We start from the raw sequence: 57,671 nt of genomic DNA, 5'->3' as shown, positions 1-57,671 counted from the left end.
GCCATGCTGTTGCTTAGCCGCAGGCTTGGCACGGATCAGGTCCTGGGGCGGGTCGACTGGCATTTGCTGGCGCTGTTTTGCGGGTTGTTCATTGTCACCGGCGCAATGTCGGGCGATGACGTGATTGCAGGGTTCTTTCGTGACATCCTGATCACGCTTCATATTGATCAGCCAGCAGTTCTTGTCGGTCTGTCACTTGCCGGATCAAACACCATTGGCAATGTGCCGCTGGTGATGATGTTGCTATCCCTTGGCCCGGACTGGTCGCAAAGCATGTTGCATGGCCTGGCTGTTTTCAGCACATTGTCGGGTAATTTTCTGATTGTTGGCTCGGTCGCCAATATCATTGCCGTTGAACAGGCGGCAAAGGCCGGAACGGTGATTTCATTTACAGACTATGCGCGCCTTGGCGTGCCGATCACGTTGATCAGTCTTGTAATGGCGCTGGGCTGGATGACTCTGATTTCGTAGGATCCAAGATGACCAAGATTAAGATCACCGCAGGCCCGTTCACCTTTGACGGCGTGCTTGAAACCGAAAAAGCCCCACAGACCTGCAAGGCGTTTCTTGACCGCATGCCGTTTGAAAGCAAGGCCGTCCATGTCCGCTGGAGCGGCGAGGGTGTCTGGATGCCGCTGGGCGATTATCAGTTCGGTGTTGGTTATGAAAACCACACCAGCTTCCCCGCACCGGGCCAGATCATCCTTTATCCCGGCGGAATCAGCGAAACCGAAATCCTGCTGGCCTATGGCGGCGTTCATTTCGCCTCCAAGGTCGGCCAGCTTGCCGGGAACCATTTCATCACGGTGACCAGCAATCTAGATGACCTTGAAAAACTTGGTAAAATGACGCTGTGGGAAGGTGCCCAGCCGATCCGGTTCGAGGTGGCATGATCGCATTGTGAACGGGCACACTCGTCTTGAGGCCCGGATTGCCCTAGAAGGCTTGCAATCTTTATTAAACGGGCGAGTGATGCCGTGTTCGAAACAATCAATCTGTGGATTCAGGACCACCAACAGCTGGTCTATACCCTGATCTTTACCTATTGCGTCAGCAAGGCCAGTATCCTGCCGGTGTTTGTCGGCATCTTTGTGGTATCCGAAAGCCTGTTGCCGGGGCCGTCTATTGTCGCGATGCTGTCCGGGGCCTTTGTCGGCGATATGATACGGTTCTGGCTGGGGCGCAAATATGGTGACGCGATTATGCGCAAGCTCCCGGATGGTCTGTCAAAGTGGTTGGGCAAAACCATGCGTTTGTTTGAGCATTATGGCGTCGCCTATATCCTTTTGTGTCGCTATCCCAATACCATCCGCTCGATCAGTGTGTTTCCGGTCGGCATGAGTTCGATGTCATTCATGCGCTTCCTGCCGCTTTGCATCGCATCAATCCTGCTTTGGGTAGGGATTTACTTTGCACTTGGTTATGTGCTGGGCGAGGGGATGTCGGAACTGCTTGAACGCAACCTTACACTGCTCAGCCCGATCTTGCTGATTGTGTTCCTTGGGCTTGGCTGGTTCGGGCTTAAACGCATCGACAAGCTCGAACAGCAGGCCGAACGCGCCATCAAGTAATCAAATAGAAACGGCAGCCACACGGGCTGCCGTTTCTGTATTCAGGCTTTGTGCTGTTGCAGGGAATGTGGGGTCGGCTGATCAGGCCTGCTCAATCTGCGAAAAAAAGTATCGGTAAATTCCGTCGCCATCGCGTTTCCAGCCCATGCGTTCATGCAACCGGATTGATGCGGCATTGCTGGTGCGTACAAGGCTCCAGAGCTTGTCGATCCCGTTTGCCCTGAAATGATCCATGCAATGGGCGGCGAGCCATTCGGCAACGCCTTTGCCCCAATAGGGACGAATGACAGAAATCGCAGAGAACAGTCCATCTACGCCGCATTCGGCATAGGCAACGATTGTCCCGGTTGCCTGTTCGCGGGCATAGGCAAACCACATGTCGCCATGGACCGACAGTTTGCGAATGTCTTTGCCTTCAAGGTCAGCACAGGCCGGTTCATTGGCAAAGGTTCGGTTAAACAGGGTGGCCAGTTCGGCCTCGATCACCGGATCGGGATGATCGCGGTCGTAATGATGGATGCTGAGCCCTGCGACGGCGGGCTTAGCATAATCACCGCCATCCCAGATCATGCGCATTGAATCATATTCTGCCTGATGGGCAAAACCGACTTTTTCATAAAGGGTACTATATTCGGCAAGTTCCGGGGGGGCAAAGGCGACTTGCGTGGTCCATCCCCGTTGGCGAAACAGTATATCGAGATGCTGCTTCAAGGCCCGCGCAACTGTTTCCCTAGGCTGGTTGCGATCAATGAAATAGGAAACCGAGCGCGAATTTTTATCAATGGTCGGCCGCCAGTTGATCTGTGCCAGTCCTATGATCGAAGTTCCATCAAAGGCCATAACCAATCCATCAAGGATCGTTCGATGGTCTTTCAGGATTGGTTGCCAGTAATCATAGAAGGGAGAGCTTTGCTCAAGCACTCCCCAACCGGTCAGCAACGCGCGAAACGGTTCTTCCATCGTGGCGGGATCATATTGTGCGACATGCAAGGCCAAATCGGTGTCAGACATGATATCTCGGCACGCTTTCGATCAGGGCCTGTTTGCAAACAACGGCACGCCAGAGTCCCCGTTCAGGCCAAATGTTGATTATGTGGACTGGCCTGAACGGAATCCTCTTACGTCGCTTCCCCGTCTTCAGGGATGTTCGCACGACGGCAGGTCCGGGCATCTATGTAAGGGAAATTACCATACACCGCATGCCGAGTAGCAGGGTTTCGGGCCGCCGGGAATCGGTGCACTAAGCGTCAGGTCACTGTCAGAGAATTCAGACTTGTCGGCGACCGGTGCACGACACCCCAGACCGCATGAGCAGCTTTGGGTGTGAAAGCCGGGAGGCGGTGCGCTCAGATCAAGGTCGTCAAATTGAACAGACAGTTCATCTTTACCGCGCCTGACGCAAAAACTTGGTGGCTGCGGAAGGGCGGCGTTGAGATTGGCATCGCTGACATCATCACTTTCTGGCCGCAGGGTGCAAATACACTGGCACGGAGCGGGTGGGTGACTTAAAGCCAGATTGCCGTCGCTGAGCTCAGCATTTTCTGGCAGCAAGGTGCAAATACACTGGCACGGAGCGGGCGGGTGACTTAAAGCCAGATTGCTGTCGCTGAGCTCAGCATTTTCTGGCAGCAAGGTGCAAATACACTGGCACGGAGCGGGCGGGTGATTTAAAGCCAGATTGCAGTCGGTGACATCATCACTTTCTGGCCGCAGGATGGTAATACACTGCCCCGGAGCGGGCGGACGACTGAAAGCCAGATTGTTGTCGCTGACGTGATCATCGTCAAACAGACGAAGGAAAGCTGGTGTCGGCAATGACCCTGCAGCGAGATTTTCCTGTGTCATATCCAGAAACTCCTGAAACCGGTTGCCCGACGAAGTGCTTGGGCACCCTTATTTATTCTTGGTGTCACAAACGTTTGGCGCGAAAAATACGCTAACATATGTCTAATATACTGTGCAACGCAGATTGCGCGATTTTTCCGATTGTGCATTGATATTTAGTTGTTTTTGCTCTTGCGTAAAAGATGCAAGGCAGGGCAACCTGATCTGAGATCTGGACGGTTACAACAACACTTGCGGGGGAAGAATGGCAATGGCGGAAGATCAGAAATACCTTGCGATTGCCCCACATTTCACCCTGCACACAATTGGCAATCACACCTACTTGCTATTGTCGGAAACCCAAAGCTTTCGCCTGAATGGCGAAAGATACGGGATTTTGTTCCCCTATCTTGATGGACGTCTGCGCGAGCAGGAGATTATCGCCCGGCTCGGTGATCGCATTCCGCCTGCGGATATATCCGAGATGATCGCGCATATGCGTAAGCGGGGCTATGTCGTTGCGATTGATCCATGGGCGGATCGTGCCCGATCTGCATATTGGAGCGCCAATGTCTTGCAGCCTGATGAATGTGAAAGCTTTGCCCAGTCGGTCAAGCTTGGCGTTGTCGGGCTGGGTCGCGATGGGGCAGCCGGATCGGTGCAGGCGTCCGAACTCGCCGCGATGCTTATGGCGCAAGGTTTCAGCATTACCGATTTTAAAAATGCCAATCTGACCATTGTTCTGACCGAAGATTATCTGCAACCGGCACTTTCGGATTTCGCCCGCATGGCGGCCAAAAGCGAAATGGCATGGGTGCCGTTCAAGCCGGGTGGATTAAATGCATGGTTTGGGCCCGTCATTGGGGCTGATAGCGGTGCGGGCAATTGTTATTTCTGTCTGGCAAGGCGACTGGCCGAACATCGTCAGGGCGATACAGTGGCCCCGGCATCACCAGAAGGTGCCCGTCCGGCACGGGCCTTTACCAAGGCCAGTCTGGCGGTTGCATTTGGTCGGGCGACGCTTGAAACGGTGCGTCTGAGTTTTGGCCTGTGCGATGATCTTCGCACGAAGTTGCAGGTCTGGTCGTTAAGCGATGGGGTGAATGAGCAGCATGGCGTGCCGTTATTTGCCGATTGTCCCGAACATGCTCTGCAATCAACACCGCAAACACCCGATCAGATGCATCGACCAATCACCCTGTCACGGATCAAAAATCAGGATGGGGCGGATGGCGGTTGGCGGGCGCTGACCCCGGAACAGGCACTGGCCAGACTGGAACCGATTGTCAGCCCCCTGACCGGGATTGTTGGCCATCTGCACAAGGCTGATCTGGCGGAGGGGCTGCATGTTTATTCCGCCTCGCAGGGACGCCGGATGTCGATTGATCCACGTCAGAACCGATCGCTTGGGCGTCCGGGCGGGGCCGCAGGCAAGGGGTTAAGTGACAGTCAGGCCAAGATCAGCTGTCTGGCCGAGGCTGTTGAACGCTATAGTGCGCAATGGTCGGGCTCCGAACCCCGCCATCAGGCAAGCTGGCGGGAAATTCGCGAGCATGCCCCGCATCCAGCTTCGTTTCTGGACTATGCTGCGCAGCAATATCGGAACCGCGAAAGCCTGAACCGGAATGCCACCACGATGGCCCGCATTCCCGAACCGTTTGACGAGACAGCGGTGATTGACTGGACCCCGGCTTGGTCGCTGCGGGATCACGCGCCGCGCTGGGTGCCGACCCGGTTCTGTTATTACGAATATCGGGGTAATGCGCCCGGTGATCATGATTTCTGTATGGCGGATTCAAATGGCTGTGCGACAGGTGGCAGCATCGAAGAAGCAATCCTGCAGGGGGTGCTTGAACTGGTTGAACGCGATGCGATTTCGATCTGGTGGTATAACCGCCTTGTGCCACGGCGCGTATCGCTTGACGGGCTTGATGATGCGTTTATTGCCAATATGCAGGCCCATTACCAGTCACTGGGACGAACGTTCTGGGTGATTGATCTGACCACCGATCTTGGGATTCCGGTGATGATTGCTGCATCGGCCAAACAGGATGGCAGCCGGGTATTGCTTGGTTTCGGATCACATCTTGACGGGCGGATTGCCGCTTTGCGTGCTCTGACCGAACTCAACCAGATTTTGATGCATGATGATATCGAGCCCTCAACGATCCAGACCAAGGGCGGGATCGAAGATGCTATGATGGAATGGCTGGCAACCGCCAATCTCGCCGACCACCCCTATATTGCCGGGACTGGTGCGGAAAAGTCGGTCGATGATCTTCCAAGCGCAGGGTTTGACACGATTGATCAGGCAGTCCGGTTTTGTGTCGATCGGATGGCAGAAGAAGGGCTCGATACCATTGTTGTCGATTACAGCCGCCCGGACCTGCCGCTTTCCTGTGTTCGTGTTGTGGTGCCGGGTCTGCGTCATTTCTGGAACCGCCGTGCGCCGGGACGGCTGTTTGATGCGCCGGTCAAGATGGGCGCACTTGATCACCCCCATAGCTATGACGATCTGCACCCCTTGGCCTTTTTCCTGTGAGGCGTCATGACTGCGAATGCATCGACTGGATCTGCTTTTTTTGCATCTTCTGACCCCTATCTTGGTATCGGGCTTGGTCCCCATGTTCGGGCGGTCTCATTCGATGAGACCGGTGGGCGCATGGTGTTGAAAACGGCCTTTGGCGATGAACTGACGCTTTATGATCATCCAACCGGTTGGTCAGACCCGCGGTTTGTCGATCTGGTCGCATCCTGGGGTGTCGACAATGGGGTGCCGGTTGCAACGCTCTGTGAACAGATTGGCGATATCTGCCCCGAACTGAACGAGGAACAGGTTTGGAAAAAGGCCGATCAATTGCTACATGAGCTGGCCAAGGTTCAGGCGTTGCAGTGGTGGTATTGGCCAGATAAATCTTCTGGTGCGCCGCTGTGTCATATTGAGTCAGGGTCGCGGCTTTATTATACGCCGCTTGAAATCGGGGCGGCGCCCGAGGATGCAGAGATTTCGCGCTTTGCCTTTGTTCAGCGCGAAGGCGGCAAGACAGTTCTTGAAAACTGTGAGATCGGTGTGCGGTTGGTGCTTGGTCCGCAGGGTGACGGGTTGCTGGCCCACATCTTTGGTGATCCGAAGCATGGCAATAGCATGAATTCAGGCGATGAAGGCAAACTGGCCTATCCCGGTTTCTGGCATTTTCTGTGGCGGTTCGGCTTTTTGCAAAGCCCGTCTCATGACAGTTTTGATCGTCAAAGCTGGGAATTTCATGAACGGCTGTTCCATTCCCGATCCCGCAGTTTTCTGGATCAGAGAATGATTGGCGGGACCTATCGGTTCAAGGACAAGGTGCCATCCCTACCCGCGATCAAGGCGCCAATGTCTGCCCACAAGATCGCATTGCCGCGCCCGGATGACAATTCAGCCGATGCCAAGCATAAGCCACTGTCGCTTTATGATGTGATGGATGCGCGCAAATCCATCCGCGAACCGGGCGCTCGCCCGCTGAGGCTTGATGATCTGGGCGGTTTTTTATGGCGGTCTGTTTCTACCCGCAAACATATCAAGCATGGCACGTCGCAGGATTTGCTGGAACGTCCGGTTCCTGCCGGTGGCGCGATCCACGAGATCGAAATCTATCTGGTCATCAATCGCTGCGATGGTTTGAAACCGGGCATCTATCATTATCAGGGGGCGGAACATGCACTTTATGCCTTGCCTGCTCGTGAACAGGTGCGCAAAGCCATCCTTGGTGTGGCAAGCGGTGCCACGGGTCTTGGTTCCAAGTTACCCGATAGTCTGATCGTGATGGCAAGCCGGATGCCGCGCCTTGGCTGGAAATACCAGAATCTCTGTTATCGGCTTTCGCTGCTCAATGCAGGGGTGATGATGGAAGCCTTCTATCTGGTGGCAACTGAAATGGGGTTGTCGCCCTGTGCCACCGGAAGCGGTGATAGCGCGCTGTTTGCGCTTGCCACAGGTCTTGGCATCGAGCATGAAACCGCGATTGGCGAATTCATCCTGAATGGCCCGCCGATCAAGAAATCCTATCACTGATCCGGGCTGAAGTGATCCGGGGACTGTCGACTTTCGGTTTGGTGGGCCAAACAAAAACCGCCGGGATTGTCCGGCGGCTTTGTGTGATCAGCAATCTGAAGAATGCTTATTCCGCAGCAATCGTCTTGCCGTCTTTTTCAAGCATCTCGCCCTGTTTGCGTTTGGCAAGGATTTCGCGTGCCTTGGCATAGGTGTCATCGTGCCAGAAGATCAGGCAACCGTTACAGCCACGGCCACAGCAACCCTTGGTGCCCACACGCGGTGTACGGAAAGAACGTTCTTTCTGACGATCATCAAGGGCGGTCTGAAGCGCATCGCGTTTGGCGTCATAGCGGTCTTCATTGCCTTTGCCCATCTCGATCTTGTGGCCTTCCTGATCAAGTTTCAGGCGCTGCCATTCGTCTTCCGAAAGGGCTTTTTCCTTGCGCACGATGGTCATCGGAAGCACTTCGCGACGCAGGAATTCCGGGTCTTCCTGTTCAAACAGCGAGAACGGAAGGCGGATGCGCGGATGGGTATTGGCGTGGACAGCTTCGCCGACCTTGCCGGTTTTGGCGTCGATGAATTCATACATGCGGATGAAAATGGTCTGACGCGAACGCGGCGGGACGATTTCAATCACGTCGCCGGGCAGCATGCGGTTCTTGACCGACATGATAAAGGCGTCATCTTCGACTTCCTCGATCATTCCGGCAAATTCCCAATCCGACACATTGGTGTTGCTGTCATAGCCATGCGCATAGTTGGTCAGGCGACCATCATGGAAGGCAAGGGTGTAACCCCGGTTCGGAATGGTCGACAGTTCCTTCATATATTCGTCAGCTGACCAGTTTTCCGGATCCTTGTACCAGTCATCAATCGCCATGCGATAGGCACGGGCAACGAGGCCAGCGTAATAGGGACTTTTGCCGCGGCCTTCGACCTTGAGGCTGTCGACGCCGATTTTCAGGTAATCTTCAAGCTTTGGCATGATGCAAAGATCACGCGAGTTCAGGATATAGGAGCCGCGCTCGTCTTCCTGAATTTCCATCAGCTCGCCCGGACGCATGTCTTCTTCAAGGAAGAAGTCAAACATCTCAAGGTTTTCTTCGGTCAGGTTCAGTTCCTTGACCGTGCCGTCCTTGAGCTTCATATGGACTTTGTATTTCCAGCGGCACGAGTTCGCACAGGCCCCTTGATTGGCGCCACGTTCGGCCATGAAGTTCGACAAAAGGCAACGACCCGAATAGGTCATGCACATCGAACCATGCACAAAGGCCTCGATCTTGATGTCCTGGCATTTTTCGCGGATTTCGGTCAGCTCGGCATAGGAAACCTCGCGGCCGAGCACCACAAGCTTTGCCCCGATGCTTTGCCAGAATTTCACTGACTGCCAGGAACACACATTGGCCTGTGTCGACACATGCAAATCAAGTTCCGGCGCATGTTCACGCACAAACATGAAAACACCGGGATCAGCAACGATCAGACCATCCGGGCGGACCTTGCGCACGGTATCGACATATTCCGGAAGCTTGTCGATATCCTTGTTATGCGAAAACAGGTTCAGCGTCAGATAAACGCGCACACCGTGGCTATGGGCAAAGTCGATGCCTTCGACCACGTCTTCAAGCGACAACTGGCTTTTGACACGCAAGGACAGGTCGGGCGTGCCCATGTAAACGGCGTCTGCACCATAAAGCACAGCCACTTTCAGTTTTTCGAGCGAACCTGCCGGCATCAGCAATTCGGAACGGCGCGATTGATTACTCATCACTTGGGTCTTTTCGTCGGTATGCGGGAAATCTCTCTGTCCCGTTTCATATGGGACTTGGCGCGTTTCATAACATGGCGCGACCAGATTTCCGACCAAAATCGCATATTCAAGCCCGTTTGCATAGGTCGCAGCCCTGCGTACCCGCCATGCCCGGTGCGCAGGGCTGCGGATTATCGTATGCCGACAGGGGTGTTGATTGCTGCCAGGCCGACGCTCAATCAGGCTTTGGAGGCTGGATCCTGCGGATCGGGATCAATCGGGCGCGGACGGCCTTCATCGTCAAGGGCGACGAAGGTAAAGACGCCTTCGGTCACTTTATCAGACGTTTCGGCAAAGCGTGTCTGACGCCAGGCTTCGACATTGATGCGAAGCGATGTGCGCCCGGTATGGATGATTTCGGTAAAGAACGAAACTTCATCGCCGACATGCACCGGGCGCAGGAACGACATGGTATCGACAAAGACCGTGGCGGTTCTGCCCTTGGCCCGGCGTGCGGCTGCGGTACCCGCCGCAAGGTCCATTTGCGACATCAGCCAGCCGCCAAAGATATCGCCGCTCGGATTGGTATCAGAAGGCATTGCAACGGCCCGGACCGAAGGTTGACGATCAGGAAGGATGTCCGTTGCGGTTTCTTTTGATGTCATTACAGGCGTTCCGAAATGGGTTATTCGCGCAACGTTACTTTAGTTTATCTAATTAAAGCCAGCGTAAAGTATTGCCAAATCAGCGCTCTACCAGATGTCACGTAGTCTGAAACACACTGCGGACCGGGCCGTGTCAGAGGTGAGTTTCAAGGGGAATTCAGCCATATTCAGAGCCTGACAAGAATTCGGATTTTTAATCTTGACCAAATGATCAGGATTGGACATGCTGTATCTGTCAGAGAGAGGCATCTGTACGTGTAATCAACCGGGGATAACCTCGAAACTATAATCACACGACAGATTAGATACTGGGAAAAGTCCGGCATTGTCCGGACGGATACGCCAAGAATGTCAGAACAGGAAGACCCAGAGTTGGTCGGGCCCGCCCGTCCGCGCACGCCATAAATCTATCCTGATCCCGTATGCGGGATCGCAGTGCCCGCGCTGGTCAGACTGTTTTTTGCATTCTTGTTTTGTCTCTCGATGACATCAGGAGAGGACGCCTTTTTGGCAGGGAGACAAAACCAATGACCACCTTGCAGGCCAAGCAAGTTTCCAAATCCGGTGCCATCCATGGTGGGGCCGGGCACAATGCAGCAGATGACGGTTTTTCCGATCTGCATCCGGCATATTCCACCCTTCAGGCAATGGCAGAAAGCAATCGCTGCCTCTATTGCTATGACGCCCCTTGTGTCACCGCATGCCCGACATCAATCGACATTCCGACCTTCATCCGCAAGATCAGCACCGGCAACCCGGATGGTGCGGCAAAGACCATTTTGTCGGCCAATATCATGGGCGGCACCTGTGCCCGTGCCTGCCCGACCGAAGTTCTGTGCGAACAGGCCTGTGTGCGCAATGTCGCCGAAGATACCGCCGTTGAAATCGGAAGCCTGCAACGCTTTGCCGTTGATCATCTGATGGCGCGCGATCTGCCCCATCCGTTCAAGCGTGCGCCGGAAACCGGCAAGAATATTGCCGTGATCGGGGCCGGTCCGGCGGGGCTTTCATGTGCGCACCGTGCCGCCATGCTGGGGCACAATGTGACCGTATTCGAAGCCAAGGCAAAGCCGGGTGGTCTGAACGAATATGGTCTGGCCGCCTATAAGATGACCAATGATTTCGCCCAGCGCGAAGTTGAATTCCTGCTTGGCATCGGCGGCATTCGCATCGAATACGGCAAGGCGCTTGGCAAGGATATCAGCCTTGCTGCCCTTAAGGATTCCTATGACGCGGTATTTGTTGGTGTCGGTCTTGGATCGACCAACAATCTTGGACTTACGGGCGAAGATTTCCCGGGCGTTGATGACGCGATCAGCTTTATCGAGAAGCTCCGTCAGACCGAACCGAAATCCGACATGCCGGTTGGCAATAATGTGGTTGTCATTGGCGGCGGTAACACCGCAATCGATGCCGCAGTTCAGGCCAAACGCCTTGGTGCCGATGAAGTCACCCTTGTTTACCGTCGCGGTGCCGAAAACATGTCGGCGACCGAGTTCGAACAGGATCTTGCGAAAACCAACGGTGTTGTCGTTCGCTATTGGGCCAAGCCCGTTGCGATCAAGGCCAATGGCAAGCTTCTGGGCATGGAGTTCGAGAAAACCGAACTGGATGCCAGCGGCAAGCTGGTTGGAACCGGCGAGACCTTTGAAGTGCGTGCCGACCAGATTTTGAAAGCCATCGGACAGAAAATCAAAACCGATGACCTTGCCGGAATGGAGATCGCCGGTGGCAAAATCGTGGTCGATGAAAACTATCAGACAACAGCCCCGGGCGTGTTCGCCGGTGGGGACTGCATCAAAAGTGGCGAAGACCTGACTGTTCAGTCGGTCGAGGACGGCAAACAGGCCGCTATCGCCATCGATGCATTCCTGAAATCCGCTTGAACCGTAGCCAAAGGGAGAGAGAAAAATGGCTGATCTAAGCTGCAAAATCGCCGGAATTGATTCGCTTAACCCGTTCTGGCTGGCCTCTGCACCGCCGACCGACAAGAAGTACAACGTCGTTCGCGCCTTTGAAGCAGGATGGGGCGGGGTTGTCTGGAAGACGCTGGGCATTGATCCGCCCGTGATCAACGTATCGTCGCGTTATGGTGCCCATCATGACCAGAACCGCCGTTTGCTTGGCATCAACAATATCGAACTGATTTCCGACCGGCCACTTGCCGTCAACCTTCAGGAAATCCGCGAATGCCGCGCGGAATATCCCGATCATGTCATTATCGGATCGATGATGGCCCCGATCGAGGAACGCGCCTGGAAGGACCTTGCCCAGCAGATCGCCGAAAGCGGTGTGCACGGGATCGAACTTAACCTTGGTTGCCCGCATGGCATGTGCGAACGCGGTATGGGCTCGGCCATTGGTCAGGTGCCCGAAATGGTTGAGCAGGTCACCCGCTGGGTCAAGGAAAGCGTTGATATTCCTGTCTTTACCAAACTGACCCCGAACATCACCAATATCCTGTGGTCGGCCGAGGCTGCCTATAAGGGCGGGGCGGATGCGGTATCGCTGATTAACACCGTTAACTCGATCATTTCGGTCGATATCGATCAGATGGTGCCCGAACCGATGGTCGATGGCAAAGGTACGCATGGCGGTTATTGCGGATCGGCAGTCAAGCCGATTGCACTGAACATGGTTGCTGAAATCGCGCGCAGCCCGGAAACGAAGAACCTTCACATTTCCGGTATCGGTGGCATCACCACCTGGAAAGATGCGGTCGAATTCATGGCGCTGGGGTCTAACGCGGTTCAGGTTTGTACCGCTGCGATGATCTATGGCTTCCGTGTGGTCGATGATCTGATCGACGGCATGAGCCAGTGGATGGATGACAAGGGCTACACCAGTGTCGAACAGTTCACCCGTGCGGCCGTTCCGCAGGTTGCGGACTGGAACGAGCTGAACATGAACTTTGACACCAAGGCCGTGATCAACCCGGATAACTGCATCGAATGCGGCCGTTGCCATATCGCATGTGAGGATACCTCACATCAGGCAATCACCATGACCAACAAGCCTGAAGGCGGCCGTCTGTTCGAGGTTGTCGATGAGGAATGCGTTGGCTGCAACCTTTGCTATCACATCTGTCCGGTGCCCGATTGCATCACGATGGAGCCGGTCAAAACCGACAAGCCGCCAATGACCTGGCCGGAACATCCATTGAACCCGATGCGTATGGCTGCGGAATAATCCATCAGCGCCACCAACCTAAAAGGATTGAATAATGACTCTTCAACCCAGTGTTCGAAATCTGTCAATTGACGGTGACCGCCTTTGGGACAGCCTGATGGAAATGGCCAAAATCGGCAAAACTGCAAAGGACGGCGTATGCCGTCTGGCGCTGACCGATCTTGACCGCGAAAGCCGCGATCTGTTTATCAAATGGTGCGAGGCCGAGGGATGCTCGATCCGCATCGACAAGATGGGCAATATCTTTGCCCGTCGTGAAGGCCGCAACCCCGACCTGCCACCGGTCGTGATGGGCAGTCACCTTGATAGTCAGCCGACCGGCGGTAAATATGACGGCGTTTATGGCGTGCTCGCGGGGCTTGAAGTCATCCGTGCGCTCAATGAAGCCAAATACGAAACCGAAGCCCCGCTGGAAGTCGTGTGCTGGACAAATGAGGAAGGCTCACGTTTTGCACCGGCAATGGTGGCATCAGGCGTTTTTGCCAAGGTGTTTGACCTTGAATACGGTCATTCACGGGCTGATGTCGACGGCAAGACCATGGGCGAGGAACTGACGCGGATCGGCTATATGGGCCCGGACGAGCCGACCATTGATGCCCATCCGATGGGGGCCTATTTCGAAGCCCATATCGAACAGGGCCCGATCCTTGAAGACGAAGGCAAGGATATCGGTATCGTCACCGATGCACAGGGGCAGCGCTGGTACGAAATCAAATTCACCGGTGTTGAAGCCCATGCCGGCCCGACCCCGATGAAAACGCGCAAGGATGCGTTGCTTGGTGCGGCACGCGTGATTGATCTGGTCAACAAGATCGGTCTGGATCGATCCCCGCTTGCCTGTGCCACGGTGGGCATGATGCAAATCCATCCGAATTCACGCAACGTCATCCCGGGTGAAGTCTTCTTCACAGTTGATTTCCGTCATCCCGATGATGCGGTGCTGGCCGATATGGACAAGGCCCTTCGCGAAGGGGTGGAGAAAATCGCAGCCGAGATCGGCCTTCAGACCGAGCTTGAACAGATTTTCTATTACGCCCCGGTTCCGTTCGATGCGTCCTGTGTTGATGCGGTACGCAAGGGTGCGGAACTTGGCGGGTTCTCGGCCCGTGAAATCGTGTCGGGTGCCGGGCATGATGCCTGCTATCTCGCACAGGTCTGCCCGACGGCAATGATCTTTATCCCCTGTGTGGACGGTATTTCGCACAACGAAATCGAGGAAGTCCACAAACACTGGTCGGATGCTGGCGGACAGGTTCTGCTGCACGCGGTTCTGGCCAAGGCTGACGAAACCGTCATGCAGAAATCAGACTGATTTCAGGATTTTCGATCTCCCGTGGCTGACCATGCAGCCACCCAGAGCGGGGCGGGTTTTATACCCGCCCTTCTTTTTGTCCGGATTTCGGGACTAGGCCGGGACCGGGTGAATGACCTTGGTAAAGGGTTCTTCCTGTCCCTCGGCAATCCAGTGCGCCCAATAGCGGTTCTGACCATTGCGGTCGTCGGGCTCCAAACACAGGAAGTTGCGCGCCCCGACAAATTTGACATCCGCCCCCGGCAGATTTGCCATCCGTGACTGAATGCCCGGATCAATTTCCTTGTCGTTATCCAGCAGGTGGCGAAGGGCAAACAGTACCATCTTGCTTGGGGCCGGATGGACGATGGCCGATGAAATCAGCTGATTGATGACGCGCGTTTTGCCGTCATATTCCATGCGGTCATTTTGCAGAATACCAAGGGCTGCGACATGAACATCGCCCGACAGAATGGTGATCCGCATGCCGGTTTTCTGGAAATCAAACAGGCGGTGAACCATGCGGGTGCGTTCGCCCTTGTGGCTTCGGCTGCTCCAGTGATCCTGAAGATCGTCTTCCAGTTCCTGTTGGCCGGGCACCACGCCAAGCAGGCTTTCAAGTACATTGAAATCGGGATAGACCACCGGAATGCTCGACATCACAAACAGATGTTTGATGTCGGCCAGACCCGAAACCCAGTCATAAATCTGTTTCCAGTGATCGTTTGACAGAACCTGACGCTGGCTGCGTTCGGACCGCATATCAAGGCACAGAATGGCGGTATCGCCAATCACATGGCCCATCGAAAACCCGTAATCGGGGGCCAGATAGGCGTCCGGCTTTTGACCGCCCGGCGCAATATGTTGCTGAAAGACGCCAAAGGCCTTGGTTGCGATGGCACCGATCCCCTGAAATACCGCACAGTCCTGACGCGCAGGCGGGTAGGAACCCCAGCCATCAAAGATGTCATGGTCATCCCAGATCGCAATCGACGGGATGCTGGCCATCATGGCGCGGACTTCCGGCTGTGCCCAGCGTTCGGTGTAAAGGTTGAAATAAAACGCCTCGACCTGCTTTTCCATGATCTTGGTAAAGCTTGCCTTGTTTGCAGCGTCGTTGGGTTTGTTGTTCCATTCCTTGATGGATGGCACGACTTCCCAGATGGAATCCGCATAGACCTGATCGCCGCCCAAAAGCATCAGATGGATGGGCTTGTTGTCATGGCGTTTGGCCATTTCCTGCCACATCCGGTTTTTGACCTCGACACCTTTCATGACCTTTTGCGATGAAAACCCGTTGCAGGATGCATAGGACATGTTGGGTGCATCCCCCTTGGCGGGCAGGTGGATGTCATAATAGACGCCATCTTCAAGGCTGTAGGTCAGGGTGGCGGGGCTGTCGGAAAGCGGGGTTTCAAAGGCAAGACAATGGGCAAAGTGCTTGCCGTTTTGCCAGATCGTTTCCGGCTGACCCGCATTGGCTGCATGGGCGTTCGTAAAGAATATCGGGCAGGGCTGATCGCTGTCGGTGACGATCAGGGCACTTAGTTTCCAGCGATTGCTGGCCTTGTCATATCCCTTGAATGACAGAACGGGTCCCATCAGGATTTTCATTGATCCTCCCCTGCGGTGCGGGCCGCAAAATAAAAGTTTTCCTGAATATAGCTTTGACAACTTTAAGTCGAAATCGACCGCAGGAAAAGAGGGCAGGGGCAAACATTCCTTATTCAAGCTGCTGATGGTCAGATCATCCTAGCTGCCGCTTTCGGCATTCAGAATGATGTGATTCTGTGTCCAGAGTTCGAGTGTGCCGTCTTCATCAAGGGCCTCGATCAGCAGATTGATATTTGCAATGTCGCGCACACAGGGGCTTGAGCGGGAAAACAGGAAAAGGACCTCGTTACGGACCAGTGGCGGTTCAACGGCTTTGATCTTGTCGGTCAGTTTGTCACGATACAGGTTGCTCAGACCGTCATAGCGGCCCAGCATGACGTAATCGACGCGACCATTGAGCAGGATATTGAAAATCTTGTTACCGGTCGGCGAGAAAATCATATCAAGATTATCCTGCGCATAGCGATCCAGTTTGTCGCCATAACTGCCCCCTTGCGGGCGGGCACCGGTATAGCCGATCAGGTCTCGCAGTTCTTCGACATCAAAAAGATTGTCATGTCGTTGAAAGACCATGATGTCATCGGACGCAAAAGCCGTGCTGTAGTGGAACATCTGGTCGCGTTCCGTGGTGAAATAGGCTCCGGCAATGACATCAAGTTCACCCTGTTCGAGCATCTGCAAGGCGCGGGTCCAGGGAATTTCAAGCTGAAGCGACAGATGCGTGCCGGTCTGGGCGCTATAGCGACGCAAGATATCAATCGCAACCCCGACCTGCCGGCCGTCGGCATCAATATAGGAAATCGGTTCCCACCCGTCCGCTCCGCCAACAGACATGGTACTGCAAGGCCGCATCAGCGTGCCGTTCAGGGGGGATTTTTCAGATCCATCCGCCGCAAGCGCAAGGCCGTCAAACAAGGAAATCAGGCCACCAACAAGGATGACTGCGATGCAAGCTCCTGCGACGCGGGTCGACGATATGTGACGCGTCATTTTGGTCCCGGGCAATCATGTTGCAGATACTGCGTCTACAGATTTGTCCGGTCGGACGTTTGCACAACTATGCAGAAGTGGTGCCAGCCCACCCCCTTTGAGGTGGTTCCTGGCGAATGATCAATTAAGCCCGACGCCTTTCAGGATGATTTTAACAACATTTTCCTTGGCCTCGGCGAACTGTTCTTCGCTAAGCGGCTTGTCATTGTTGAAAATCTCGATCTGGCGGCCAAAGTCGGCATAATGCTGGGTGGTGGCAAAGATCATATACATCAGCGAATAGGGTTCGATGTCATCCATCTTGCCTTCGTCGATCCAGCCCCTGATTACCACAACACGGCTATCAAGCCAGTTCTTGACGGTGGTCGAGATGTAATCGGACGAGAATTTGGCCCCACGTATGATTTCATGGGCCCAAAGGCGCGAACCATAGGGGCGGGCACGCGACAAATCCATCTTGGCTTCGATATAGCCGCGCAGGATCACGGCCGGGTCGGCACTGTTGTCAAAGGTCATGGCGGCTTCAAGCCAGTGATCACAGACATCTTCCATGATCCGGCGATACAGCGCCTCCTTGGTGCTGAAATAGTAATGCACGTTGGCCTTGGGCACATTGGCGATTTCGGCAATACGTGCGGTGGTCGCCCCCTTGAAGCCGTAATCAGCAAAAACCTGTTCTGCGGCGGCAAGAATCTGTTCTTCGTTTTCCTGTCGGATCGCGGCCTTGTGTGCCCCGTTTACTGCGGGTTTGGCGCCCATCCGTGTGTCCTGTTTCGAGCCGCTTTTTACTGAGGTCATTCGTGCTCTCTGATTTGTGTCATTTATCTTGACCGTTTGGTCAGGTTAAAATAACCTCTACCACAAATATGCAAAAGAAACTTTTTTATGCGCGTCGTTCTTGACCAGGGTCGAGAGTCGGGTTTGTCCGAAATATCGAACAGCACCGATGAAAGATAAAGAGAAAATAGACGCCATAAATAAAAAACAGGGTCGCTGAAATGGTGTTTGACGGTCGAATATTCGAAACAATTTCCCGGTAGCGTTTAAGCTCTAGTGCGTGGGCGTGTCTCATGCTAACGATTTTTGCGCGCCTGCCTGTCAGGCCGTTCCGGAAATCGAATGTGCGACATTTTGGTCACTTGGCCAAATTTGTCAGGCAAACGGAATAAAAGATGTCAGATGCCGGAAATACGGGTGCCCGCCATCCGTCCGGGATCAGGGAAGTAATAAAAAAGGTACGGGAGACCTTTTATGACAGCCACCACGAAAATCAGCCGTCCGAACGATCTTTCAGCGTTCTGGATGCCTTTTACGGCCAATCGCCAGTTCAAGCAGACCCCACGTATGCTGGTCTCTGCCGATGGCATGTATTACAAAACCGACGATAATCGTGAAATCCTTGACGGTACTGCGGGCCTTTGGTGCTGCAACGCCGGTCACAAGCGTCCGAAAATTGTCGAAGCCGTCAAGGCGCAGATGGACGAACTGGATTATGCGCCAGCATTCCAGATGGGCCATCCCAAGGCGTTCGAACTTGCCAGCCGTCTGGCACAGTTGATGCCGGGCAATCTCAACCATGTTTTCTATACCAATTCCGGTTCTGAATCGGTTGAAACCGCCCTTAAGATTGCACTGGCCTATCACCGCGCACGCGGCGACGGTCAGCGTACCCGTCTGATCGGTCGTGAACGCGGCTATCACGGTGTTAACTTTGGCGGCATTTCGGTTGGTGGTATTTCGGGCAACCGCAAGACCTTTGGCCAGATGCTGGGCGGTGTTGACCATATGCGTCACACCTATCTGCCAGAAGAAAACGGTGTGACCCGCGGGATGCCCGAACATGGCGCGTTCCTGGCCGATGATCTTGAGCGCATCTGCGCGCTGCATGATCCGTCAACCATTGCCGCTGTGATTGTCGAGCCGGTTGCCGGTTCGACCGGCGTTCTGATCCCGCCGAAAGGCTATCTGGAACGTCTGCGCGAGATTTGCACCAAGCATGGCATCCTTCTGATCTTTGATGAAGTCATCACTGGCTTTGGCCGTCTGGGTGCGCCGTTCGCGGTTGACTATTTCGGTGTTCAGCCCGATCTGGTCACGACCGCAAAGGGCCTGACCAACGGGACGATCCCGATGGGTGCGGTCTTTGCGACCGACGAGATCCATGATGCCTTCATGACCGGCCCGGAAAACATGATCGAGCTGTTCCATGGCTATACCTATTCGGGCAACCCGGTTGCCTGTGCGGCTGGCCTTGCGACCCTTGAGACCTATGAAGAAGAAGGTCTTTATGAAAAGGGCAAGGAACTTGGCCAGTATTGGGAAGATGCGGTTCACAGCCTGATTGATCTGCCGCGCGTCAAGGATATCCGTAACCTTGGCCTGATCGGGGCGATCGAACTTGAAGGGATCGAAGGTTTCCCGACCAAGCGTGCGTTCAGTGCATTCCTCAAGGCATTTGAGAAAGGCATCCTGATCCGCACCACGGGCGATATCATTGCGCTTTCACCGCCGCTGATCATTGAAAAATCACATATCGATCAGCTGTTTGGTACATTGCGCGACGTGCTCAAAGAGATCGATTAAGATCGAAGACTGATACCCATCGCCCGGTGACGGGCGATGGGGGCTTGCCGGATCGACAAAAAAATACCTGATCTGGCAACGCCACGGAGGAAACATCTGTTTCGCGATTTTTCCGACCGCGTCCCGTCTGGGAACAGACCCGCATAAAAACAAAAGGGTCTTTGGGGCGCGTAAGGACATAAGTCCGTCAGACCACAAAAGTGGCAAGGACATAAAATATCAGATCAAGGAGGTATCTCGGATGTCAATGCTGAGAGGCGGCCTGATTCAAATGAGCCTTAAGGGTTCAACCGATCAGACCCCCGAAGAAATCCGCAAGGCCATGATCGACGCACATCTGCCCCTTATTGAAGAGGCGGGTAACAAAGGCGTGCAGGTCCTGTGCTTTCAGGAGGTTTTCACACAGCCCTATTTCTGTCCGAGCCAGGACAAGAAATGGTACGCGGCCGCGGAAAAAATTCCCGATGGTCCGACCACACAACTGATGTGCGAACTGGCAGCCAAATACAAAATGGTGATCGTTGTTCCGATCTATGAGGAAGACATTACCGGGGTGTATTACAACACTGCTGCGGTGATTGACGCCGATGGCACCTATCTTGGTAAATACCGCAAAACCCATATCCCTCATGTCGCCGGTTTCTGGGAGAAATTCTTTTTCAAGCCGGGCGCATCGGACTGGCCGGTCTTTGAGACCCAGTATTGCAAGCTTGGCGTTTATATCTGCTATGACCGCCACTTCCCGGAAGGCTGGCGTGCGCTGGCGCTTAATGGTGCGGAATATATCGTCAATCCGTCGGCCACGGTTGCAGGCGTCTCGGAATATATCTGGAAACTCGAACAGCCTGCATCGGCGGTTGCCAATGGCTGCTTTATCGGGGCGATCAACCGGGTTGGCCGTGAACAGCCGTGGGATATTGGCGAGTTTTACGGTCAAAGCTATTTCGTCAATCCGCGTGGCGAGATCGAAGCCCAGGCTTCGCGCGACAAGGACGAATTGCTGGTCCATGACATGGATATGTCGATGGTGCGTGAAATCCGCAATAACTGGCAATTCTTCCGCGACCGTCGTCCGTCGACCTATACGCGCCTGACGGACGGAAACTGATTTCTGGATACCGGCAAGCGGGCAAAGATCTGCTTGCCGTTTTGCTTTGACCGACATGAACGGGCCATGATCCCGTAATCCCGGCAATGACCGGGCAGACGCAACACATGCATCTGATCAAATGTTGGCAAGGTCCAGGGCAACGTCCCTGAAGGGAAGCTTCCATCGAGTGTGCCAGAAAAGTCTTTTCTGGTTCCGAGAGAGACATACGATCAGGGGAAACCCCATGACGCTAAAACAAGTCGTCAATAATGTTGCTGAGATGCCCGCATCAAAGAACGCAGTTGTTGATATCAAAAACCTGTCGCTGACCTTTCAGACGGCGGACGGTCCGGTTTATGCGCTTTCTGATGTTGATCTGACGATCAATGAAGGCGATTTCGTTTCCTTTATCGGCCCGTCGGGCTGTGGCAAGACCACGCTGTTGCGCGTGATCGCCGACCTTGAAAAGGCCACCGGGGGCGATATTTCGATCAATGGCGTTTCGCCCGAACAGGCCCGCGAAAACCGCGCTTATGGCTATGTGTTCCAGGCGCCAGCCCTTTTGCCATGGCGTTCGATTGAACGTAACGTCACCTTGCCGCTTGAAATCATGGAGATTTCCAAGGAAGAGCGGATCAAACGTGCGCATGAAGCCCTTAAGCTTGTTGAACTCAACGGTTTTGAAAAGAAATTCCCATGGCAGCTGTCAGGCGGGATGCAGCAACGTGCCTCAATTGCGCGTGCATTGTCATTTGATGCCGATCTGCTTTTGATGGACGAGCCGTTTGGCGCGCTTGATGAAATCGTGCGTGACCACCTTAATGAACAGCTTTTGAAGCTGTGGGCGCGCACCAACAAGACGGTGGCCTTTGTCACCCACTCGATCCCCGAGGCGGTCTATCTGTCGACCAAGATTGTCGTCATGTCACCGCGTCCGGGCCGCATCATTGATGTGATTGAAACCGATTTCCCGCGTGAGCGTAATCTTGATATCCGTGAAACACCGGAATTCCTCGAGATCGCGCATCGGGTTCGCGAAGGTTTGCGCGCGGGGCACAGCAATGACGAGTAACACTGCCACCATGACCGGGTCCCTTGCCGGACCGTCGATCTGGTCCCGGATGATGTCGGGACAGACCGGTCCGGTCTGTGTTGTTCTGATTGCACTGTTTGTTCTCTGGTATGTCGGCGCAGTCTTCATGAATGCACCGACCCAGATCGACAAATACAATCGTGCGGACCAGACCTGGACCACCAGCCAGTTGATCGAAGATACCCTGGCACAGGAACGCCCGATTCTTCCGGCCCCCCATCAGGTGGCGCAGGAAATGTACAAGACCATCTTTGCCACCAGCATCACGTCAAAACGCTCGCTGGTTTATCACAGCTGGGTGACGCTTTCCTCGACCCTGCTCGGGTTCGGGATCGGCACCATTCTGGGCATTGTTCTGGCCGTCGGCATTGTGCATGTCATGACGCTTGAAAAAAGCCTGATGCCGTGGGTGATTTCATCGCAAACCATTCCGATCCTTGCCATTGCGCCGATGATCATCGTCGTTCTGGGGGCCATCGGGATCAAGGGCGTTGTGCCCAAGGCGGTGATTTCGACCTATTTGTGCTTCTTCCCTGTGACGATCAGCATGGTTAAGGGGCTTCGGTCGCCGCAAGTCATCCAGCTTGATCTGATGCGGACCTATAATGCCTCGAAATGGCAGACCTTCTGGCAGCTGCGGTTGCCATCGGCGATGCCTTATTTGTTTGCCAGCCTGAAAGTCGCGATTGCGATCAGTCTGGTCGGTGCGATTGTCGGTGAATTGCCGACCGGTGCACAGGCCGGTCTGGGTGCACGTCTTCTGGCAGGGTCCTATTACGGTCAGACCATCCAGATCTGGTCAGCGCTTCTGACGGCGGCCTTTGTTGCCGCCATGATGGTGGTGATTGTCGGATGGTGTGAACGCCGCGTCCTTGCCCGGATGGGGGTAAAGGCATGACCGAGATGAAACTTGATAAATTCTGTCTGGTGGGCGCGATTGCAGCCCTTCTGGCGCTGATCTTCCCGCTTGCCGGTATTGATGCCGATACTGGTAAACAGGTCGCCTTTGTCAGTGATATTCCCGGTCTTGCCATTGCCATGGCGCTTTGCGTGATCGCCGGGGCGGCCTTTACATGGCTTGGCGTGCGTTCCGTCATCAGTGGTGTGATCATTCTGGCCGTCGCGGTGTTTGGCTGCTGGCAGGCGATTGCAACGCTTTATGATCATGGTGTTGCGGGCTTTGCCGGGACCGGTTTCTGGTTGTTCATCCTTTCGCTTTGGGCCTTTGTCTGGCGCGGGATTGACGTGATTGCCAATTACCGTTCTTTGGAAACCGCCAAACAACAGATCGCCAATGTGACCGTGCCGGTGGCGTTCGGGTTTTGGCTTTTGTTTGTCTGGGAAGTTCTGGTTGCCGGATTTGGCGTGCCGCAGGTTCTGTTGCCGCCGCCCAGCATGATCGGTGTGCGGTTTGTGACCTCGACCGATATCATGGCGGCTGATTTCTATCAGACCTTTGTGAAGGCGGTTCTGAGCGGCTATGTGCTTGGATGTGGTTCGGCCTTTGTCATGGCAATTGCCGTGGACCGGGTGCCGTTCCTCAAACGCGGCCTTTTGCCACTGGGCAATATGGTGTCGGCACTACCGATCATCGGGGTGGCACCGATCATGGTGATGTGGTTTGGCTTTGACTGGCAGTCAAAGGCTGCGGTTATCGTGATCATGACCTTCTTCCCGATGCTGGTGAATACGGTGACCGGGCTTAATGCGGCCGGAAAGCTTGAACGCGACCTGATGGCGACCTATGCGTCGGGTTACTGGTCGACGCTGTTCCGCTTGCGGTTGCCTGCGGCCATGCCGTTCGTATTCAACGCACTTAAAATCAATTCCACGCTTGCGCTGATTGGTGCAATCGTCGCCGAATTTTTCGGCACCCCGATTGTTGGTATGGGCTTCCGCATTTCGACCGAGGTCGGGCGGATGAATATCGACATGGTCTGGGCAGAAATCGCTTTGGCGGCCCTTGCTGGGACCGCCTTCTATGGGGCCGTGGCTTATATCGAGAGAAAAGCGACGTCATGGCATCCATCTTTTCGGGTACGTCGCCATTAAAGGCACAATCAAAGACGGCCCACCGGGAGGACTTGACTACAACCTGAGGAGACATCGACGAATGAAGAAATTGTTTGCGACTGCATTAGGGTTGAGTTTCGGTCTGACATCGCTTTCGGCGATGGCAGCAGATGAAGTAACCTTGCAGCTTAAATGGGTCACACAGGCCCAGTTTGCCGGTTATTACGTGGCACTCGACAAGGGTTTCTACGAAGAAGCCGATCTTGACGTGACCATCAATCCGGGCGGTCCGGATATCGCCCCGCCGCAGGTGATTGCCGGTGGTGGTGCAGATGTGATTATTGACTGGATGCCGTCCGCACTTGCATCGCGTGAAAAAGGCGTGCCGCTGGTCAATATCGCACAGCCCTTTGCCAAATCGGGCATGATGCTGACCTGCCTTAAGGAAACCGGTGTTGAAAGCCCGGATGACTTCCCGGGCCGTACGCTTGGCGTCTGGTTCTTTGGCAACGAATATCCGTTCCTGAGCTGGATGTCGAAGCTTGGCATTCCGACCGATGGCGGCGATAAGGGGGTTACGGTTCTTAAACAGGGCTTTAACGTTGACCCGCTGCTTCAGAAGCAGGCCGATTGCATTTCGACCATGACCTATAACGAATACTGGCAGGTAATTGATGCCGGTATCTCGGAAGATGATCTCAAGGTCTTCAAATACGAAGATCAGGGTGTCGCGACCCTTGAAGACGGCCTTTATGTTCTTGAAGACAAACTCAAGGACCCGGCATTCGTCGACAAGATGGCGCGTTTCGTAGATGCCAGCATGAAAGGCTGGATGTATGCGAAAGAAAACCCGGAAGAAGCCGCAACCATCGTGCTTGATAACGATGCAACCGGTGCCCAGACCGAAAAACACCAGGTCCGCATGATGACCGAAATTGCCAAACTGCTTGGCGATTCCGGCAAACTCGACGAGGCAGCTTATCAGCGTACCGTTGACAGCCTGCTTTCTGGCGGTTCTGACCCGGTCATCACCAAGGAGCCGGAAGGCGCCTGGACCCATGCGGTGACCGACAAGGTCATGTAATCCGACTTTACCTGTCTGGCGGTGGCGTCATGCGCCGCCAGACAGAATTACCTCCCGAATTTGATGTGAAACGAGATGCCCCGGTGACGTCCGGGAATTGGGTGAAATGCCGGGATGGCCCGCAACTTTTCGCCAAACAGACAGACAAGGAGCCACCCATGTCCATGGTTATTCGTGGCGGAACCATCGTTACCGCCGATCTGACATACAAATCCGATATCCTGATCGAGGACGGCAAGATTGCCGCGATCGGAGACAACCTGACCGGGGACAAGGTGATTGACGCCGATGGCTGCTATGTAATGCCCGGCGGGATTGATCCGCACACCCATATGGAAATGCCCTTTATGGGGACCTATTCCGCCGACGATTTCGAAAGCGGCACCAAGGCCGCTGTTGCCGGTGGCACTACCATGGTGGTTGATTTCTGCCTGCCTTCGCCAAACCAGTCGCTGCTTGAAGCGCTTCAGGCGTGGGACAACAAATCATCCAAGGCGGTTTGCGATTATTCCTTCCACATGGCGATCACCTGGTGGAGCGAGCAGGTCTTTGACGAAATGAAGACCATCGTTCAGGAAAAAGGCATCAACACCTTCAAGCATTTCATGGCCTATAAAGGCGCGCTTATGGTGGATGATGACGAGATGTTCGCATCCTTCTCGCGCTGTTCGGAACTGGGTGCGATGCCGCTTGTCCATGCCGAGAACGGTGACGTTGTCGCCACCCTTCAGCAGAAATTGCTGGCCGAAGGCAATAACGGCCCCGAAGCCCATGCCTATTCCCGTCCGGTCGATGTCGAAGGCGAGGCGTGCAACCGCGCAATCATGATAGCTGATATGGCCAATGTGCCACTTTATATCGTGCATGTTTCCTGCGAACCGGCCCATGAAGCCATTCGTCGCGCGCGTGCCAATGGCAAACGCGTGTTTGGTGAACCGCTGATCCAGCATCTGATCCTTGATGACAGCGAATATAAAAACCCGGACTGGGATCATGCGGCACGTCGCGTCATGTCCCCGCCATTCCGCAGCAAGGAACATCAGGACGGTCTGTGGAACGGTCTGGCATCGGGCAGCTTGCAGGTTGTCGCGACCGACCATTGCGCCTTTACGACCGAACAGAAACGCTATGGCGTTGGCGATTTCACCAAGATCCCGAACGGCACGGGCGGCCTTGAAGACCGCATGCCGCTTCTCTGGAGCTATGGTGTCAATACCGGTCGCCTGACCCCGAATGAATTTGTGGCGGCAACCTCGACCAATATCGCCAAGATCCTCAATATCTATCCGCGCAAGGGTGCGATCCTTGTCGGGGCGGATGCCGATCTTGTGGTCTGGGATCCGAAGGCATCGAAAACCATTACTGCCAAGCACCAGCAATCGACCATCGATTACAACGTGTTTGAAGGCATCGAGGTCACGGGTCTTCCGCGCTATACGCTCAGCCGTGGTCGCATCGCCGCCGAGGAAGGTGTGGTTCTCGCCAAATGCGGCGACGGCGAATTCATCGCCCGCGAACCCTATCCGGCAGTCAACAAGGCGCTGTCGAAATGGAAAGAAATCACCTCACCGCGCAAGGTCGAACGCAGCGGTATTCCTGCGGGCGTCTAGGCGGCGATCAGAACGAACAAACAGAAACAGGGCAGCCATTGGCTGCCCTGTTTTGCTTTAGGAGTTCTGCGGGAATTCCTTGGGATCTCAGTGGCCCGGTCAGGCCGGGCTGAACAGTTTCAGCATGACGATCCCGCCCAGGATCATGCAGATCGCGATCAGGCGACCGATACTGGCCGCTTCACCCAGCATGACAATGCCGAAAATCACCGCGCCCACTGCGCCAATGCCGGTCCAGATGGCATAGGCCGTGCCAAGCGGAATGGTGCGCATGGCAAGGGCCAGCAACCAGAAGCTGCCGATCATGGTGACAAGGGTAAAGATGGTCGGGATCGGTTTGGTGAAACCTTCGGAATATTTCAGGCCCGATGCCCAGCAAACTTCCAGAACACCGGCGATAATCAATGCAATCCAGGCCATGGGTGGCCTCCTGTCTTAAGGGGCCGTCCCCATTGATCCTGTAACGACATCCGGTCGTCCGGATATCGAGGCGGCAAGCCGCAATGTCTGAACCAAATTTTAGGACAAAGAGACAAGATCGGCAATGCAGAAATGCTGCATTGCGGTAATGTCGGAAATGCTAGGAAACTTCAGGAAACATGCCGAAATTCTAAATTAAATATCGCCATAACCCTGTGTGCTCAGGGCATTTTTATTGTGCAATTTGTAGCCCCCGGACATATGATTGATTGTATTGGTATAACGTTCTTCAATCTTGAACTCTGCCTGTGGCACAAACCGGGAATTGCCCCGGTTGCCTGTCCGGGCAGGCATGTTAAGGGCATCACATGCAATCAACTTTCGCAGTTTTCTCGGTCGCTTTTGTTGTGCTGGCCGTCGTTCTGACCTTTATGAGTGTCAAGATCGTCCCGCAAGGATACGAGTTCACAGTTGAACGATTGGGGCGGTATCTGAAAACACTTGATCCCGGCCTGCATGTGCTTATTCCGCTGTTTGATCGTGTCGGACAACGTATGAGCCTGATGGAACGTGTGCTTGATATTCCAAGTCAGGAAGTGATTTCCAAGGATAACGCATCTGTGGTTGTTGATGGCGTGGTGTTCATCCGTGTGACCAATACCAAGGATGCGTCCTATAAGGTCGAAAGTCTTGATTACGCGGTTCAGAACCTTGCCATGACCAACTTGCGCAGTGTTCTGGGGTCGATGGAGCTTGATGAAATGCTGTCAAACCGCGAAAAGATCAGCGCGTCGCTTTTGATGGTTCTTGATGAAGCCACCAGCGATTGGGGGGTGAAAATCACCCGTGTTGAAATCAAGGACGTCAATCCGCCGGAAGACCTGACCGAAGCCATGAACCGCCAGATGAAGGCCGAACGTGAGAAGCGTGCCCTGATCCTTGAGGCCGATGGCGAACGCGAAGCAAATATCAAACGTGCAGAAGGTGAAAAGTCCGCAGCTGTTCTGGCCGCCGAGGGGCGCATGATTGCTGCCGACCTTGATGCGCAGGCCCGTGAACGTACGGCTGCCGCCGAGGCCAAGGCAACCGAGATTGTCTCGACTGCAATTCGCGATGGTGACATTCAGGCAATCAATTACTTCGTTGCCCAGAAATATGTTGAATCGCTTGGGCAAGTTGCCTCAAGCCCCAACAGCAAGCTGGTCTTCATGCCATTGGATGCATCCGGAATTGTGGGATCGATCGGCGGGGTTTCCGAACTGATCAAGACGATCTCCCAGAAAGACGGCAAGTAACCGACATTTGGAAGTGTTGCGATGGACATGTTTTCGAACCTTGCGGTCGAGTTCTGGCACTGGTGGATACTGGCCTGTGTGTTTCTCGTCCTTGAAATGGTGTTGCCCGGGATCATCTTTTTGTGGTTGTCGATTGCCGCTGCGATTGCGGGGATCATCCTTTTGATCGTTCCTGACATCTCGCCGGAATTCCAGCTGATCGCATTTGGCGTGCTGAGTGTGATTGCGGTGCTGGTTGGCAGGCGTTTTTTGAAACCCGGCCGTTCGGGCACGACGGACGAGGATGTCAGCAGTGCCAGTTCTTCACTGGTTGGTAAAACCGCAATCCTGACCGAAAAAACCGTCAATGGTCAGATCCGTCAAAGCGTGTATGGCTCAAGCTGGGTTCTGGTCGCCGAACGTGACCTTCCCAAGGGACAGAAAGTGCGTGTCAGTGCGGTGAGTGGCAGCAAGCTTCTGATCGAGCCGGTAATGACCGATCCGGAAGAAACCTGATTGTGACTTTACTGTCGTTTTGACGACTTCTTTAATCCTGACCTCGTTCAATGTGCCGATGTATTGTAAGATCATCGGCACATTTTATATCCAGCTGAAATCCCGGATCCATCGCATGTCATACGGGTCACAAAGTGACAATCATTCAGGCGTAAATATCGCTGGCCTTGTCCTTGCCGGGGGGGAAGGACGCCGGATGGGCGGGGATAAGCCGTTTCGCGAAATCGCCGGTCGGTCCCTGATATCTCTTGCGATTGAAACTGTGCGGCGGCAATGCGGGCATGTGATGATCTCGTCCAATCAATCGCCAGACACCTTTGCCGGTTTTGATATTCCGGTGGTGGCAGATGTTCCTGTACCGGGGCAGGGGCCGCTTGGCGGTATTCTTGGTGGATTGACGGTGATGTCTGATGCGGTGGACTGGCTGGTGACCTTTCCGGTTGACTGCCCGGTGGTGCCCGATGATATGGCACAGGAACTGATTGCTGCGGCAAGGGAGGCGGGGAGCAAAGCCGCCTTCGTTCGTCACGGGGAACGGGACCACTACCTGTCATCGGCATGGCACCGGGATTGTGCGCCGGTGATTGCAGAATTATTGAGCAATGAGCAATATCGGGTTCGTGGACCGCTGATGGCGGTCGATGCGATTGCTGTGCCGTTTGCCATTGATCCCGATCAGCCGGCCCTGTTTGCCAACGTCAATACAGGTGACGATCTGGCATCCCTTGCGATGATGCTGAACAAGGATGATCTGGCCGGGCGATAGGATCGCGCCGGTCAATCAGGGTGTTGCAGCCGCCCAGCGGTCATAGAATGCTTCAAGTTCCTGACGGTTTTGCTGGTCGGAAAGCAAGCTGTTAACAGCATCAATGATTTGTTGGGCCTGCTTTTTATCTCCGCTGCAGGAAACCGGTAACGGCCGGACAGGCACACCCATGATCGGGACTGGTATGGTTTCCCGCCCCAGTTCCCCGGCTTCGCGGTAATAGTTCACATTGACCTGATAGCTGATGAAGCCGTCGATACGACTGACATCAAACAGGCGGATGGTCATTTCTGTGGTCCCGGCGCTTTGGGTCATTTTCGATTGCAGGAAATCATTCACGCCGGGCACCAGTGCCTCGTCAAAGCGATATCCGACCGGCATGCCAATCGACAATTTGTTCTGATGGGCCAGAAGACCAAGATCAACCATGCCGTCACGCATGGCATAGCGCAGCTCGTTGAGTTTTTCGGGCGCGATGAACATGGTTAAAGCCTGCAACTCCAGGAGCGGATCAGAAAAGATCAGGAAGTTGCGTCGATAGTCACTTTCGTAAAGAAAGTTGGAGCACATGAATTCACCCTTGGCCATGACATCAAGGGCCCTGGGGATCGGGACCATACGCTTTTCATGACGGTAACCGGGAAGATGGCTGATCAGCCAGTCTGTTGTGCGTTGCAGATATCCGTCACCCGCAGATGGGCCATCGACGATCACAGCAGGAGGTGACGGGGCCTGTTGCCAAACAATCAAAGGGAGGGCAGGATCTGCTGCCTGTGCCTTGCCACCAGATTTCACGAGGCTGGCCGCTGACAGGTAACAGGCAACGGTCAGGCCACTGATCATCAGATATCGAGAAAACTCTCCCACGTCAGATCCCCGCGATTATGCATTAGCATTATGTGTTAGACGGAGGGGGGAGGCAAGGTTGAAAGTCCGGTAATTTACTGTTCTGTCACCGCACGGCGCAGGCCTTCCAGGGTGTCCATGGCTTATAGTTTTCAAAGAAAGTGGCAAGGAACTGGTCAACGCGTTCGCGGTTTGCCGCACGGGCTGTGTCGTCAAGGTCCTTGTCAAATTTTCCACAGTTTTTCTCAACTGCGTCGCCGATGGTTTTCCAGTCGACATCTTCGTTATGACCGGGAAGGCCGGTGGCAATCGCGCACCAGCCAACCGCCTCGGCGGTGTCGTTGACTGAACGGGCTTCTTCGGCCAGATAGGCCGCAGCGCGCATTTCGCCGTTCTGGGCGGCGGCGCGAAGATACTGATACCGTCCGCTGTCGGTTTTGGTGAACCGGTTGGCAAGCAATGTTGCTGCCCGCGGATCACCAAGTTCCCAAGCCTTTTCAAGCAGGGTTTTTGCCGTGTCATTCTGACCCTGATCCATAGCGTCGAGTGCCAGCCACAGCATTGCCTGTGTTTCGCCCTGATCGGCACTTTGCTGATACAGGGCACGGATCTGATCTTTGGGGGCCTGGGAAGCTTCGGCTTTGCGCGCCAGAATGATGCTGGCATCCGGTTGCCGGTTATGTGCGGCCTTTTGCATCAAATCCCAACCGGTATCCTCATTGGGCGGGATGCCGGCACCATTGATCATCTGACAGGATAAAAGATATTGCGCGGTGGCATCACCATTCTCGGCCAGAGGTGCAAAGATGGCTGCGGACTTTTCAAAATCGCCCTGGCGATAGGCCGTCATGCCATCATCAAGTGCAGAAGCGGCCAAAGCAGGCGCGCTGATACTGGTCAGGGCCGTGGCGATAACAAGAGCCGATGCTGACAGGCGCAGGCCGGTTGCTGTGGAGCCGATCCGGGGCGCGTTCAGAAAGTTGACGATCATGTTTTTCATAGCATTCTGTCTAACATTGTTGCTGCCCTGAGCGAGAGAAAAAATGCCGGAACCGGTTGGGTACATACCCGCTCGGTCCCGGCGAGGTGCGCTCATGGCAGGGAGTATGGTTCCCGGGTTGACCCGGTCGTCTGATTTGCAGGTTGTTCCGAGCGGATCGAGGTCAGGAAATCACGCACACGGCTGCCCAGATCATCAGACTGGCTGCGCAGGCGATCCGTTGCCTGACGCAAGCCGTCAACAGCCTGAAGGTTATCATCAGCAGCTGTGCTGACTTGCGCGATCGTGCCGTTCATTTCACTGGCAGCAGTGGCCGATTGTTCGACATTGCTTGCGATTTCGGCAACGAATTCCTGTTGCTCGTTAACCGCATCTGACATTTCGCCCACCGTTTCGTGGATGCCGGTTATGCTGTCCCGGATGCCGGCAATTGCCTGAACCGCGATGCCGGTGGTGGACTGGATTTCAGTGATCCGCTCGGCAATCCGGTCGGTGGCCGCCCCGGTCTGATTGGCAAGATTTTTGACTTCCTGTGCGACCACGGCAAAGCCCTTGCCAGCCTCGCCAGCGCGGGCAGCTTCAATCGTGGCATTGAGCGCAAGCAAATTGGTCTGGGCGGCAATATCCTGAATCAGGCTCAGTATTTCGCCGATTTCCTGCGCACCGGTTTCAAGTTCATGCATCGTGGCATTGGTGCGCTGGGCAGCTTCAACGGCACTGGTGGCTGCGCCGACCGATTTCTGGGCACGATGACCAGTGTCACGCACCCGGTCCGACAGTGACTGGGTCGCATCGGACACGGACGCCATATTGATCGAGATTTCCTCGGATGCACCGGCGACGCCGGTGGCATTGGTCGAGGCGATCTGGGCGTGATCACGGACCTGATTGGACGTTGCCTGAATGTTTTCGGCTTCGCGAGCAACACCCTCGGCAACCTGCATGATCGATGCTTCAAATGCATCGGCCAACTCAAGCATATCCTGCCGACGCTTGGCTTCGGCATGTTCGCGTTCGCGGGCGACTTTTTCCTCGGCCTGCTGTGCCGCAAGGCTTGTTTCACGGAACTGGCCAAGGATTTCAGCCATGCGGCCGATCTCATCGCGGCCGGTGTCCTTTACCTCGGTTGACAGATCACCATTGGCGACCTGACGCATGCCGTCTATCACGCGCAACAGTCGTTTGATCAGGTTCCCACGGACATAGAAGATCAGGATTGCCAGTGAAATCACCAGAACAGCAGCGCCGATAAATGCAATCAAACGCTGATCCTGAACCACCTGCGATACGGCATCGGACGCATTGCTGTCGACCTCGGCTCGTTTGCTGTCGACCATCACCGAGATCGATTTGGAAAGTGCTTCGGCAGTTGCGATTGTTGCGTTCAGGTTTTTTTCGGTCTGATACTGGTTTTCCCATTCGGTTTCGCGCAGGTCAAACACGCTGGTCCGTCCCTTGCCAAAGGCCATCAATGCCTTGGCAAGGTCACGTATCTTGTTGCCGTCATCATTGTCAGGCAGTTCTTCGAGGGCATCGGTAATGCGCAGCTCGGCCCAGTTCCACTGATTGCGAACTTCGTCCATGGCTTCGCCTTCGGGAACGGCAATACCGGCAGTCAGCATCCCGAACGCAAGGTTCACATTGGCACGGATTTCGGCAATCAGCTGTGAAAATGCAATGGTTTCTTCAAGTTTTGTTGCGGCATCCGTGTTGCCACTGGAGACCCTTGAAATACCACGCGCAACATCGATGTCGACCACCTCGATCAGGGGGCTTAGAAACTCGGAAAGATCGCGATAGGCAAACACCATATCAAGTGTAAGATCACCTCGTTTCTTTTCAATATCCAGACGCCGGGTGGTCAGTTCGTGCAGCGTGTCGCGATGGGCGACAATTTCATCAAGTTGTGCTGTCAGGGTGGCAACAGCGTCGACCAGTTCTGGTTCTGAGGTCGACGGGGGCATTTCGGATGTCCCGGATGCATCGCTGCTCTGGCTATTTCCGGTTTCTGCTGCTGGCGGTTCTGTGACCGGCGAGGACACAGAAATATCAATCATGACCGGTTCGGGGTTGGCCGCAGCAATTTCAGCAAGGCGCGTTCGCGCGTCACTGATCAGTTGATCAAGCCTGTTTTCGGTCAGGGCCAGCTCATCGGCATTGCGCGATGCCGCCAGAACCGGCGCCTGTGCCGCAAGGCCAACACCGTTCATTGCCAGTTCCATCTGGCGAATGATGGATGGCAGGCTATCGGTTGTGATGTCAGCGACAAGATCGCGGCTGTTACCAAATGACACCCATGATACAGCCGATGAAATGCCAGCCAGTACCAGAATCAAGGCAAAAGAAGCCATGAGCCGACCTTGAATGCCAAGGCCCGCGCGACGTTTTTTAATGGCGGTATTCACTGTTTCCTCCCTGTCTGGCCCGCTGATTATGTTTTGATTGGGCAGACATTCCCTTTTGGGACATGTGCATCCGTTGTTCGGATGTCTCGGGTCTTATGACTTAATGAAATACGCGTCGGTAAAATGAATGATCTTTAAACAGGAAGCCGTCCTGGTCGGGACGGCCGGGGATGAAAAACATCCCCGGCACCCCCAGTAGTGTGGCTCTTAGTTTTTCTGAGCCGCACGCCATTCCGCGATCAGATCGTCATAATTGACGGTCTCACCCTGCGGTTTTTCGTTAGCGAGTTTCGCTTTCGGTGCACCCGGCTGGTCGAACCAGTACTGTGCATCACGCTCTTCGTTCAGTTTCGGAGCACATTCGCCACCGATGCCTGCACGCTCAAGACGCTGGAGAACCTGGTCCATAGATTTGGCAAGGTTGTCCATTGCTTCCTGCGGAGTACGTTCGCCGGTTACAGCTTCGGCAACGTTCTGCCACCAGAGCTGAGCCAGTTTCGGGTAATCCGGAACGTTGGTACCGGTCGGCGACCACTGGACGCGGGCCGGGGAACGATAGAACTCGACCAGACCACCCCAGTTCGGTGCGATATCGGTCATTTCCTGGGTGTCCAGGTCAGACTGACGGATCGGGGTCAGACCGGTAAGGGTCTTTTTCAGCGAGACCGACTTGGAGGTCACGAACTGTGCATAGAGCCATGCTGCTTTACGGCGCTCAAGCGGGGTGGACTTCATCAGAGTCCAAGAACCCACGTCCTGATAACCAAGCTTCATGCCTTCTTCCCAGTACGGGCCGTGCGGCGAAGGTGCCATACGCCATTTCGGCGTACCGTCTTCGTTCACAACCGGGGTGCCTTTTTTCGCCATATCGGCGGTGAAGGCGGTGTACCAGAAGATCTGCTGAGCGATCTGGCCCTGTGCCGGAACCGGACCTGCTTCACCAAAGGTCATGCCAGCTGCTTCTGCAGGAGCATAGGCCTTGAGCCAGTCAATGTATTTGGTCAGGGCGTAAACAGCCGCCGGACCGTTTGCTGCACCGCCACGGGTTACGCTCGAACCAGCCGGTGCGCAACCTTCAACACGGATACCCCATTCGTCGACCGGAAGGCCGTTCGGAAGGCCCTTGTCGCCTGCACCTGCCATCGACAGCCAGGCATCGGTAAAGCGCCAACCCAGCGACGGGTCTTTTTTACCGTAATCCATGTGGCCATAGACTTTCTGGCCGTCGATTTCCTTCACGTCATTGGTGAAGAATTCCGCGATGTCTTCATAGGCCGACCAGTTGACCGGAACGCCAAGGTCATAGCCGTATTTGTCTTTGAACTGCTTCTGCAGGTCTTCACGCTGGAACCAGTCGTAACGGAACCAGTAAAGGTTCGCGAACTGCTGGTCAGGAAGCTGATAAAGCTTGCCATCCGGACCGGTGGTGAAGGACAGGCCGATGAAGTCTTCGAGATCAAGGGTCGGAGAGGTAACGTCTTTACCTTCGCCAGCCATGAAATCAGACAGCGGCACAACCGCGTCATAACGCGAATGGGTACCGATGAGATCCGAGTCATTGATGAAGGCGTCATAGATGTTACGGTTCGACTGCATCTGGGTCTGCAGTTTCTCGATAACGTCGCCTTCACCGATCAGGTCGTGGGTCAGGTTGATCCCGGTGATTTCCGAGAAGGCCTTTGCCAGAACCTTGGACTCATATTCATGCGTGGTGATGGTTTCAGACACCACGTTGATGTCCATGCCACGGAACGGCTCAGCTGCCTTGATGAACCATTCAAGTTCGGCCATCTGGGCGTCTTTGTTCAGGCTCGACGGCTGGAATTCGCTGTCGATCCATTTCTTGGCCGCGTCAGTGTACTGGTCAGCCATTGCCGGGTTTGCCAGCACTGCAAGACCAAGAGCGACTGCGACGGCACTGCCTTTAATAACGCTCGAAGCGCCTTTGGCTTTAACGATCATGTCGTTTTCTCCCTGGTTGTCTTCCTTTTTGCTCATCCGGATAAAACCCGGTCACCAACGGTAGGGGAAGACAGACAACCCGCCGTGATGAATATCAAAGGAACGGCACTGCGAAAGATCACAGTACCGTTCCGAAGGTTTAGCCCCAGCGCATCACAATGATGAGCCAGGCAAGCGCGATAACCGAACCGATCCAAAGTGCAAGATCGGTAAATGCCAGCCATCCCAAATGGATATAGGCCGCGCCAAGCAGGCTGATAAACAGGCGATCACCGCGTGTGGTGGTCAGCGGCAAAAAGCCGCGCCGCGGAACGGTTGGTGAAACCGCCTGCCAAATTCCCATCCCGATCAGCATCAGGATGATGCAGCTGAAGAACACAGCGGTAATCGGGGTCCAGGCCATCCAAGACATGTTGATATTCCTCCTGTTTGCCGATTACACGCGACCCATCGCGAAACCTTTGGCGATGTAGTTGCGAACGAACCAGATCACCAAGGCGCCCGGGACAATTGTCAAAACACCAGCTGCAGCAAGAACGCCCCAATCAAGGCCTGATGCCGAAACCGTACGGGTCATGGTGGCCACGATCGGTTTTGCATCGACCGAGGTAAGCGTACGGGCCAGAAGAAGTTCAACCCAGCTGAACATGAAGCAGAAGAAGGCTGTCACACCGATGCCCGAACGGATCAGCGGAATGAAGATCGTGGCAAAGAAACGCGGGAACGAGTAACCGTCAATATAGGCGGTTTCATCGATTTCCTTTGGAATGCCCGACATGAAGCCTTCAAGGATCCAGACGGCGAGTGGCACGTTGAACAGGCAGTGTGCAAGGGCCACAGCAATATGGGTGTCAAACAGTCCGACACTTGAATAGAGCTGGAAGAACGGCAACAGGAACACGGCTGGCGGTGCCATGCGGTTGGTCAGAAGCCAGAAGAACAGATGCTTGTCGCCGGTAAAGTTGAACCGCGAGAAGGCATAGGCCGCAGGCAATGCGACAACCAGCGAAATCACAACGTTGATGCCGACATAGATCATCGAGTTGATATAGCCCGAATACCAGGCCGGATCGGTCAGGATCGTCGCATAGTTTGCCAGCGTCGGATTATCCGGGAACAGGGTCATTGCCCCCAGGATTTCCGTATTGGTCTTGATCGACATGTTGAACAGCCAATAGATCGGCAGCAACAGGAACAGAATGTAAAGAAGAAGTCCGATATGACGTTTCTGGAACTGCATTTTATTGTTCCTCCCGCTTTCCGGCGTTCATCACGACGGTATAGAAAACCCAGCAAACCAGCAGAATGATCAGGAAGTAGACCAGCGAGAAGGCCGCTGCAGGACCAAGGTCAAACTGGCCGACCGCCATACGGGTCAGGAACTGGCTGAGGAAGGTGGTTGCGTTACCCGGACCGCCACCGGTAAGGACGAACGGCTCGGTATAGATCATGAAGCTGTCCATAAAGCGCAGCAGAACACCGATAACGAGAACCGACTGCATTTTCGGAAGCTGGATAAAGCGGAACACGGCCCAGCGCGATGCGCCGTCAATCTTGGCTGCCTGATAATAGGCATCCGGGATCGACCGAAGACCGGCATAGCACAGCAGAACAATCAGACTGGTCCAGTGCCACACATCCATGACAAGAACGGTGACCCATGCATCCATCGGGTTCTGGGAATAGTTATAGTCAATGCCCATCATGTTGATGACATAACCGCCAAGACCGATGTCGGCACGGCCGAAAATCTGCCAGATGGTGCCAACCACGTTCCATGGAATAAGCAGCGGCAGTGCGAGCAGAACCATCGAGGCCGAAACGCCCCAGCCCTTGCGCGGCAGGGTCAGCGCGACCGCAATGCCCAGCGGAATTTCGATGAACAGAACGCTCAGCGTATAGATGATCTGACGGATCAGCGCATCATGCAGGCGGCTGTCGCCCAGAACCTGTTCGAACCATTCGGTGCCGACAAAGAAACGGGTTTGCGGATCAAAAATGTCCTGAACCGAATAGTTCACAACTGTCATCAGCGGAATGATCGCGCTGATGGCGACGATAAAGAAGACTGGCAGGACGAGGAACCAGGCCTTGTTGTTGGTAATCTTGTTCATTTCCCCATCCCCCCTTACGCGACCAACTGACTGTCGGCGTAAAGTTTGGTCCATTCCGGTGCGAAACGCAAAACGCCGGACTGGCCGACAACCTGTTCGTCTTCACCGAGTTTGACCTTGATTTCAGATGCGCCAAAACGGGTGGTTGCGATCTTGTACTGACCGAGATCCTCGACCTTGATGATATTGACATCAACACCGTCGCTGCCTTTGGCAGCATCACCGGTTTCAAGGGTCAGGAATTCCGGGCGGATGCCCAGTTCGATCTTGCCGGTCTGTTTGGAAACGGCTTCAAGGTGACGGTCCGAAAGACCGATACGCTGACCATCGACCCAGGCCGCACCATCATCAATCTTGCAATCCATGATGTTCATGCCAGGGCTCCCGATGAAGTAACCGACAAAGGTATGAGCCGGATTTTCAAACAGTTCCTGCGGCGTGCCCAGCTGAACAACCTTGCCGCCATACATGACGACAACCTTGTCGGCAAAGGTCAGGGCTTCGACCTGGTCATGGGTGACATAGACCATGGTCGGGCGCAGTTTGTTGTGAATTTCCTTGAGCTTGCGGCGCAGAACCCATTTCAGATGCGGGTCGATCACGGTCAGCGGTTCGTCAAACAGGATGGCCGAAACATCGTCACGAACCAGACCGCGCCCAAGCGAGATCGTCTGTTTTTCATCCGCGCCAAGGCCGCGTGCCTTTTGTTTGAGCTTGCCGGTCAGATCCAGCATTCCGGCAATTTCACGCACACGCGCATCGACGCGTTTTGCATCAACGCCGCGGTTACGCAGCGGAAAGGCAAGGTTTTCGTAAACCGTCATGGTGTCATAGATCACCGGGAACTGGAAAACCTGCGCGATGTTGCGTTCTTCCGGGGCCAGATTGGTGACATCCTTGCCATCAAACAGGACCTGGCCATGTGACGGTGTCAGTAGGCCGGAAATAATGTTCAGAAGGGTGGTCTTGCCACAGCCCGACGGGCCGAGAAGGGCATATGCACCGCCATCTTCCCAGACATGTTCCATACGGCGCAGGGCATAATCCTCGTCCGTTTTCGGATCGGGGAAATAGGAATGCGCAAGGCCTTTAAGATCAATACGTGCCATTTTTCTATCTCACCTTACGCCGCTTTGCCGTTGGAAATTTCGACCGGCGGGGCGGCCACGAGTTTGCCGTTTGCATCAAAGGCAAACAGACGTGTCGGATCGACATAGAACGATGTGGCTTCGCCCAGACGCGGGTTGTGAACACCTTCTTCCTGGATGACCCAGGACACATCATTGAAATGCACATGAACAAAGGTTTCCGAACCGGTGATTTCGGCCAGTTCGACCTGTCCCTGCATGGCGATCGTGTCTGCACCGGTCGGATCAACCGACAGATGGTTGGCACGAATACCAAGGGTGTAAGTCCCGTTCGAAAGACCTGCCAGATGACCGGAAAGCGGAACCTGATGGCCCGATTTCATAAAGATCGCGCCATCGCGCACTTCGGCATCAACAAGGTTGATTGGTGGGTCGGAAAAGATCAGACCGGTCTCGACATAGGCCGGGTTGTGATAAACCTGTGTGGTCGGGCCAAACTGGGTAACGCGCCCCTGATGCATGACCGCGCACTTGCCGCCCAGGAGCAATGCTTCCATCGGTTCGGTCGTGGCATAGACAACAATGGTGTCGCGTTCCGCCAGAAGGTTCGGGATCTCTTCACGCAGTTCTTCGCGCAGCTTGTAGTCAAGGTTGACCAGCGGTTCGTCCAGCAGCAGCAACTTGCAATCCTTGACCATGGCGCGCGCCATGGCGGTACGTTGCTGCTGACCACCGGAAAGTTCCTGAGGCAGACGATCAAGCAGATGTTCGATATGCATCAGTTGGGCGGTCGAGCGGACACGCTTGTCGATCTCGGCCTTGTCAACGCCCTGAAGTTTTAGCGGTGATGCGATATTGTCATAGACATTCATCGACGGGTAATTGATGAACTGCTGATAGACCATGGCAACGTTGCGCTTTTGCACAGCCATGCCGGTCACATCAACATTATCGACCAGAATGCGACCGCTGCTTGGCGGTTCGAGACCGGCCATGATGCGCATCAGTGTCGTTTTACCGGCCAGGGTCCGTCCCAGAAGGACGTTGAACGATCCCGGTTCCAGCGTCATCGACACATCGTCGATGTGGGACTCCCCTCCCACGGTCTTGGTTATGTTTTCAAGCGTAAGGGTCATTTTCCACTGTTTCCTTCGCCCGTTTTCACGGTGTTTTTTGATTTCGGTTCTGTTTCGAACCATTGGACAATGGCATTACGCGTCTCATCCGAAAGGTGCAGCCCCAGTTTGGAGCGGCGCCACAAAACGTCCTGGGCGGTTCGTGCCCATTCGTAATCCACCAGATAGCGCAATTCGCATTCATATACGTCATTACCAAGGTGCTTCCCAAGCCCTTTAAGATCAGACGCATCCCCAACAATTCTGTTGGTAAGTGTGCCGTAGTTTTGCACGTAACGGTAGATCTGTGCGTCGGGAATCCACGGAAACTTCTTGTGCATTGCGGTGAGATACCGCTCGAAATCCGCGTTCGGCATGTCTCCGCCCGGAAGAGGCTTGGTCGCCGTCCAGCGGGTATCATCGCGGCCCAGCAAGGGGCAGAGCTTGGTCATGGCGGATTCAGCAAGCTTGCGATAGGTCGTGATCTTGCCGCCATAGATGTTCAGAAGCGGCGCACCATTATGGGCATTCTCGCCATGATCAATTTCCAGAACATAGTCGCGTGTGACCTGTGATGCGTCCTCGCTGCCATCACCATAAAGCGGACGAACCCCCGAATAGGTCCAGACAACGTCATCGGTGGTGATTTTCTTTTCGAAATAGCTGTTGGCAAGATCGCACAGATACTTGGTTTCTTCCGCACTGATCGCGACCTTGGACGGATCACCCTTGTAGTCGCGGTCTGTTGTCCCGATCAGGGTGAAGTCCTGTTCATAGGGGATCGCAAACACTATGCGCCCGTCCGGGTTCTGGAAGATATAGCAATATTCATGGTCAAACAGTTTGGGCACAACAATGTGGCTGCCCTGTACCATGCGGATGCCCTGTTTCTTTTTGGCTTCGACACGGTTTTCAAGAAGTTCGGCACACCAGGGGCCTGCGGCATTGACCAATGACTTCGCGGTGATGACCTGTTCGGTTCCGTCATCGACATTGCGAATGGTCACGTTCCACAGATCGCCATTGCGTTTGGCCGAAACACATTCGGTGCGGGTCTGAATTTCAGCCCCCTTGTCGCGGGCATCCATTGCATTGAGCACGACCAGTCGCGCATCCTGTACCCAGCAATCGGAATAGACGAATGCCTTTTCCATGCCCTTGATCAACGGCTTGCCTGCCGGATGGGACGCCAGCCTGATGCCTTCGGAACCCGGAAGCTTTTCGCGACCGCCAAGATGGTCATAAAGGAACAGACCCAGACGGATCATCCATGCCGGACGCAATCCCTTGACATGCGGCAGCACAAAGCGCAGCGGCCAGATGATGTGCGGGGCGGCACGCAAAAGAACTTCGCGTTCAATCAGCGCCTCGCGGACCAGCCGGAATTCGTAATGTTCAAGATAGCGCAGACCGCCATGAATCAGCTTGGTGCTGGCCGACGAGGTTGCGCTGGCAAGGTCGTCTTTTTCACACAAAAAGACCTTAAGCCCGCGTCCCGCCGCATCCCGTGCGATGCCCGTGCCATTGATGCCACCGCCAATGATGGCGATGTCGTATGTGCCTGAATTGAGCAACCGTATCCTCCCTGGTGCTCTTATTTGTGACAGATGTTCTCAACTGTCATTCTGTTCTTTCACAAACGTTACGAATGCCCCAAAATAATTGCAAGCGAAAAAATTAAACATCTAAATTTTCGATAACGAACTGAATCGGTTGATTTGTAACGAATTGTTTTTGTTCGATATTTTGTCTAGCTACCCGAAAAGGGGCCTGATAAATGACCAATGTTTCGTTTGTAATTACCCCTGTGGAATGCTCAGAATCGGTAAAAAGTGAAAAATATTGCCGGTTAGCGACTCTTCATTGGGGGAGGCGGCTTTGGGTCGATCTATGCGACACGGGCACAGGTCGCCGGATGGTCCGGGGTATCGGGGCTGTCGCATTTTCTGCCAAAAGCCCCCGCATTCAGCGCGGGCAAAGCAATAATCTCGCAAAGGGTGCCCAATCCCCTGTTTGCGATTGCCAAGGCAGAAATATCTCGCGAAGATGTGGCATCAATCCCGGAGCAGACTAGATGTGGGGTATCCGATCATGTCGCTCCCAATAAAGAATTCCGGAGGCACTAAAATGATTTCGCTTAAAGACCCCTCGCTCTTTACCCAGCAGGCCTATGTTGGCGGGGAATGGGTCGATGCCCCAGACGGGAAAACCGAACAGGTGACCAACCCGGCGACGGGCGAAGTGCTTGGCACGGTTCCGGTGCTTGGCCGTGAAGCCGTCGCCCATGCTGTTAATGTTGCCGAAAAGGCGCAAAAGCTTTGGAAAAAGCGCACTGCCAAGGAACGTTCCGCCATTCTGATGAAATGGTACGACCTGATGATGGAAAATCAGGATGACCTTGGCGCGATCATGACCGCCGAGCAGGGCAAGCCGCTTCCGGAAGCCAAGGGCGAAATCGCCTATGCGTCAAGCTTCCTGCAATGGTTTGCCGAGGAAGGCAAACGCGTTTATGGCGATGTGATCCCGACCTTTGCCGAAGGCCGTCGTGTTATAGTTCTCAAGGAGCCGGTTGGCGTTTGTGCGGCCATCACGCCCTGGAACTTCCCGACCGCCATGATCACCCGCAAGGCGGGCCCGGCATTGGCCGTTGGCTGTGCGATGGTGGTCAAGCCGGCAATGGAAACGCCCTATTCGGCACTGGCCATGGCGGTTCTGGCCGAACGTGCAGGCCTGCCCAAAGGGTTGCTGTCGATTGTGACCGGTGAAGCGGTCGAAATCGGTGCCGAGATGACCGAAAACCCGAAGGTTCGCAAACTGACCTTTACCGGCTCGACCCCGGTCGGGCGTTTGCTGATGCGTCAGTGCGCCGATACGGTCAAGAAAATCAGCCTTGAGCTTGGCGGTAATGCGCCGTTCATCGTGTGTGAAGATGCCGATATTGATGCGGCTGTCGAAGGGGCGCTGGCGTCAAAATATCGTAATGCCGGTCAGACCTGTGTTTGTGCAAACCGTCTGTTTGTTCATAATGCTGTCTATGATGAATTCGCCGAGAAATACGCCGCCAAGGTGTCGCAGATGCGTGTCGGTGACGGCTTTGAGGAAGGCGTGATCATTGGTCCGCTGATCAATGAAAAGGCGGTCGAAAAGGTCGAAAAGCAGGTTGCCGACGCGGTGTCAAAAGGTGGCCGTATCCTGACGGGTGGCAAGCGCCATGAAAAAGGTGCGACCTTCTTCCAGCCGACCGTCATTGCCGATGCCAACCGTGACATGATCGTCTTCCGCGAGGAAACCTTTGGCCCGATGGCACCGCTTATTCGCTTCCACAGCGATGAAGAAGTGCTTGAGATGGCCAATGATTCCGAGTTCGGTCTGGCGTCCTATTTCTATTCGCGGGATATCTCGCGCATCTGGAAGCTGGCCGAGGGCCTCGAAAGCGGTCTGGTCGGGGTGAATGTCGGCGTGATGGCAACCGAAGTTGCCCCGTTTGGCGGCTTCAAGCAATCGGGCGTTGGCCGTGAAGGTTCGAAATACGGCGTCGAGGATTATCTTGAAGTCAAATATGTCTGCATTGGCGGTATCGACGACTGATCACGGATATTTCCGGACATGAAAAAGGGCGCTGCAATTCGCAGCGCCCTTTTTGTCTGGTTCAACCGGGCATGGGTCAGGCCGAGAACAGGTCTTTTTTGACACCGGATGTGCGATTGTCGTCTTCCTCGCCGGTGATGGACTGCGAAGAGCCCGGCGGTAATTCCGACTGCAATTCGGTAAAGACATCAAACATGCGCGGGTTGAAGGCGATCTGGGCCTGCATACGGTCGCGGCGCTCGCTTTGCGTTTCCTTGCCATCGTTCTTGCCAAGCTCGGCATTGGCAAGGGTATTGCCATTGAGCTGTTGTTCGATGGCATCGGCAATGGTTTTCTCGATGGCCTGTCGGTCATCGGCATCCATTTTTGCGAGGGTTTCCTCGTCCAGCCCCATACTTTTAAGAATCTTGGCGCGCAATTCTTCGATCTTGCGTTCCTCGATTTCCTTTACATAGGTGGTAAAGCCGTTCTCGCGGATATAGGCCAGCTCGGCATTTTCTTCCTTCTTGTCGTCAGGAAGCGGCTGGCTGTTTGATGCGATCGTCACGGCCTGAGAAGCAGCACTTTTGGCGCTATAGGCTGTGTTGGTGACGTTCAGCAATGTGTCATACAATCCCATAAGAGCCCTCCATGGGAAAAAGATGCCGGTTAAAATTCATGTGTATTCTTGTCGGTGCAAATCGCGTGCCGGTATAAACCGGGTTCTTATTGCCGTGGTTACGGGGAAAAATTGTGTCTGTGAAAACAGGAGTTTGACGGAAGTGATGTGAAAAATTTTCGAAAACGAATTGTTTTTTGATGCGATTTTTTTCTAAATAGAGCGATAAAGCCAGCAGCCCGGTCGCAAAGACGGGTAGAGCGCATGGTATCATGCAGGGTCAGAGGGCAGGAAAACTGCCGGCTCGGGAGGAAAACACAAATGACCGATACGCGTTACATCCTTGCCATTGATCAGGGAACGACAAGCTCACGTGCGATTGTTTTTGATGAAAACGGCCGATCCGTTTCCGTCGCACAACAGGAATTCCCCCAACATTTCCCCAATAGCGGCTGGGTCGAACATGATCCCGAAGATCTGTGGAGTACGGTGGTCGCTGTCTGCAAGGAAGCATTGGCGCGCGTCGATATCAAACAGGTCGCGGCGATTGGCATCACCAACCAGCGCGAAACCACCGTTGTCTGGGATCGCAAGACCGGCAAGGCGATTTACAATGCCATTGTCTGGCAGGATCGCCGTACGGCATCCCTGTGTCATGACCTGAAAAAGGGTGACCCGAAACTTGAAGAAGCGGTCAATGCCAAGTCGGGCCTTTTGATTGATCCTTACTTCTCGGCCACCAAGGTTGCCTGGATCCTTGATCATGTGTCTGGTGCACGTGCGCGCGCCGAACAGGGTGACCTAGCGTTTGGTACGGTCGACAGTTTCCTTCTGTGGCGTTTGACCGGTGGAAAATCACATGCAACCGATGCCACCAATGCTGCACGGACCAACCTGTTTAACATTCGCGAAAATGCCTGGGATGATACGCTTTGCAAAATCTTCCGCGTGCCGCAAACCATGCTGCCGGAAGTCAAGGATTGCGCGGCCGACTTCGGCGTTACCGATGCCGACTTGTTCGGGGCGGAAATCCCGGTTCTGGGCATGGCAGGCGATCAGCAGGCCGCTGCATTCGGGCAATGCTGCTTTGAGCCGGGCGATATCAAAAGCACCTATGGTACCGGTTGCTTCGTGATCCTTAATACCGGTGAAGAGGCCGTCACGTCCCGGCATCGCCTTCTGACCACGGTCGGTTATCGGCTGAATGGCAAAACAAGCTATGCCATCGAAGGCGCGATCTTTGTGGCCGGTGCGGCAGTCCAGTGGCTCCGCGACGGGCTTGGCATCATCAAGTCGGCGGCTGAAACCGAAGGGCTGGCAAAGTCGCTTGAGGACAATCACGGTGTTTATCTTGTTCCGGCCTTTACCGGGCTGGGGGCACCTTATTGGGATCCGGATGCACGCGGGGCGATTTTCGGCCTGACCCGTGATACCGGCCCGCGCGAATTTGTTCGCGCCGCCCTTGAAAGCGTTTGCTACCAGACATTTGATCTGTTCGAGGCCATGGCGGCGGATGGTGTATCGCCAAAGGCCGTGCGTGTCGATGGTGGCATGGTTGCCAATGACTGGTTGTGTCAGATGCTTTCAGACGTTTTGGGGATTTCGGTCGAGCGTCCGGAAGTCACTGAAACCACAGCTCTTGGTGCGGCATATCTTGCCGGACTTCAGGCCGGTATCTATCGCGATCTCGATCATATTTCGGCCAACTGGCACCTTGATGCCAGCTTTGAGCCCAAGATCGAGGCAGCCCGTCGGGACGGACTTCTGGCCGGTTGGAAAAACGCGGTGGGCCGGGTGCAGACCGATCCGAACACCTGACACGCATAGCTGCCTTGTCCGGCATTCGTGCCGTAAGACTGGTAAGTGTATAAATTGCTTTGTACTATTTCCGGGCGGTGTCACTGATGCCGCCCTTTCTTTTTGCACGGAAATAGGGGAATGGGGCCCTGTGTCGTGCCTGTTCTAAAAAAATGCCGGGGGCACGATGCTTGATCTGATCGTTGGAAAAGTTGGACCTGTCTTTTTGACGATCATGTGCGGCTTTCTGCTGACGTATGTAAAGGTCATCTCCCGTCAGGGCATTCCATTCCTTGCCAAAATCGCCATGAACGCCTTTATCCCGGCGATGCTGTTCCAGGCCCTGTCCAAATCCGATATCAGCGCGCATTTCGATTTGCGCCTTTGGGGGAGCTACTATTCCGGCGTTCTGGTCAATTTCGCGATGGTTTTTGTGATTGCGCGTTTGTGGCTCAAGGCGAGAACCGATGAATCTGCCGTGACGGCAATGGGCGGGGTGTTTTCCAATATCGTTCTGCTGGGCATTCCGCTGGTACAGGCGGTTTATGGCGAAGAAGGTCTGGTGCCGGTTCTGATCATTCTTTCGATCCATCCGCTTAGTCTTTTGGGGATGACGGTCCTGATTGTCGAAGGCGCGCGAAGTGGCGGGGACGGGCACTGGCTGCCCAAGGTTCTGCGCAGTGTTTTCCGCGTTCTCAGAAACCCGATCATCATTGCGATTATTCTGGGTGTGCTGGCTTCCTTGTTTGAAATACGGATGCCCGAAATCATCGACGGAACGTTCGAGCGGTTCCGCACAGCTGGTCCGACCATCGCACTGATGCTGGTGGGAGCCGGGCTGTATGGACAGTCGGTCCGTGGCAATCTCAGTGCGAGTTTGCTTTGTACGGTCGCCAAGATGTTTGTTCAGCCGCTTCTGGTGTTTTCGGTCGGGCATTTCATTTTTGATCTGCCGCCCTTGCAGTTGACCATCCTGACCCTTGTTGCTGCGCTGCCGTCCGGGGCCAACGTCGCGATCATCGCAGGGAGCTATAATATCTGCATTGACCGCTCGGCAACGACAATCCTTCTGACCACGATCATCAGTATGATTACCTTGCCCCTGCTTGTGCTCTATGCCGGGGCGCAATAAGGGGCTGTCATCCGCAATTGGCCGCAGTAATGACCAGTGACATCAGGCTGATTTCATCCTCAAGACGCGGGATCAGGGGATTGCGCTGACCGGTTGCAACAGCCTGTGTGAAGGCAGAAATCGCTGCTGCCTGACCCTTGTCCTGTCCAAACCTTTGCCGCATTACGGTCTTGCCGTTGATGGTCAGTTTCTTCCAGTCCGTAAGTTCGGCGTCAAAGCCAGGCGCATCTATTTGCAGGGTTTCCTTCGCCTCGCGCCTGCTGGTGTGCTGATAACTGATTTCACCTTGTGATCCGTCGCTCAGACGGATTGTCCAGATGCTGTCGCCCATTTTGCGATCAAGCCAGTGACAGTGAATATCCGTGATGCTACCCGCCGTCAGACTGTGAATCAGGTCGATGAAGTGGGTGATTTCGCCAATTGTGCGGCCACCCTGATCGGAATGAAAAAGCCAGTGATCATTCGGAAGCGGTGAAATCCGGGCCCGGTATCTGAAATGCCGTGGGCCATCGGGCAGGGCGACGCGTAATTGCGCGCTCATCGGCGCATAACGACGATTATGACCGACCATGAACAGGCTTGATGATGATGTCTGTTCGCGTAAAAGTCCGATCCCGGCAAGGTCAATCGCAATCGGCTTTTCCAGCCAGACATGTTTGCCTGCTGCTAGGGCGTCGGCGGCGAGTTTGGCGTGACTGTCATGGCGGGTTGCGATGATGACGCTGTTAACGCGCGGATCATTGATGATGGCATGTGCGGATGAGGCGGCCTTTGCATCACCAAGTTTTCGCACCATTGCCACGGCTGAGATACCGTCTTGCGAACAACAGGCAAGGACATTGATATCGGCTTGTTTGATCAGCTGGGGAACAAGCTGACCGCCCGCATAATTCCCGGTGCCAATCAGGCCAAGACGGACCGTCGCGGGTGAGGGGGCAGTGACATCACATTCGTGCAGGGCAGTTTTCGGTCGATCAACCGATGCCCCATAACGCACCAATGTTGCCAGCTGATTCAGGTCGGGGCCCTTGGCGAAATGATCGGTGATGTTTTCAAACGCTATTTCTTTGGTAATCAGCGGCGTTGGATCAAGTCTGCCCCCGGCCATCAGATCAAGGGCGGCCTCCATATTGCGTTTGATGGTCCATCGCACATACCCGACGGGATAGTCCTGTCCCAGTTCTTCATAAGCCGGGTCATAACGACCCGGCCCGTAAGACCGGACCTGCTTGATCACGATTTCCTTGTCATAGAGCATTTTACGCTGCGCGCTGATTGCGACATCGCCGACGCAGATGATAGTGGCCCGATCCCGACAAAGACGTGCAGCCGCATCAACAAGTTTGTGCAGACCTCGTGCCGGGGCACAGATATAGGCGGTGTCGAAAACATCTGATTGTGCGGAACTGGCGGAGGTGAAGCATCTGTTTACGCCATTTTCCTGTGCCAGTTTGCGCCGATATGGGTGGGGTTCAATAATCGTAACATTGGCGCCCGCCGCGACTGCAGTTTGGCAAAGCAATTGCCCGATCAAGCCCGCGCCAATGATTGCGACGTGATCCCCGATGGTTGTTTTGCCCTGCCGGATGGCATGAAGGGCAAGAGCATAAAGGGTGGCAAAGGCTGCTTTCTGATCAGAAAGCGTATCGGGTACCGGGCAGGCAAGATTGATCGGGACCCTGTTGCATTGCGCATGATTTGCACTGCCCATCCCGGCAATCGCAACCCTTTGTCCGGGTGCGAAGTCATATGCTTTCGAACCGGTGCGAACAACTTTTCCCACGGCGCAATACCCCATTGGCATCGGCTGTCCAAGGCGGTTATTGACCCGCGAGACAGTGGATCGTGCACCCTCCTGCCTCAGGGATTTCAAGGTAAGAGCCACAAGGTCCGGACGTTGCCAGGCCTTTTGCAGAAGCGACGCGGTGGCTTGGCGCGCCTGTGTAAACTCTGTGCCGGGACTGATAACGCTAAAGCTGGTCTGGACAAGGAGGTCATGGTCACCGGGGGTGGGGACTGGACAATCGGCAAGGGCAATCTTGCGTTCTGCCGGAAACCGCAAAAGGGCCTTCATCTCCGTCATGATCATCCTTTATTGATAAAAGGTTGAATATCATAACGACTATTAAACCACATGTGGTGCAGCTTGGTCGATCCGAGATTGACGCGGGCACGGCACGGGGTTAGCAAGATGGCAGACTTCAATATGGAACCGCTTATCATGCATCAAACTGTCCCGGCCCGGCATTGGCGCGACACGCTGCTCAGCCTTGCTGCCATCCTGTTTGGCCTTTCTGCGCCGCTGTTTTTCTTTGGGCGGACTGCTTTGGGGATCGGGCTTGGATTATCGCTGATCACGGCTTTGGCTTCTGCTGATCACGGTGAAGCATGGCGCAAGATGCGGGCAGATATTGCAACCCCGGTGGGGCTGCTTGTTGTTGCAGCTTTGGGCGTGTTTCTGCTGTCGGCAGCTGGCTCGATCATGCCGGGAAAGTCGCTTGAAACCTGGACAGGCCGGTTTGCGATGCTTGCAGGCATCTGGTATCTGATGCGCCTGATCGAACCAAAGGCCCGCCTGGCATGGGATGCGTGCATCTATGCGGCGATTGCGCTTGTCGGATATTGCATTCTGGCGATCATGATTTATCCGGAAATGTTATCGATCAAGGCACTGCGCGAACCTGATTTCGCCTTTGACATCACCCGCCGTCTGAAGCCTGTTGGAAGTTTCCTGATTTTCGGGGCGATGTTGCTGGTCTTTGATGCCATCGACCGGAAGGGTATCCGGCGTTATGTCTCGATCCTTGCTGCCTTGTGTATCGTGCCGATCTTGGAAGCCTCGCACGGCCGGGCCAATGTTGCAGCGATAATGGCGGCAGCCTGTGCTGTCGGTTTTTGTGCTGTTTTGCTGATCGGGTCGCGGGTTCTTAAAATCGGTGTGCTGGCTGGTGTGGCGGGTGTTTGTGTTGTTGCCCTGACCTGGCTGAGTGGTGTGACTGTCAATGCTTCCAGCCTTATCGGGTTCGATGCCTATTTGCCAACCTGGCTTGTGGATATCCATCGCCAGATGATCTGGCAATTTGCCTATAGTCATGTCTTTGATCACCCGCTTATCGGTTACGGTATCAATGCCTCTCCTTGGGTGCCCGGTGCCAATGATATGGCCGGGACATCGGGTCAGTCCGTATTGCCCGGACATCCGCATAGCTGGTTTATGGAAATCTGGCTTGAAGCTGGCCTGCTTGGCTTGTTTGTGGTTGTGCCGCTGGTTCTTGTGATTGCATCCGCAACCTTGAAGGACGTTCTGCGCAACGGGATTAAGGTATCCGCCTTGCCGTTGATGATCATGGCAGCCTACTGGTTTGCCGGACTGTTTAACTATTCATTCTGGACGTCATGGTGGTTTGGCGTGGTCATGCTTTCCTTGGCGCTGGCCGTGTTGCGCCGGGAAGCATTGCTGGATGCCAAGGCCCCGAAAACCCGCCGCAAGACCATGATTGTGTGTGCGGAAGACTGGTCGTTTGTGTCGCACCGGATCGGATTGGGGCGCGCTGCACTGGTACGCGGGGATGAGGTTGTCGTTGCATGTAACGCCGGTGCAGCCGCCGAAGGTCTTCGCAAGGAAGGTTTTCGGGTGGTTGATGTGCCAATCGCGCGCGGCGGGCTTAGTCCGGTCAAATCCCTTAAGACCGTCAAGGCACTGGCGTGTCTGATCCGTCGTGAAAATCCCGATGTGATTGTCAATGTCGCCATTCAATGTGTGGTTCTGTCTGTCTTTGCCGGAATGCTGGTGGGGGCAAAACGTTCGGTCAATATGATCACCGGACTTGGTTTTCTGTTTGTGTCAGGCGGGGCAAAGGCCAAAATTGTTCGCGCCATTGTTTCGATAATCCTGCGGGTCTATGCCCGGTTTGGATCAGTGCATGTGATTGTGCAAAATCAGGATGATCTTGCCCTGATGACCGGACTTGGGTTTAAGGAAAGCCGCATTGATCTTGTCCGGGGATCGGGGGTGGATATCTCGGCCTTTTCGCCTGCGCAAAAGGCGCCCGGTGTGCCCAAAACGGCAATTTTTGTCGCACGCATGCTGTGGTCCAAGGGTTTGGCGGAACTGGTCGAAGCCGCGCGTCTGTTGAAATTGCGCGGGCGAAACTATCGCTTTCTGCTGGTCGGGGATGCTGATCTTGCCAATCCCGATAGCGCACATGAGACCGATCTTTCCCAATGGCAAAAGGATGGTCTGGTCGAGTGGCTGGGCAAACGCAGCGATGTTGCAGCGCTTCTGCGTGAGGTTGATCTGGCTGTTTTGCCGTCCTGGCGTGAGGGGCTGCCAAAGACTTTGCTGGAATCTGCGGCTTGCGGTCTTGCCATGGTTGCAACCGACGTGCCGGGATGTCGGGAAATCGTCCGCCATAACGAGAACGGTCTTCTTGTTCCGCTACGCGATGCCAATGCGCTCGCCAATGCCATCGAGGAATTGATGGAAGATGATGCGAAGCGTGCAGAATTCGGTAAAGCCGCCCGGAAGCTGGTTGAGGAAGAGCTTTGCGACAGTGTGATTATCACAAAGACACTGGCCGTTGTAACCGGAACAGTGTCGACGACACCGATCCGGAATGTGCCATTTCCTGCCTGATCAATGTATCGGCAAGGCATTGACATCGTGATGTTAAAGGACCCGAAACCGGGTCCTTTTCTTTTTGTCAAAAATCCCGTTGCATCTGCATTTTTTATTTTGTATACAATATACATGAATTGCAGTTGGTCTCAGGCCAAAAGATTTGAACATTGTTGGTGTGATTGAAAAATAATCCCGCCATATCAGGAGGTTACTTTCCCATGCAGGTAAACTGGACTGGCGTTTTCCCCGCCGTTGCAACCCAGATGAATGAAGACGGCTCGATCGATTTCGATATGACCGCAGAACAGATCGAAGCCCTGATCGATGCAGGCGTTGACGGTCTGGTCATGCTGGGTTCTGTCGGCGAAAACACCGCGCTTGAGCTGGAAGAAAAATTCGCCGTTCTGAAGCTTGCTGTGGAAATCACCAAGGGCCGTATCCCGGTTCTTTCCGGTGTTGCTGAAAACTCGACCCGTGCGGCGATCCGCTATGTCCAGGAATGTGAAAAAATCGGTGCTGATGGCCTGATGCTTCTGCCGGGCATGGTCTATACCGCTGACCCGCGCGAAAATATCGAGCATTTCCGTACCGTTGCGAACGCAACCAAACTGCCGATCATGATCTATAACAACCCGGGTGCTTATCGCATCGACATCAAGCCGGAAGAATTCAACCAGCTTGCCGATGTCAAAAACCTGGTCGCGATCAAGGAAAGCTCGGGCGATCCGCGTCGTATCACCGATATCTACAATGCATGCGGTGACCGTTTCGTTCTGTTCTGTGGCATGGATGACCTTGTAATGGAAACACAGGTTCTTGGCGCCGTTGGCTGGATTTCCGGTTTTACCGATGCCTTCCCGAAAGAATCGGTTGCGCTTTGGAAGCTGCTTTCCGAAGGAAAATACAAGGAAGCTCTTGAGATTTATCGCTGGTTCACGCCGGTTCTGCACATGGATGTTCACGCCAAACTGGTCCAGTATATCAAACTGGCTCAGGAAATGACCGGTGTTGGCAAGCCGCATGTGCGTGCACCGCGTCTGCCGCTGGTTGGCAAAGAGCTCGAAACCATCAAGGCGACCATTCAAAAAGCCATCGACACTCGCCCGTCGCTCTAGGCGCTGTGCGACGGATGCAATCACACCTCCCGCCCCAAAAACCGTGATTGCATTATAAGTCTGTTTGATGGAACAGTGAGCTCCCCCGTGCAATGTCGCGGGGGAGTTTCCTGCCATCTGGCAGACTGATCACCACAATGAATCAAATGCGCACCACATCAGGCGAGGCCCCAAAATGACCAAATCCAAAACCGATATTACGGCTCAAACCAGCGGCAAACAGCAGGCCGTTGTCATTGGTGCGGGCATTGTCGGTGTGAATGTCGGGCTGGCTCTTTTAAAAAAGGGCTATGACGTAACCATTCTGGACCGTGGAGAGCCGGGCAGGGGGACCTCCTTTGGCAATGCTGGCGGTATTGCGGTTTCCGAATGTGCGCCGATTGCCATGCCCGGAACACTTTTGAATGTGCCCGGCTGGTTGCTGGATCCGTATGGGCCGCTGTCGATCCGCTGGACCTATCTGCCCAAAATGATGCCCTGGCTGTTGCGCTTTGTTGCGGCAAGCACCAAAAACCGGGTTGAACAGATCAGCACCGAACTTGCCGCTATCCTTAATCGCGTCTGGGAGGATTACGAACCGGTGATTAGTGAGGCCGGTCTTGACGATGCGGTCTTTAAAAAAGAAGGCGCAATGGGTGTCTATCGTTCGGAAAAGACCCGCCGCGATGCCGAATACGGCATTGATCTGCGCCGTCGCAAGGGCATTAAAATCCGCGACATCACCCGTGACGAGATCATGGATCTCGAACCCGACCTTGCCCCGATCTTCCCATGTGGCGTGATCGAGGAAGACTGGGGCCGTGTCCTTGATCCCTTCAAGATCGTCACCGGCCTTTACAAGCATTTCCTTGATCGCGGGGGCAAGTTCCAGACTGCCGAGGTCACCGATTTCGTCTATCGCGATGGTCAACCGCGTGCAGCCATGACCACCACGGGGGATCAGATTACCTTTGATACGCTGGTGGTGGCCTGTGGTGCATGGTCCAAAACCCTTGCCAAAAGGCTTGGCTCCCCCGTGCCGCTTGATACCGAGCGCGGCTATAACACCACCGTTCCCTATCACGATGCCAAATTGTCGCGCACCATCATCAGTGCCGATGACAGCATCATTCTGACCCCGATGGAAATGGGCATCCGTGTTGGCGGTGCGGTGGAGCTTGGCGGGCTGATTGCGCCCCCCAACTATGACCGGGCCAAGGCCCTGTTTGCCAAGGGCAAGGAAGTGCTGCCCAAACTCAATGCCGAGGGCGGAACCGAATGGATGGGCTTCCGGCCATCGATGCCGGATTCAAAGCCGGTCATTTCCAAAAGCCCGCGCCATCGCAATGTCTTCTTCTCGTTCGGTCATGGCCATCTTGGTCTGACCATGGGGGCGACCACCGGTCGTTTGATTTCCGATCTTGTCACCGGTTCGGAAACGCCAATCGACATGACGCCCTATCGTATTAATCGCTTCTGATCACAGGCCCCACTATGGCGAAAAACAGCTTCTTTTGCGTAGACGGTCATACCTGCGGCAACCCGGTGCGACTGGTTGCTGGCGGCGGACCGAAACTTGAAGGTGCGAACATGCTCGAAAAGCGTGCGCATTTTCTGGCTGAATTTGACTGGATCCGTACCGGTCTGATGTTTGAGCCGCGCGGTCATGACATCATGTCGGGATCGATCCTCTATGATCCGACCTCTGATGACTATGATGTCGCGGTTCTGTTTATCGAAACATCGGGCTGTCTGCCGATGTGTGGTCACGGCACCATCGGGACCGTGACCATGGCGATTGAGGAAGGTCTGGTAAAACCCAAAACACCGGGACGTCTGCGTCTTGAAACCCCGGCCGGTCTGGTGATTGCCGAATACAAGCAGGTTGGCGATTATGTTGAATCGGTCAAGCTGACCAATGTGCCGTCTTTCCTTTATAAAACCGATATCGAAGTTGATTGTCCCGATCTTGGTCCGATCAGGGTTGATGTCGCCTATGGGGGCAATTTCTATGCGATTGTCGAACCCCAGGAAAACTTCCGTGATATGGCGGATTTTACGGTCGGTGATCTGCAACGCATCAGTCCGGAATTGCGTCGTCGCCTGAATGAACAGAACAGTTTCGTTCATCCGCTGCATCCCGATATCAAGGGGCTTTCCCATATTCAATGGACCGGCAAACCGACCCAGCCCGGAAGCACGCATCGCAATGCCGTGTTTTATGGTGACAAGGGCATTGACCGGTCTCCCTGTGGCACGGGGTCGTCCGCCCGTCTTGCGCAGTTGGTTGCCAAGGGCCAATGGGATCCGGCTGACGAGCTGGTTCATGAAAGCATCATCGGCTCACAGTTCCGCGTCTCCGTGGTCGAAAAAACCAAGGTCGGCGACTTTGATGCGGTGGTGCCCGGGATCGAAGGCTGGGCGCGCAAGCACGGTTATAACACCATCTTCATTGATGACCGCGATCCCTATGCCCATGGCTTTATCGTAAAATAGGCGGGCTTAATCTGATTGTGACAAAGGGGGCTTTATGCCCCCTTTGTTGTATTTCGCGCGATGACAGGAAATTATACAGTATGCAATTGTATTGCGACTTGGTCGGGCCGACGTTATGACTATGAACAGACAGGTTTGATCTGTCTGACGATATGACGCCGCCAAGCCATGATTTCGGGTAACAGAATAAAAGAGCTGAAATGACCGCATCACCGCGATTTACCCGCCGCACCATCACCGATCAGGTGACCGAAGACCTTCGGGCACGCATTCTTTCCGGCGATTTCCCCGCAGGATTCCAGTTGCGACAGGATGCAATCGCGGGTGAGTATAATGTCTCGCGCATTCCGGTCCGCGAAGCGCTTCAGCGCCTTGACGCCGAAGGTCTGGTCACCTTTCAGCCGCACAAGGGCGCGATTGTCTCGCAGCTTTCCATCGACGAGATCGAGGAACTGTTTGAAGTCCGCAAGCTTCTTGAATGCGAATTGCTCCGTCATGCTGTGCCGCGTCTGACCCCGGCCGATCTCAAATCGGTCGAGGATATCCTTCTGGTTTATGATGAAGCTTTCCGCTCTGGCGATGTTGCCAAATGGGGCGAGCTCAACCGTGAATTCCACGACCGGCTCTATCGCGCCTCGAACCGTCCCAAGACGCTGGAAATCATTCGCATGATTGGCAACAACACCGTGCGCTTCACCCAGGCACAGCTGGCATTGTCCGGGGCGACGGATCGGGCCGAGCGTGAACATCACCAGATTTTCGAAGCTTGCAAGGCCGGCAACACCGAAGAAGCGGTCGAATTGCTTGCCGAACATATCCAAAGCTCGGCTGACAGCTTGATGGAATGTCTGCGCAAGGCCCGTGAATAGGGCTTGATACATAGTATATAAGCAAAGGGATGCCCTGATCGGCATCCCTTTTTATTTGGGCGTGTTTTTGCAGGGTTTCGTTACAGATGCAGTCGGGATTAGCGGACAATAAATCCCTGTCCGACCAGATCACCTTCGTCATACCAGAAACTGGCCTTGCCACTGTAATGAGCCTGCCCGCTGACCGATGCGATGATCGCATCATGCGGGCCGCAGCTGGTGACGGCGCCAACCGATCCCTCAAAGCCTGATCCGATCACACTTTCAAACTGGCGCGTCTGACCGGGTTTGATCAGTCCCTTGGCATGCTGGATGGCAAGGCGGGCACTGACCCCTGATCCGGTCGGGCTGCGATCCACCTGATTTTCGGCAAACACACATATATTGCGTGTCGGTTCTGGACTGAACGCATCGCGCCCGTCGGTCAGGATCGCCCCGTATAAAAAGGCCAGATCATCATGATCGGGATGGGAAAGGCGAATGCTGTCATTGACTGCCTGACAGATTTCTTCTGAAAGGGCGGTCAGGCGGCTGACATTTCCGGGGGTGATTGCGATGTCAAACTGCCCGGCATCCAGAATGGCGTAAAATGCCCCGCCATAGCCGATATCGGTTTTAAACGCCCTTCCATCTGGCAGGGCAAGGTCAAGATCGCCCGCAAACATGAATGATGGCACGGATGAGAACCGCACCTTGCCGGTTTTGCCATTGGCAACTTCGACCTCGGCGCGCACCAGCCCGCACGGGCACTCAATATTAACATGCGTGATCGGTTCGACGGCTTTGACCAGTCCGTAATCGATAGCATAGCGGCCAAGGGCGATGATCGCGTGGCCGCACATGGTCGAATAACCTTCATTATGAATGAACAGTACCGCCAGATCGGCATCGGGCAGGCTGGGCTCAACCAGAACCGCCCCATACATGTCGTAATGACCGCGTGGTTCGAACATCACAAAGCGGCGCAGATGATCAAGATGATCGCGCGCATATCGGCGCTTGGCCAGAATGTCATCGCCCGGAATGGCGGGATAGCCTGACGTAATAATACGAAGCGGCTCGCCGCCGGTATGCATGTCGATCACCTCGATCGGTGCCGACAGATCGGGATAGACGGGGGATTGGTGCGAATCAGATTTCGCCTGGCTGTCGCGCGATGGACTATTCATGGGGGCCTCAAGATTATTTTCGACCTTTTTACAGGTCGGGATTCTTTTGTTATGATGGTGGTGCGCGAACATCTTATCTGCATTTTCGCGCCCGGCAATCTTCATGGGCCGGAATTTTGGGCCAAAGACGCCCTTGCAGGTCATAAAAGTGAAACCTATATATGCTTTCGCGCAAAAATTTTGCGTAACGGCATTTCTGTCACTTTTTTGCAAAAAGGTGTTTGACAGTTCCGGGAGCGGGGCCTATAACCCGCCTCCACCGACGGGGTGCGGCGCTCTTGGAATGAGCGACACGGTCCGGACGGTTCAGGGCTTCGGTCCTTAAGTTCTTTGACATTGTTGATCAGTAGGAAGGGATGCGCGGGCAGCGTTATGGCGTTAGTCTGTGCATCCTGGAG

At 54.6% G+C, this 57,671-nt stretch carries 48 protein-coding genes (1 of these 48 running past the window's edge); 27 read left to right on the top strand and 21 right to left on the bottom strand.

Features of this window, described 5'->3' with window-relative positions; translation table 11 throughout:
* From WA318_RS12735 to WA318_RS12725, 3 genes are all read left to right on the top strand, one after another.
* Positions 1–471: the end of an SLC13 family permease gene (locus WA318_RS12735; RefSeq protein WP_336081593.1), read on the top strand. 756 nt of this gene lie to the left of the window's left edge; the window shows 471 of its 1,227 coding nt (coding positions 757–1,227); the start codon falls outside the window, past its left edge; it ends in the stop codon at positions 469–471.
* An 8-nt stretch (positions 472–479) separates the two neighbouring features.
* The gene (locus WA318_RS12730) at positions 480–893 is read left to right on the top strand and encodes a DUF3830 family protein (RefSeq protein ID WP_114099457.1); all 414 of its coding nucleotides are present in this window, start codon (positions 480–482) and stop codon (positions 891–893) included.
* 84 nt (positions 894–977) lie between these two features.
* Complete coding sequence (locus WA318_RS12725) at positions 978–1,571, top strand: DedA family protein (protein ID WP_336081589.1); 594 nt, start codon at positions 978–980, stop codon at positions 1,569–1,571.
* 81 nt (positions 1,572–1,652) lie between these two features.
* Here WA318_RS12725 and WA318_RS12720 read toward each other — a convergent pair whose 3' ends face one another.
* Both WA318_RS12720 and WA318_RS12715 read right to left on the bottom strand, forming a co-directional pair.
* Positions 1,653–2,582, bottom strand: coding sequence for a GNAT family N-acetyltransferase (locus WA318_RS12720; RefSeq protein ID WP_336081587.1), 930 nt, complete (start codon positions 2,580–2,582; stop codon positions 1,653–1,655).
* A gap of 174 nt (positions 2,583–2,756) precedes the next feature.
* Positions 2,757–3,416: a hypothetical protein gene (locus WA318_RS12715; protein ID WP_336081585.1), complete on the bottom strand. Its 660-nt coding sequence runs from the start codon at positions 3,414–3,416 to the stop codon at positions 2,757–2,759.
* 250 nt (positions 3,417–3,666) lie between these two features.
* Between WA318_RS12715 and WA318_RS12710 the strand changes: the two genes are divergently transcribed.
* Entirely contained in the window at positions 3,667–5,937 is a 2,271-nt protein-coding gene (locus tag WA318_RS12710; RefSeq protein WP_336081583.1) for a TOMM precursor leader peptide-binding protein, read from the top strand.
* Between the two features lie 6 nt (positions 5,938–5,943).
* On the top strand, positions 5,944–7,446 hold the full coding sequence (locus WA318_RS12705) for a SagB family peptide dehydrogenase (RefSeq protein WP_336081580.1): 1,503 nt from the start codon (positions 5,944–5,946) through the stop codon (positions 7,444–7,446).
* 106 nt (positions 7,447–7,552) lie between these two features.
* On the opposite strand, the gene WA318_RS12700 is transcribed toward WA318_RS12705, so the two are convergent.
* Positions 7,553–9,199 carry a U32 family peptidase C-terminal domain-containing protein gene (locus WA318_RS12700; RefSeq protein ID WP_114099463.1) on the bottom strand — a complete coding sequence of 549 codons (1,647 nt, stop codon included), beginning with the start codon at positions 9,197–9,199 and terminating at the stop codon, positions 7,553–7,555.
* Positions 9,200–9,420: 221 nt separating this feature from the next.
* Positions 9,421–9,846, bottom strand: coding sequence for an acyl-CoA thioesterase (locus WA318_RS12695; RefSeq protein WP_336081578.1), 426 nt, complete (start codon positions 9,844–9,846; stop codon positions 9,421–9,423).
* 527 nt (positions 9,847–10,373) lie between these two features.
* Here WA318_RS12695 and WA318_RS12690 point away from each other — a divergent pair.
* From WA318_RS12690 to WA318_RS12680, 3 genes are read left to right on the top strand one after another with little or no spacing between them, the layout of a single operon-like run.
* Positions 10,374–11,732, top strand: coding sequence for an NAD(P)-dependent oxidoreductase (locus WA318_RS12690; RefSeq protein WP_336081575.1), 1,359 nt, complete (start codon positions 10,374–10,376; stop codon positions 11,730–11,732).
* A gap of 25 nt (positions 11,733–11,757) precedes the next feature.
* On the top strand, positions 11,758–13,035 hold the full coding sequence (preA, locus tag WA318_RS12685) for an NAD-dependent dihydropyrimidine dehydrogenase subunit PreA (protein WP_114099466.1): 1,278 nt from the start codon (positions 11,758–11,760) through the stop codon (positions 13,033–13,035).
* A gap of 34 nt (positions 13,036–13,069) precedes the next feature.
* The gene (locus WA318_RS12680; RefSeq protein WP_336081571.1) at positions 13,070–14,347 is read left to right on the top strand and encodes a Zn-dependent hydrolase; all 1,278 of its coding nucleotides are present in this window, start codon (positions 13,070–13,072) and stop codon (positions 14,345–14,347) included.
* Between the two features lie 93 nt (positions 14,348–14,440).
* Here the strand turns inward: WA318_RS12680 and WA318_RS12675 are convergent, their stop codons facing one another.
* From WA318_RS12675 to WA318_RS12665, 3 genes are all read right to left on the bottom strand, one after another.
* Positions 14,441–15,940 carry an alkaline phosphatase D family protein gene (locus WA318_RS12675; protein WP_336081569.1) on the bottom strand — a complete coding sequence of 500 codons (1,500 nt, stop codon included), beginning with the start codon at positions 15,938–15,940 and terminating at the stop codon, positions 14,441–14,443.
* Positions 15,941–16,078: 138 nt separating this feature from the next.
* Positions 16,079–16,930, bottom strand: a complete 852-nt coding sequence (locus WA318_RS12670) for a substrate-binding periplasmic protein (protein ID WP_258548780.1) — start codon at positions 16,928–16,930, stop codon at positions 16,079–16,081.
* Positions 16,931–17,050: 120 nt separating this feature from the next.
* Positions 17,051–17,728, bottom strand: a complete 678-nt coding sequence (locus WA318_RS12665; RefSeq protein WP_336081566.1) for a TetR/AcrR family transcriptional regulator — start codon at positions 17,726–17,728, stop codon at positions 17,051–17,053.
* 453 nt (positions 17,729–18,181) lie between these two features.
* Between WA318_RS12665 and WA318_RS12660 the strand changes: the two genes are divergently transcribed.
* The 7 genes from WA318_RS12660 to hydA all read left to right on the top strand — a co-directional run bounded on the left by WA318_RS12660 (position 18,182) and on the right by hydA (position 26,403).
* The gene (locus WA318_RS12660) at positions 18,182–19,513 is read left to right on the top strand and encodes an aspartate aminotransferase family protein (protein WP_114099469.1); all 1,332 of its coding nucleotides are present in this window, start codon (positions 18,182–18,184) and stop codon (positions 19,511–19,513) included.
* A 271-nt stretch (positions 19,514–19,784) separates the two neighbouring features.
* On the top strand, positions 19,785–20,621 hold the full coding sequence (locus WA318_RS12655; protein ID WP_336081562.1) for a nitrilase-related carbon-nitrogen hydrolase: 837 nt from the start codon (positions 19,785–19,787) through the stop codon (positions 20,619–20,621).
* A 262-nt stretch (positions 20,622–20,883) separates the two neighbouring features.
* Complete coding sequence (locus WA318_RS12650; RefSeq protein WP_114099506.1) at positions 20,884–21,675, top strand: ABC transporter ATP-binding protein; 792 nt, start codon at positions 20,884–20,886, stop codon at positions 21,673–21,675.
* A complete protein-coding gene (locus WA318_RS12645; RefSeq protein WP_258548782.1) occupies positions 21,665–22,594 on the top strand; it encodes an ABC transporter permease in 930 nt (309 codons plus the stop codon). Before WA318_RS12650 ends, WA318_RS12645 begins: the two co-directional genes overlap by 11 nt.
* Positions 22,591–23,748 carry an ABC transporter permease gene (locus tag WA318_RS12640; RefSeq protein ID WP_114099471.1) on the top strand — a complete coding sequence of 386 codons (1,158 nt, stop codon included), beginning with the start codon at positions 22,591–22,593 and terminating at the stop codon, positions 23,746–23,748. Before WA318_RS12645 ends, WA318_RS12640 begins: the two co-directional genes overlap by 4 nt.
* 61 nt (positions 23,749–23,809) lie before the next feature.
* On the top strand, positions 23,810–24,793 hold the full coding sequence (locus WA318_RS12635) for an ABC transporter substrate-binding protein (protein WP_336081558.1): 984 nt from the start codon (positions 23,810–23,812) through the stop codon (positions 24,791–24,793).
* 158 nt (positions 24,794–24,951) lie between these two features.
* A complete protein-coding gene (hydA, locus tag WA318_RS12630) occupies positions 24,952–26,403 on the top strand; it encodes a dihydropyrimidinase (RefSeq protein WP_114099473.1) in 1,452 nt (483 codons plus the stop codon).
* A 99-nt stretch (positions 26,404–26,502) separates the two neighbouring features.
* On the opposite strand, the gene sugE is transcribed toward hydA, so the two are convergent.
* Positions 26,503–26,823, bottom strand: coding sequence for a quaternary ammonium compound efflux SMR transporter SugE (gene sugE / locus WA318_RS12625; protein WP_336081555.1), 321 nt, complete (start codon positions 26,821–26,823; stop codon positions 26,503–26,505).
* Between the two features lie 368 nt (positions 26,824–27,191).
* Here sugE and WA318_RS12620 point away from each other — a divergent pair, with 368 nt between their 5' ends.
* From WA318_RS12620 to mobA, 3 genes are all read left to right on the top strand, one after another.
* Positions 27,192–28,118: an SPFH domain-containing protein gene (locus tag WA318_RS12620; RefSeq protein WP_336081553.1), complete on the top strand. Its 927-nt coding sequence runs from the start codon at positions 27,192–27,194 to the stop codon at positions 28,116–28,118.
* A 21-nt stretch (positions 28,119–28,139) separates the two neighbouring features.
* A complete protein-coding gene (locus WA318_RS12615) occupies positions 28,140–28,613 on the top strand; it encodes an NfeD family protein (protein ID WP_336081551.1) in 474 nt (157 codons plus the stop codon).
* 115 nt (positions 28,614–28,728) lie between these two features.
* Positions 28,729–29,379 (top strand): molybdenum cofactor guanylyltransferase, encoded by a 651-nt coding sequence (gene mobA / locus WA318_RS12610; protein WP_336081549.1) that lies wholly within the window; start codon positions 28,729–28,731, stop codon positions 29,377–29,379.
* Positions 29,380–29,394: 15 nt separating this feature from the next.
* Here mobA and WA318_RS12605 read toward each other — a convergent pair whose 3' ends face one another.
* From WA318_RS12605 to glpD, 10 genes are all read right to left on the bottom strand, one after another.
* Positions 29,395–30,246 carry a hypothetical protein gene (locus tag WA318_RS12605; RefSeq protein ID WP_147252046.1) on the bottom strand — a complete coding sequence of 284 codons (852 nt, stop codon included), beginning with the start codon at positions 30,244–30,246 and terminating at the stop codon, positions 29,395–29,397.
* 85 nt (positions 30,247–30,331) lie between these two features.
* Positions 30,332–31,225 carry a tetratricopeptide repeat protein gene (locus WA318_RS12600; RefSeq protein ID WP_336081546.1) on the bottom strand — a complete coding sequence of 298 codons (894 nt, stop codon included), beginning with the start codon at positions 31,223–31,225 and terminating at the stop codon, positions 30,332–30,334.
* 92 nt (positions 31,226–31,317) lie between these two features.
* Entirely contained in the window at positions 31,318–33,630 is a 2,313-nt protein-coding gene (locus WA318_RS12595) for a methyl-accepting chemotaxis protein (RefSeq protein WP_336081544.1), read from the bottom strand.
* A gap of 207 nt (positions 33,631–33,837) precedes the next feature.
* A complete protein-coding gene (locus WA318_RS12590) occupies positions 33,838–35,592 on the bottom strand; it encodes an ABC transporter substrate-binding protein (protein WP_114099510.1) in 1,755 nt (584 codons plus the stop codon).
* A gap of 139 nt (positions 35,593–35,731) precedes the next feature.
* Positions 35,732–36,004 carry a DUF2160 domain-containing protein gene (locus WA318_RS12585; RefSeq protein WP_114099479.1) on the bottom strand — a complete coding sequence of 91 codons (273 nt, stop codon included), beginning with the start codon at positions 36,002–36,004 and terminating at the stop codon, positions 35,732–35,734.
* 24 nt (positions 36,005–36,028) lie between these two features.
* A complete protein-coding gene (locus WA318_RS12580; RefSeq protein ID WP_336081539.1) occupies positions 36,029–36,832 on the bottom strand; it encodes a carbohydrate ABC transporter permease in 804 nt (267 codons plus the stop codon).
* Between the two features lies 1 nt (position 36,833).
* The gene (locus tag WA318_RS12575) at positions 36,834–37,706 is read right to left on the bottom strand and encodes a carbohydrate ABC transporter permease (protein WP_114099481.1); all 873 of its coding nucleotides are present in this window, start codon (positions 37,704–37,706) and stop codon (positions 36,834–36,836) included.
* A 14-nt stretch (positions 37,707–37,720) separates the two neighbouring features.
* Positions 37,721–38,815: an ABC transporter ATP-binding protein gene (locus tag WA318_RS12570; RefSeq protein WP_336081537.1), complete on the bottom strand. Its 1,095-nt coding sequence runs from the start codon at positions 38,813–38,815 to the stop codon at positions 37,721–37,723.
* A 14-nt stretch (positions 38,816–38,829) separates the two neighbouring features.
* On the bottom strand, positions 38,830–39,930 hold the full coding sequence (locus tag WA318_RS12565; RefSeq protein ID WP_336081534.1) for an ABC transporter ATP-binding protein: 1,101 nt from the start codon (positions 39,928–39,930) through the stop codon (positions 38,830–38,832).
* A complete protein-coding gene (gene glpD / locus WA318_RS12560; protein WP_336081532.1) occupies positions 39,927–41,483 on the bottom strand; it encodes a glycerol-3-phosphate dehydrogenase in 1,557 nt (518 codons plus the stop codon). The genes WA318_RS12565 and glpD overlap by 4 nt, the downstream gene beginning before the upstream one ends.
* A gap of 553 nt (positions 41,484–42,036) precedes the next feature.
* Here glpD and WA318_RS12555 point away from each other — a divergent pair.
* Positions 42,037–43,497, top strand: a complete 1,461-nt coding sequence (locus WA318_RS12555; protein WP_336081530.1) for an NAD-dependent succinate-semialdehyde dehydrogenase — start codon at positions 42,037–42,039, stop codon at positions 43,495–43,497.
* Between the two features lie 76 nt (positions 43,498–43,573).
* Here the strand turns inward: WA318_RS12555 and WA318_RS12550 are convergent, their stop codons facing one another.
* Positions 43,574–44,116 carry a hypothetical protein gene (locus WA318_RS12550; protein ID WP_114099486.1) on the bottom strand — a complete coding sequence of 181 codons (543 nt, stop codon included), beginning with the start codon at positions 44,114–44,116 and terminating at the stop codon, positions 43,574–43,576.
* Between the two features lie 300 nt (positions 44,117–44,416).
* On the opposite strand from WA318_RS12550, the gene glpK reads away from it, so the two are divergent.
* Positions 44,417–45,913: a glycerol kinase GlpK gene (gene glpK, locus WA318_RS12545; protein WP_114099487.1), complete on the top strand. Its 1,497-nt coding sequence runs from the start codon at positions 44,417–44,419 to the stop codon at positions 45,911–45,913.
* A gap of 166 nt (positions 45,914–46,079) precedes the next feature.
* The gene (locus tag WA318_RS12540) at positions 46,080–47,024 is read left to right on the top strand and encodes an AEC family transporter (RefSeq protein WP_336081526.1); all 945 of its coding nucleotides are present in this window, start codon (positions 46,080–46,082) and stop codon (positions 47,022–47,024) included.
* 7 nt (positions 47,025–47,031) lie between these two features.
* Here WA318_RS12540 and WA318_RS12535 read toward each other — a convergent pair whose 3' ends face one another.
* Positions 47,032–49,107: a bi-domain-containing oxidoreductase gene (locus WA318_RS12535; protein WP_336081524.1), complete on the bottom strand. Its 2,076-nt coding sequence runs from the start codon at positions 49,105–49,107 to the stop codon at positions 47,032–47,034.
* A gap of 108 nt (positions 49,108–49,215) precedes the next feature.
* On the opposite strand from WA318_RS12535, the gene WA318_RS12530 reads away from it, so the two are divergent.
* The 5 genes from WA318_RS12530 (at position 49,216) to WA318_RS12510 (ending at position 56,104) form a co-directional block, all read left to right on the top strand.
* Entirely contained in the window at positions 49,216–51,660 is a 2,445-nt protein-coding gene (locus WA318_RS12530; protein WP_336081522.1) for a glycosyltransferase, read from the top strand.
* Between the two features lie 203 nt (positions 51,661–51,863).
* Positions 51,864–52,760, top strand: a complete 897-nt coding sequence (locus tag WA318_RS12525; protein WP_114099491.1) for a dihydrodipicolinate synthase family protein — start codon at positions 51,864–51,866, stop codon at positions 52,758–52,760.
* Positions 52,761–52,935: 175 nt separating this feature from the next.
* Positions 52,936–54,219 carry an NAD(P)/FAD-dependent oxidoreductase gene (locus tag WA318_RS12520; protein WP_336081519.1) on the top strand — a complete coding sequence of 428 codons (1,284 nt, stop codon included), beginning with the start codon at positions 52,936–52,938 and terminating at the stop codon, positions 54,217–54,219.
* Positions 54,220–54,233: 14 nt separating this feature from the next.
* Positions 54,234–55,235 carry a 4-hydroxyproline epimerase gene (locus tag WA318_RS12515; protein ID WP_114099493.1) on the top strand — a complete coding sequence of 334 codons (1,002 nt, stop codon included), beginning with the start codon at positions 54,234–54,236 and terminating at the stop codon, positions 55,233–55,235.
* 200 nt (positions 55,236–55,435) lie between these two features.
* Positions 55,436–56,104 (top strand): GntR family transcriptional regulator, encoded by a 669-nt coding sequence (locus WA318_RS12510; RefSeq protein WP_114099494.1) that lies wholly within the window; start codon positions 55,436–55,438, stop codon positions 56,102–56,104.
* A 98-nt stretch (positions 56,105–56,202) separates the two neighbouring features.
* Here the strand turns inward: WA318_RS12510 and WA318_RS12505 are convergent, their stop codons facing one another.
* Positions 56,203–57,273, bottom strand: coding sequence for a proline racemase family protein (locus WA318_RS12505; RefSeq protein WP_336081516.1), 1,071 nt, complete (start codon positions 57,271–57,273; stop codon positions 56,203–56,205).
* A 51-nt stretch (positions 57,274–57,324) separates the two neighbouring features.
* Here WA318_RS12505 and WA318_RS12500 point away from each other — a divergent pair, with 51 nt between their 5' ends.
* Positions 57,325–57,498, top strand: coding sequence for a hypothetical protein (locus tag WA318_RS12500; protein WP_336081514.1), 174 nt, complete (start codon positions 57,325–57,327; stop codon positions 57,496–57,498).
* The last annotated feature ends 173 nt before the right edge of the window (positions 57,499–57,671 follow it).

It is taken from the genome of Thalassospira sp. CH_XMU1448-2 (assembly GCF_037027285.1).
In the GTDB taxonomy this organism is placed as follows: Bacteria; Pseudomonadota; Alphaproteobacteria; order Rhodospirillales; family Thalassospiraceae; genus Thalassospira; species Thalassospira profundimaris_C.
This window is presented reverse-complemented; position numbering and strand designations above follow the sequence as displayed.

Coding starts and splice junctions, on each gene's coding strand:
- WA318_RS12730 (WP_114099457.1), top strand. CDS start 480: ATGACCAAGATTAAGATCACCGCAGGCCCGTTCACCTTTGACGGCGTG.
- WA318_RS12720 (WP_336081587.1), bottom strand. CDS start 2,582: ATGTCTGACACCGATTTGGCCTTGCATGTCGCACAATATGATCCCGCC.
- WA318_RS12715 (WP_336081585.1), bottom strand. CDS start 3,416: ATGACACAGGAAAATCTCGCTGCAGGGTCATTGCCGACACCAGCTTTC.
- WA318_RS12710 (WP_336081583.1), top strand. CDS start 3,667: ATGGCGGAAGATCAGAAATACCTTGCGATTGCCCCACATTTCACCCTG.
- WA318_RS12705 (WP_336081580.1), top strand. CDS start 5,944: ATGACTGCGAATGCATCGACTGGATCTGCTTTTTTTGCATCTTCTGAC.
- WA318_RS12700 (WP_114099463.1), bottom strand. CDS start 9,199: ATGAGTAATCAATCGCGCCGTTCCGAATTGCTGATGCCGGCAGGTTCG.
- WA318_RS12695 (WP_336081578.1), bottom strand. CDS start 9,846: ATGACATCAAAAGAAACCGCAACGGACATCCTTCCTGATCGTCAACCT.
- WA318_RS12690 (WP_336081575.1), top strand. CDS start 10,374: ATGACCACCTTGCAGGCCAAGCAAGTTTCCAAATCCGGTGCCATCCAT.
- preA (WP_114099466.1), top strand. CDS start 11,758: ATGGCTGATCTAAGCTGCAAAATCGCCGGAATTGATTCGCTTAACCCG.
- WA318_RS12680 (WP_336081571.1), top strand. CDS start 13,070: ATGACTCTTCAACCCAGTGTTCGAAATCTGTCAATTGACGGTGACCGC.
- WA318_RS12675 (WP_336081569.1), bottom strand. CDS start 15,940: ATGAAAATCCTGATGGGACCCGTTCTGTCATTCAAGGGATATGACAAG.
- WA318_RS12670 (WP_258548780.1), bottom strand. CDS start 16,930: ATGACGCGTCACATATCGTCGACCCGCGTCGCAGGAGCTTGCATCGCA.
- WA318_RS12665 (WP_336081566.1), bottom strand. CDS start 17,728: ATGACCTCAGTAAAAAGCGGCTCGAAACAGGACACACGGATGGGCGCC.
- WA318_RS12660 (WP_114099469.1), top strand. CDS start 18,182: ATGACAGCCACCACGAAAATCAGCCGTCCGAACGATCTTTCAGCGTTC.
- WA318_RS12655 (WP_336081562.1), top strand. CDS start 19,785: ATGAGCCTTAAGGGTTCAACCGATCAGACCCCCGAAGAAATCCGCAAG.
- WA318_RS12650 (WP_114099506.1), top strand. CDS start 20,884: ATGCCCGCATCAAAGAACGCAGTTGTTGATATCAAAAACCTGTCGCTG.
- WA318_RS12645 (WP_258548782.1), top strand. CDS start 21,665: ATGACGAGTAACACTGCCACCATGACCGGGTCCCTTGCCGGACCGTCG.
- WA318_RS12640 (WP_114099471.1), top strand. CDS start 22,591: ATGACCGAGATGAAACTTGATAAATTCTGTCTGGTGGGCGCGATTGCA.
- WA318_RS12635 (WP_336081558.1), top strand. CDS start 23,810: ATGAAGAAATTGTTTGCGACTGCATTAGGGTTGAGTTTCGGTCTGACA.
- hydA (WP_114099473.1), top strand. CDS start 24,952: ATGTCCATGGTTATTCGTGGCGGAACCATCGTTACCGCCGATCTGACA.
- sugE (WP_336081555.1), bottom strand. CDS start 26,823: ATGGCCTGGATTGCATTGATTATCGCCGGTGTTCTGGAAGTTTGCTGG.
- WA318_RS12620 (WP_336081553.1), top strand. CDS start 27,192: ATGCAATCAACTTTCGCAGTTTTCTCGGTCGCTTTTGTTGTGCTGGCC.
- WA318_RS12615 (WP_336081551.1), top strand. CDS start 28,140: ATGGACATGTTTTCGAACCTTGCGGTCGAGTTCTGGCACTGGTGGATA.
- mobA (WP_336081549.1), top strand. CDS start 28,729: ATGTCATACGGGTCACAAAGTGACAATCATTCAGGCGTAAATATCGCT.
- WA318_RS12600 (WP_336081546.1), bottom strand. CDS start 31,225: ATGAAAAACATGATCGTCAACTTTCTGAACGCGCCCCGGATCGGCTCC.
- WA318_RS12590 (WP_114099510.1), bottom strand. CDS start 35,592: ATGATCGTTAAAGCCAAAGGCGCTTCGAGCGTTATTAAAGGCAGTGCC.
- WA318_RS12585 (WP_114099479.1), bottom strand. CDS start 36,004: ATGTCTTGGATGGCCTGGACCCCGATTACCGCTGTGTTCTTCAGCTGC.
- WA318_RS12580 (WP_336081539.1), bottom strand. CDS start 36,832: ATGCAGTTCCAGAAACGTCATATCGGACTTCTTCTTTACATTCTGTTC.
- WA318_RS12575 (WP_114099481.1), bottom strand. CDS start 37,706: ATGAACAAGATTACCAACAACAAGGCCTGGTTCCTCGTCCTGCCAGTC.
- WA318_RS12570 (WP_336081537.1), bottom strand. CDS start 38,815: ATGGCACGTATTGATCTTAAAGGCCTTGCGCATTCCTATTTCCCCGAT.
- WA318_RS12565 (WP_336081534.1), bottom strand. CDS start 39,930: ATGACCCTTACGCTTGAAAACATAACCAAGACCGTGGGAGGGGAGTCC.
- WA318_RS12555 (WP_336081530.1), top strand. CDS start 42,037: ATGATTTCGCTTAAAGACCCCTCGCTCTTTACCCAGCAGGCCTATGTT.
- WA318_RS12550 (WP_114099486.1), bottom strand. CDS start 44,116: ATGGGATTGTATGACACATTGCTGAACGTCACCAACACAGCCTATAGC.
- glpK (WP_114099487.1), top strand. CDS start 44,417: ATGACCGATACGCGTTACATCCTTGCCATTGATCAGGGAACGACAAGC.
- WA318_RS12540 (WP_336081526.1), top strand. CDS start 46,080: ATGCTTGATCTGATCGTTGGAAAAGTTGGACCTGTCTTTTTGACGATC.
- WA318_RS12535 (WP_336081524.1), bottom strand. CDS start 49,107: ATGACGGAGATGAAGGCCCTTTTGCGGTTTCCGGCAGAACGCAAGATT.
- WA318_RS12530 (WP_336081522.1), top strand. CDS start 49,216: ATGGCAGACTTCAATATGGAACCGCTTATCATGCATCAAACTGTCCCG.
- WA318_RS12525 (WP_114099491.1), top strand. CDS start 51,864: ATGCAGGTAAACTGGACTGGCGTTTTCCCCGCCGTTGCAACCCAGATG.
- WA318_RS12520 (WP_336081519.1), top strand. CDS start 52,936: ATGACCAAATCCAAAACCGATATTACGGCTCAAACCAGCGGCAAACAG.
- WA318_RS12515 (WP_114099493.1), top strand. CDS start 54,234: ATGGCGAAAAACAGCTTCTTTTGCGTAGACGGTCATACCTGCGGCAAC.
- WA318_RS12510 (WP_114099494.1), top strand. CDS start 55,436: ATGACCGCATCACCGCGATTTACCCGCCGCACCATCACCGATCAGGTG.
- WA318_RS12505 (WP_336081516.1), bottom strand. CDS start 57,273: ATGAATAGTCCATCGCGCGACAGCCAGGCGAAATCTGATTCGCACCAA.
- WA318_RS12500 (WP_336081514.1), top strand. CDS start 57,325: ATGATGGTGGTGCGCGAACATCTTATCTGCATTTTCGCGCCCGGCAAT.